We start from the raw sequence: 57,671 nt of genomic DNA, 5'->3' as shown, positions 1-57,671 counted from the left end.
GGATAGTACTTACTGGTATTCGGAGTTTGCAAAGGGTTGGTAAGTCGGGATGACCCCCTAGCCTTAACAGTGCTCTACCCCCAGTAGTATTCGTCCGAGGCGCTACCTAAATAGCTTTCGGGGAGAACCAGCTATCTCCAGGTTTGATTGGCCTTTCACCCCTAGCCACAAGTCATCCGCTAATTTTTCAACATTAGTCGGTTCGGTCCTCCAGTTGATGTTACTCAACCTTCAACCTGCCCATGGCTAGATCACCTGGTTTCGGGTCTATATCCAGAGACTGAACGCCCAGTTAAGACTCGGTTTCCCTACGGCTCCCCTAGATGGTTAACCTTGCCACTGAATATAAGTCGCTGACCCATTATACAAAAGGTACGCAGTCACAGGACAAAGCCTGCTCCTACTGCTTGTACGTACACGGTTTCAGGTTCTATTTCACTCCCCTCACAGGGGTTCTTTTCGCCTTTCCCTCACGGTACTGGTTCACTATCGGTCAGTCAGTAGTATTTAGCCTTGGAGGATGGTCCCCCCATATTCAGACAGGATATCACGTGTCCCGCCCTACTCGATTTCACTGAACACACGTCGTCAACTACGGGACTATCACCCTGTATCGTCGGCCTTTCCAGGCTGTTCGTCTAACGCGTGTAAAGCTTAAGGGCTAGTCCAATTTCGCTCGCCGCTACTTTCGGAATCTCGGTTGATTTCTTTTCCTCGGGGTACTTAGATGTTTCAGTTCCCCCGGTTCGCCCTGTTGAGCTATGTATTCACTCAACAGTAATACCTTATGGTATTGGGTTTCCCCATTCGGAAATCCCAGACTCAAGTGGTTTTTACTACCTAATCTGGGCTTATCGCAAGTTAATACGTCCTTCATCGCCTCTGACTGCCAAGGCATCCACCGTGTACGCTTAGTCACTTAACCATACAACCCGAAGGAGTTTCGAGTTGATGTTCAAATCACCAAAGTTGTCTCTCATTATTTGAATGAGCGAGAGACATTTCGATTTTGCCGGACTCAATTTCGAATAATCACTTAAAAGTGATATTCCCAAGAACACTTGAATGTGTTTTTTGGTGTTTGTCATAAAGACAAACATTGAGAACTTTACAAACAAACTTTTAAGTTTGTTTTGTCAGCTTTCCAAATTGTTAAAGAGCTAGATTTTCTGATGAAAACCATTTTTAAAAACTCTCAGGAGAGAATGTTTAAAGATGGTGGGCGATACCGGGCTCGAACCAGTGACCCCCTGCTTGTAAGGCAGGTGCTCTCCCAACTGAGCTAATCGCCCACATTAGTTTTACTTCTTTGTGGAAGAAGTTCTCGAATGGTGGAGCTATGCGGGATTGAACCGCAGACCTCCTGCGTGCAAGGCAGGCGCTCTCCCAGCTGAGCTATAGCCCCATCGAGAAATGGTGGGTCGTGCAGGATTCGAACCTGCGACCAATTGATTAAAAGTCAACTGCTCTACCAACTGAGCTAACGACCCAATGGTATCCCGTAGGGGAGTCGAACCCCTGTTACCGCCGTGAAAGGGCGGTGTCCTAGGCCTCTAGACGAACGGGACACTAAGTGAACATCTTGGGGGATGTTCTATCTCTTAAACTTCATAAACCGTATCAATCTGTGTGAACACTCATCGCAATAATCATCGTTTAAGGAGGTGATCCAGCGCCAGGTTCCCCTAGCGCTACCTTGTTACGACTTCACCCCAGTCATGAACCACAAAGTGGTAAGCGTCCCCCCGAAGGTTAAACTACCTACTTCTTTTGCAGCCCACTCCCATGGTGTGACGGGCGGTGTGTACAAGGCCCGGGAACGTATTCACCGTGGCATTCTGATCCACGATTACTAGCGATTCCGACTTCATGGAGTCGAGTTGCAGACTCCAATCCGGACTACGACGCACTTTTTGGGATTCGCTCACTTTCGCAAGTTGGCCGCCCTCTGTATGCGCCATTGTAGCACGTGTGTAGCCCTACTCGTAAGGGCCATGATGACTTGACGTCGTCCCCACCTTCCTCCGGTTTATCACCGGCAGTCTCCCTGGAGTTCCCGACATTACTCGCTGGCAAACAAGGATAAGGGTTGCGCTCGTTGCGGGACTTAACCCAACATTTCACAACACGAGCTGACGACAGCCATGCAGCACCTGTCTCAGAGTTCCCGAAGGCACCAATCCATCTCTGGAAAGTTCTCTGGATGTCAAGAGTAGGTAAGGTTCTTCGCGTTGCATCGAATTAAACCACATGCTCCACCGCTTGTGCGGGCCCCCGTCAATTCATTTGAGTTTTAATCTTGCGACCGTACTCCCCAGGCGGTCTACTTAACGCGTTAGCTCCGAAAGCCACGGCTCAAGGCCACAACCTCCAAGTAGACATCGTTTACGGCGTGGACTACCAGGGTATCTAATCCTGTTTGCTCCCCACGCTTTCGCATCTGAGTGTCAGTATCTGTCCAGGGGGCCGCCTTCGCCACCGGTATTCCTTCAGATCTCTACGCATTTCACCGCTACACCTGAAATTCTACCCCCCTCTACAGTACTCTAGTCTGCCAGTTTCAAATGCTATTCCGAGGTTGAGCCCCGGGCTTTCACATCTGACTTAACAAACCACCTGCATGCGCTTTACGCCCAGTAATTCCGATTAACGCTCGCACCCTCCGTATTACCGCGGCTGCTGGCACGGAGTTAGCCGGTGCTTCTTCTGTCGCTAACGTCAAGTAATGCAGCTATTAACTACACTACCTTCCTCACGACTGAAAGTGCTTTACAACCCGAAGGCCTTCTTCACACACGCGGCATGGCTGCATCAGGCTTGCGCCCATTGTGCAATATTCCCCACTGCTGCCTCCCGTAGGAGTCTGGACCGTGTCTCAGTTCCAGTGTGGCTGATCATCCTCTCAGACCAGCTAGGGATCGTCGCCTTGGTGAGCCCTTACCTCACCAACTAGCTAATCCCACCTAGGCATATCCTGACGCGAGAGGCCCGAAGGTCCCCCTCTTTGGCCCGTAGGCATCATGCGGTATTAGCCATCGTTTCCAATGGTTATCCCCCACATCAGGGCAATTTCCTAGGCATTACTCACCCGTCCGCCGCTCGACGCCGTTATCGTTCCCCGAAGGTTCAGATAACTCGTTTCCGCTCGACTTGCATGTGTTAGGCCTGCCGCCAGCGTTCAATCTGAGCCATGATCAAACTCTTCAATTTAAGATTTTGTTCGGCTCAATGAATACTGAACATTACATAAGTAATGTTTGAATTGACTGTGCTGAACCTTTCGATTCAATGGTCACTTCGTTTCATTGAAACCTAATTTGATACCGAGGTATCTAATTGGATTATCATCAACGAGTGCCCACACAGATTGATAGGTCTATATTGTTAAAGAGCTTGCCTTTCAGTGCCTTAGCACTTAAGCGAGGTGCGTATAATACGCTTTCCACTTTGAAAGTCAACATAAAATTCTAAACTTTTGTTTAAAACCTTATGTTGACTCGTCTGTATTCAGACAAGTCGGAAATAAAGCCTGGCGATGTCCTACTCTCACATGGGGAAGCCCCACACTACCATCGGCGCTATTTCGTTTCACTTCTGAGTTCGGCATGGAAATCAGGTGGGTCCAAAACGCTATGGTCGCCAAGCAAATTCTTTAATCTGGAAAGCTGTTTTTTAATTCTCGTTCTTACACATTCAACGTTCTTTCATTGAGTCCATCAAAACCCCTTGGGTGTTGTATGGTTAAGCCTCACGGGCAATTAGTACAGGTTAGCTCAACGCCTCACAACGCTTACACACCCTGCCTATCAACGTCGTAGTCTACGACAACCCTTTAGGATACTTAAAGTATCAGGGAGAACTCATCTCAAGGCTCGCTTCCCGCTTAGATGCTTTCAGCGGTTATCGATCCCGAACTTAGCTACCGGGCAATGCGTCTGGCGACACAACCCGAACACCAGAGGTTCGTCCACTCCGGTCCTCTCGTACTAGGAGCAGCCCCTTTCAATTCTCCAACGCCCACGGCAGATAGGGACCGAACTGTCTCACGACGTTCTAAACCCAGCTCGCGTACCACTTTAAATGGCGAACAGCCATACCCTTGGGACCGACTTCAGCCCCAGGATGTGATGAGCCGACATCGAGGTGCCAAACACCGCCGTCGATATGAACTCTTGGGCGGTATCAGCCTGTTATCCCCGGAGTACCTTTTATCCGTTGAGCGATGGCCCTTCCATTCAGAACCACCGGATCACTATGACCTGCTTTCGCACCTGCTCGAATTGTCATTCTCGCAGTCAAGCGGGCTTATGCCATTGCACTAACCTCACGATGTCCAACCGTGATTAGCCCACCTTCGTGCTCCTCCGTTACGCTTTGGGAGGAGACCGCCCCAGTCAAACTACCCACCAGGCACTGTCCGCAACCCCGATAAGGGGTCGACGTTAGAACATCAACACTACAAGGGTGGTATTTCAAGGACGGCTCCACGCAATCTAGCGACTGCGCTTCAAAGCCTCCCACCTATCCTACACATGTAGGGTCAATGTTCAGTGCCAAGCTGTAGTAAAGGTTCACGGGGTCTTTCCGTCTAGCCGCGGGTACACTGCATCTTCACAGCGATTTCAATTTCACTGAGTCTCGGGTGGAGACAGCGTGGCCATCATTACGCCATTCGTGCAGGTCGGAACTTACCCGACAAGGAATTTCGCTACCTTAGGACCGTTATAGTTACGGCCGCCGTTTACCGGGGCTTCGATCAAGAGCTTCGACCGAAGTCTAACCCCATCAATTAACCTTCCGGCACCGGGCAGGCGTCACACCGTATACGTCATCTTGCGATTTTGCACAGTGCTGTGTTTTTAATAAACAGTTGCAGCCACCTGGTATCTGCGACTCTCAATAGCTCCATCCGCGAGGGACTTCACCGTCGAGAGCGTACCTTCTCCCGAAGTTACGGTACCATTTTGCCTAGTTCCTTCACCCGAGTTCTCTCAAGCGCCTTGGTATTCTCTACCCGACCACCTGTGTCGGTTTGGGGTACGATTCCTTACAATCTGAAGCTTAGAGGCTTTTCCTGGAAGCATGGCATCAATGACTTCACATCCGTAGATGCTCGACGTCGTGTCTCAGCTTTAAGAAGAGCCGGATTTACCTAACTCTTCAGCCTACGCACTTGAACCTGGACAACCGTCGCCAGGCCCACCTAGCCTTCTCCGTCCCCCCATCGCAATTGTAAGAAGTACGGGAATATTAACCCGTTTCCCATCGACTACGCCTTTCGGCCTCGCCTTAGGGGTCGACTTACCCTGCCCCGATTAACGTTGGACAGGAACCCTTGGTCTTCCGGCGAGGAGGTTTTTCACCCCCTTTATCGTTACTCATGTCAGCATTCGCACTTCTGATACGTCCAGCATGCGTTACCACACACCTTCAACCGCTTACAGAACGCTCCCCTACCCAATGCACTAAAGTGCATTGCCGCAGCTTCGGTTTACTACTTAGCCCCGTTACATCTTCCGCGCAGGCCGACTCGACCAGTGAGCTATTACGCTTTCTTTAAATGATGGCTGCTTCTAAGCCAACATCCTGGCTGTCTGAGCCTTCCCACATCGTTTCCCACTTAGTAGTAATTTGGGACCTTAGCTGGCGGTCTGGGTTGTTTCCCTCTCCACGACGGACGTTAGCACCCGCCGTGTGTCTCCCGGATAGTACTTACTGGTATTCGGAGTTTGCAAAGGGTTGGTAAGTCGGGATGACCCCCTAGCCTTAACAGTGCTCTACCCCCAGTAGTATTCGTCCGAGGCGCTACCTAAATAGCTTTCGGGGAGAACCAGCTATCTCCAGGTTTGATTGGCCTTTCACCCCTAGCCACAAGTCATCCGCTAATTTTTCAACATTAGTCGGTTCGGTCCTCCAGTTGATGTTACTCAACCTTCAACCTGCCCATGGCTAGATCACCTGGTTTCGGGTCTATATCCAGAGACTGAACGCCCAGTTAAGACTCGGTTTCCCTACGGCTCCCCTAGATGGTTAACCTTGCCACTGAATATAAGTCGCTGACCCATTATACAAAAGGTACGCAGTCACAGGACAAAGCCTGCTCCTACTGCTTGTACGTACACGGTTTCAGGTTCTATTTCACTCCCCTCACAGGGGTTCTTTTCGCCTTTCCCTCACGGTACTGGTTCACTATCGGTCAGTCAGTAGTATTTAGCCTTGGAGGATGGTCCCCCCATATTCAGACAGGATATCACGTGTCCCGCCCTACTCGATTTCACTGAACACACGTCGTCAACTACGGGACTATCACCCTGTATCGTCGGCCTTTCCAGGCTGTTCGTCTAACGCGTGTAAAGCTTAAGGGCTAGTCCAATTTCGCTCGCCGCTACTTTCGGAATCTCGGTTGATTTCTTTTCCTCGGGGTACTTAGATGTTTCAGTTCCCCCGGTTCGCCCTGTTGAGCTATGTATTCACTCAACAGTAATACCTTATGGTATTGGGTTTCCCCATTCGGAAATCCCAGACTCAAGTGGTTTTTACTACCTAATCTGGGCTTATCGCAAGTTAATACGTCCTTCATCGCCTCTGACTGCCAAGGCATCCACCGTGTACGCTTAGTCACTTAACCATACAACCCGAAGGAGTTTCGAGTTGATAATCAAATCACCAAAGTTGTCTCTCATTATTTGAATGAGCGAGAGACATATCGATTTTGCCGGACTCATCTCTTTACCTTCATTTTTAGAAAAAATGAAAACAAAAAGCCAAGAACACTTGAATGTGTTTTTTGGTGTTTATCTTTCGATAAACATTGAGAACTTTACAAACAACAATAAATTGTTGTTTTGTCAGCTTTCCAAATTTTTAAAGAGCTAATCACTTCTAATGAAGTAACCATTTTTAAAAACTCTCAAGAGAGAATGTTTAAAGATGGTATCCCGTAGGGGAGTCGAACCCCTGTTACCGCCGTGAAAGGGCGGTGTCCTAGGCCTCTAGACGAACGGGACACTAAGTGAACATCTTGGAGGATGTTCTATCTCTTAAACTTCATAAACCGTATCAATCTGTGTGAACACTCATCGCAATAATCATCGTTTAAGGAGGTGATCCAGCGCCAGGTTCCCCTAGCGCTACCTTGTTACGACTTCACCCCAGTCATGAACCACAAAGTGGTAAGCGTCCCCCCGAAGGTTAAACTACCTACTTCTTTTGCAGCCCACTCCCATGGTGTGACGGGCGGTGTGTACAAGGCCCGGGAACGTATTCACCGTGGCATTCTGATCCACGATTACTAGCGATTCCGACTTCATGGAGTCGAGTTGCAGACTCCAATCCGGACTACGACGCACTTTTTGGGATTCGCTCACTTTCGCAAGTTGGCCGCCCTCTGTATGCGCCATTGTAGCACGTGTGTAGCCCTACTCGTAAGGGCCATGATGACTTGACGTCGTCCCCACCTTCCTCCGGTTTATCACCGGCAGTCTCCCTGGAGTTCCCGACATTACTCGCTGGCAAACAAGGATAAGGGTTGCGCTCGTTGCGGGACTTAACCCAACATTTCACAACACGAGCTGACGACAGCCATGCAGCACCTGTCTCAGAGTTCCCGAAGGCACCAATCCATCTCTGGAAAGTTCTCTGGATGTCAAGAGTAGGTAAGGTTCTTCGCGTTGCATCGAATTAAACCACATGCTCCACCGCTTGTGCGGGCCCCCGTCAATTCATTTGAGTTTTAATCTTGCGACCGTACTCCCCAGGCGGTCTACTTAACGCGTTAGCTCCGAAAGCCACGGCTCAAGGCCACAACCTCCAAGTAGACATCGTTTACGGCGTGGACTACCAGGGTATCTAATCCTGTTTGCTCCCCACGCTTTCGCATCTGAGTGTCAGTATCTGTCCAGGGGGCCGCCTTCGCCACCGGTATTCCTTCAGATCTCTACGCATTTCACCGCTACACCTGAAATTCTACCCCCCTCTACAGTACTCTAGTCTGCCAGTTTCAAATGCTATTCCGAGGTTGAGCCCCGGGCTTTCACATCTGACTTAACAAACCACCTGCATGCGCTTTACGCCCAGTAATTCCGATTAACGCTCGCACCCTCCGTATTACCGCGGCTGCTGGCACGGAGTTAGCCGGTGCTTCTTCTGTCGCTAACGTCAAACAACGCCGCTATTAACGACGCCGCCTTCCTCACGACTGAAAGTACTTTACAACCCGAAGGCCTTCTTCATACACGCGGCATGGCTGCATCAGGCTTGCGCCCATTGTGCAATATTCCCCACTGCTGCCTCCCGTAGGAGTCTGGACCGTGTCTCAGTTCCAGTGTGGCTGATCATCCTCTCAGACCAGCTAGGGATCGTCGCCTTGGTGAGCCCTTACCTCACCAACTAGCTAATCCCACCTAGGCATATCCTGACGCGAGAGGCCCGAAGGTCCCCCTCTTTGGCCCGTAGGCATCATGCGGTATTAGCCATCGTTTCCAATGGTTATCCCCCACATCAGGGCAATTTCCTAGGCATTACTCACCCGTCCGCCGCTCGACGCCGTTATCGTTCCCCGAAGGTTCAGATAACTCGTTTCCGCTCGACTTGCATGTGTTAGGCCTGCCGCCAGCGTTCAATCTGAGCCATGATCAAACTCTTCAATTTAAGATTTTGTTCGGCTCAATGAATACTGAACATTACATAAAGTAATGTTTGAATTGACTGTGCTGAATCCGAAGATTCAATGGTCACTTCGTTTCATTGAAACCTAATTTGATACCGAGGTATCGAATTGGATTATCATCAACGAGTGCCCACACAGATTGATAGGTCTATATTGTTAAAGAGCAACTCTTCTTTGTGATTGACATCACTTCGGAAGAGGCGGCCATTCTAGCGAGATAATTTATTGTGTCAAACACTTTCTTCAAATTATTTCGTTTTTCTTTTCAGCCTTATCAACTTTGCTTAACCCCTTGTGAGGCCTTGCCCTGTCGACGAGGAGGCATTATAGAGATCGCGCTCACATTGGCAAGTGTTATTTTTCAAAAATTGCAAAAATAATGGTTAAACGATGAGTTTTCGATCAAACCTTTATTTATTCAACTTTACCCCAAACTCTCACACAACTTATCCACAGAGTTGTTCTTTGAGGCGTGTTTTTTCAAGTACCATAAATAAAGAAAGCTGCTTTATTGCAGCTATCTTTATTAAACTTAACCTAAACTCTATTTAAAGAGCATTATGGCTATATGCCAGACCCATCTTGTTCAGAGCCATCATCTTCGTGTAGGCCACATTCTCGCTTTAAGCCAAAGAATCGAGTTTCTTCCTCTGACATTCCCGGCTCCCATTTACGAGTGGTATGTGTATCACCAACTGAAAGGTAACCTTCATCCCACAATGGGTGATATTTAAGGCCGTGTTGTTCTAAGTAGTAATGAACGTCTTTATTAGTCCAATCAATTACTGGTAGAAATTTAAACACACCGTTCTGAATTGATAGAATCGGTAAACCTGCACGAGATTTACTTTGCTCTCGACGCAATCCAGAGAACCACGTTCCAACATTAAGCTCTTTTAACGCTCGACGCATCGGCTCAACTTTATTGAGCTTGTTGTATTTTTCAATTCCCTCTACACCCTGCTCCCATAATTTTCCATATCGAGCTTCTTGCCAATTCGCACTTTCTTTGGCTCGATAAACTTTTAAATTTAGGTTGAGAGCATCTGTCAGCTCATCGATAAATCGGTACGTCTCAGCAAACAGGTAACCAGTATCGGTTAGAATGACGGGGATGTCCGCTTTGGCGCGAGTAACTAAATGAAGCATAACCGCGGCTTGAATACCAAAACTAGAAGAAACCGCGAACTCGCCTTCTAGATTATCTAAAGCCCACGCAACTCTCTCTTGTGCTGAAAGCTTTTCGAGCTCGACATTAATTTGAGCAAGACGGAGGATTTGCTCCGTCTTTGTTAATGTCAGTAACTCTGTGAGCTCAAGCTTGGATGCTACAGAATCAAGCATGAAAGTCCCTCTTTGATACGAGCACTTCTTGGATAATGCCAGCACGAATAGTGAAATCGCCAAAGGCTTCGCCTTCTTCACGCTCTTTCGACCATCTAGCCACCAGCAGATCAATCTCTTCTAAGATTTGCTTATCCGTGATGTTCTCTTTATACATTTTTGGTACTCGAGTACCGGCACGGTTACCACCTAGGTGCAAGTTGTAACGACCCGGCGCTTTGCCAACTAGACCAATTTCAGCCAACATTGCGCGACCACAACCATTTGGACACCCAGTTACACGCAAAATGATGTTGTCATTTTCTGGTAGGTTGTGCTTCTCCAGAATCCCCTCCACATCAGTAACAAACTGAGGAAGGAAACGCTCAGCTTCTGCCATCGCTAGCGGACAAGTTGGAAAAGCAACACAAGCCATTGAGTTCTTACGCTGTTCACTTACGCCGTCGTCCATTAAGCCATGTTCACGAGCGATCTTTTCAATCTTCGCTTTTTCGTTTTTAGGTACACTCGCAACAATTAGGTTTTGGTTTGCTGTCATGCGGAAATCTCCTTTGTGGATTTTGGCAATTTCAGCAACACCCGTCTTAAGTGGTTTACCTGGAAAGTCTAATAAGCGACCGTTTTCGATGAAAAGCGCTAAATGATATTTACCATCAATTCCCTCTACCCAGCCAATACGGTCACCACGTTCTGTGAATTCATATGGACGGCTTTGCTCAAACTTAACACCAGCACGTTTCTCGACTTCCGCTTTAAAGACATCGCTACCTACACGATCCAATGTGTATTTGGTTTTTGCGTTCTTACGGTTTGAACGGTTACCCCAGTCGCGCTGAGTTGTTACTACAGCTGCGGCAACATCAAGTGTCTTGTCCAGCGGAATAAAGCCAAAGTCGTCAGCGCGGCGCGGATAAGTTGATGTATCGCCATGCGTCATCGCTAAGCCGCCGCCGACCAGGACGTTAAAACCAACCAGCTTGCCGTTATCTGCAATCGCTACGAAGTTGAGATCGTTAGCGTGTACATCTACGTCATTTTGCGGTGGGATAACCACTGTGGTTTTAAACTTACGTGGTAAGTAGTTCTTGCCTAGAATCGGTTCGTCTTCTTCCGTGCTTTCTACTTTTTCACCGTCTAGCCAAATCTCTGCATAAGCGCGTGTTTTCGGAAGCAGGTGTTCACTGATTCTCTTCGCCCATTCGTAAGCTTCTTGGTGTAACTCTGACTCCACTGGATTAGTGGTACACAACACGTTACGGTTTACATCACCCGCGGTTGCAATCGAATCAATGCCAATACTGTTGAGCGTTTGATGCATCAACTTAATATTCGGTTTTAATACCCCATGAAACTGGAACGTTTGGCGAGTCGTCAGACGAATACTTCCATATAAAGAGTGCTCCGTTGCGAACTTGTCGATCGCTAACCATTGCGTTGGCGTGATGATGCCTCCAGGCATACGAGCACGAAGCATCACATTATGTAATGGTTCCAGTTTTTGCTTTGTGCGTTCATTACGGATATCACGATCGTCTTGTTGATACATACCGTGGAAACGAATTAACTGGAAGTTGTCGGCAGTAAAGCCACCAGTAATACGGTCCTGTAAATCTTGCTCAATGGTGCCACGTAATAAGTTGCTTTCTCGCTTCAGGCGCTCGTTATCAGATAGCGGCCCTAACTCTTCACCTAATACAACCTGCTTATTATTGTCCGTAGAAAAAGTCATTAGTACACATCCCTCTGATAACGTTTCGCTTTACGTAGGTCATTAATAAATTGTTCTGCATCGTCACGCGGCATCTTGCCTTCTTGTTCAGCAACGATAACCAATGCGTCGTGCACATCTTTTGCCATACGCGTTGCATCACCGCAGACATAGATATAAGCGCCTTCTTGGATCCACTGCCACACTTGAGCTGCGTTTTCTAAGATGCGATGTTGTACGTAAACCTTTTCTACTTGGTCACGACTAAAGGCAACATCCAATCGGCTTAGTACTCCTGACTTGAGATACTTTTGCCATTCCACTTGGTATAAGAAGTCTTGAGTGAACGTGCGATCACCAAAGAACAACCAGTTTTTGCCTTCAGCATCACGGTTTTCACGTTCCTGAATAAAGCTTCGGAATGGTGCGATCCCTGTGCCAGGACCAACCATGATAATTGGAGTGCTATCATCTTCCGGCAGTTTAAAGTTGTTGTTATGCTCAACAAATACTTTAACTTCATCTCCCTCTTCGAGACGCTGTGCTAAGAAACTAGACGCTCCACCATATCGTTTTTCGTCGTTTTGTTCGTACTCAACCAAAGCAACCGTTAGGTGTACTTCTTCATCGACCTCTTCTTGGCTTGATGCAATAGAGTAAAGGCGTGGAGTAAGACGACGAAGCAAACCAATCAATTCATCTGCGGTTAACTTGGTTTTCTTTTCTGCCAGTACATCAACGATTTGAGTATTTGCAGAGTACTCGCGAAGCTTATCTTTATCTTCAACTAACTTTTGTAGTTTCTTGCTACCGGATAACTCGGCAAACTTTGTGATGAGCTGTGGGTTAGATGTTGTGATTTCATATTTACTCACAAGAGCACTGTGGATTGACAAGCTTTCACCATCAACGTCAACAGTCTCAACCCCAGACAAACCGACCTTACCAAGAATGGCATTTGCAAGTTCCGAGCTATTTTCAAACCACACACCTAGTGCATCACCAGGCTGATACGTTAAGCCCGAGCCTTCTAAGTCGATTTCTATATGACGAACGTCTTTTCCAGAGTCACGGCCCGTGATTTTTTGACTGGTCAGTAACGTCGCAGTGTACGGATTTTGTTTATTGTAAGGAGAGTGCGCAGTCGCAGCTTGACCCACAGGAAGTTGAACCACATCCGCTTCAGAGCCAGAAGAAAGTGTATCTTTTACCTTGTCTAACGCATTCTTACGCCATTCAGTTGCGGGGGCTTCATAATCCACATCGCAATCAAGACGCTCGATAAATGGAGTCGCGCCTAGCTTTGATAGGTAAGTGTCGAAGTCTTTACCGGTCTGACAGAAGAACTCGTAGCTAGAATCTCCCAATGCAATAACACCATATTGCAGGTTTGGCAGCTTAGGAGCCTTCTTCGATTGCAAAAACTCATGTAGCTCAATGGCATTGTCTGGCGCTTCGCCTTCGCCGTTAGTCGATGCCACAATAATGACATGCGTTTCTTTGGCTAAGTTTTTACCTTTGTAATCGCTTGCATCAAAAAGTTCGACTGCAATTCCTTCTGCTTTTGCTTCCTGTTCCAGAGCTTCAGCAACACCTTTAGCATTGCCCGTTTGGGAAGCAAAAATAATACTCAACTTACCTGCTGGCTTCGCTGATACGGCTGCCGTTGCTTGTGCAATTGGCGTTACCGCTGTGTTTGGTTGATTTTGAGCTAATCCCCAAAAATACCCACTGACCCAAGCAAGTTGCTGTGAAGACAACTCAGAGACAGTTTGTTGGAGTGAGCTAATTTGTTGGTCATTCAGAGGGCTTGCGATTGGAGGATTTCCTCCTTGCCCATTATTATCTTCAGACACATTCTTGTGAGAATACTCATTCTTTTGAAAAGACATTATCACGACATCCCTATTCATTGCGTGACGATAGAGTACCCACTCTCCTTAATAACAAGAAAGAATAGAAGTGAATGTTTTATAACTTTTTGGAAGTAAGAACGGCTTACTTTTTGCTCATCGATCTTCAATGCGGACTTGTTGAAAGCCTACTGCCATTGCCGATTTTGACGCAGTATCCAAATCTTCATAAAGACATTCTTCGCCGTGACTGTCCGTTAGAAAAACAAAACCACCGCGCGCATGTCTGAACTCTACAACCCAACCACCCTCTTGGATTGCAGGCTCAATAATCGCTTCGATAAGCTGATTTTCACGGAATAGATGTCTTAGTTCATTTATTGTCATCGCTATCCCTGCTTTAACTTTCACATTGCTCCTAGGTAAGCATGGTCTAAGTCAGCCAAATAGGGAGAAATTTCGATTGGATATAATGAAGTGATATAAAAAAACGCCGCTTATAAAGCGACGTTTTAAGTAAATCGAATATCTAGTATGGCTGAGTTTAGAACGCGTATTCCGCACTCACAAAGAAGCCGTTAGCAAAAATAAACTCTTTCCCTAGATCCGACATGAATTTATCGGACTCTAAATCAATCACACGGTAACCTCCACGAAAAGCCAGTCGAGCTTTTTCGAGCGGTACATTGTATTGAACACCTGCCATGAAATCGGTGCTTTTGATACCTTTGTTGTCACCAAAGTTTATCTCACCAATCACATCAAAGTTTGTATCCGGAACTTGAATTTCTGCGTAACCATACCAAGCCCAAATCAGCTCATCAAATTCTTCTACACGCCTGCTTGAGCCAGCATCAATGTATTTAGTGTCACTTAAATTACTGAACGTGAGACCCGCATCAAAGTGCAATAAATCATGCTCTAGAACGTGGTAATACAAGGTTAAATCGAGCTTATCGAACCCCATGTAATCCCCATCAACACTTGAGTAACGAAGGCGCGCATTAGGGACGTATTTTACATCATGTTCAATCGCCGCGTAAAAAGTGCCTGCGGTACTGCTATCTCGTCTCACTTCATTAACTTTAGTGTCGGCAGCCCATACCTCTGCACCGACTTTTGTCGATACAGAGTACTCTGCAAAAACAGGAAAAGATACTGCCAACGATAATGCCGTTAAAGCGATGTTCGCTTTATTTGTCATGTAGTATTTACTCCGAGATAGCTGATATTCACGTAGAGGACGTGAGAGGAAATATACCATATTCTCACGCCTCTCCATCAACTAAATGATGTTACTCATTATTTATAGCGGGGCTGAGCAACGTAATTCTTGAAGAACCAAATACCCAATGCAATCACGATTAACCATGGTAATAGTTTGAGTACCGCTCCAACCATTCCCAGTAAAAACATCACAACTAACGCAATACCAGTTGCTGCGAATACGGTCATCATTGTGATACCCGTAACCAACAAGGTCGCCGCAAAGACTAAAATAAAGATTAGCTCCAACATAATCACTTCTCCATTTGTTTTCAATAAACAGAGCAGTTTCCATACCAACTTACAGAAATGAATTTAAGACTATGATTTTTAATAAAAAAACAAAGCCAGAGGCATTTCTGCACTCTGGCTTTATCATTCTTTAGTTGGTAATTTTAGCCATTCACTGGCGAATTTTACACATTCAATTCTTTTGGAATCTTAGCTAGCGCGTCTTGCAATACTTCTAGACCAGAACCTGGTTTGTGCGCATTTTCACTGATATGACGACGCCATTGACGAGCACCGGGCATGCTTTGGAACAAACCTAACATGTGGCGGGTAATATGACCAAGGTACGCACCTTTCGCTAATTGCGCTTCAATGTATGGATACATCTCTTCAACAATTTCGCTGCGTTTCTTCACTGGAGCATTAGAGCCAAACAACTCTTGGTCTACCGATGCCAGTAAATATGGGCTTTGGTATGCTTCACGACCAATCATCACACCGTCAAGATGCTGAAGATGTGCTTTTGCTTCTTCTAATGATTTCACGCCACCGTTAATCGCAATCGTTAGGTGTGAGAAGTCTTGCTTCAATTGGTAAGCGCGTGGGTAATCCAATGGTGGGATCTCACGGTTTTCTTTTGGGCTTAGACCACTTAACCATGCTTTACGTGCGTGGATAGTGAACTGCTCACAGCCACCCTTTTCTGAAACAATAGAAACGAAATCCGTTAGGAATTCGTAAGAGTCTTGATCATCAATACCAATGCGAGTCTTGACTGTTACAGGGATATCGACCACGTCTTTCATTGCTGCGACACAATCCGCAACTAACTGCGGTTCAGCCATTAAGCAAGCACCAAATCGACCGTTTTGTACGCGGTCAGATGGACATCCCACATTTAGGTTAATCTCATCGTAGCCACGCTCTTGCGCTAGCTTGGCACACGTAGCCGAATCTGCTGGGTTTGAACCACCAAGTTGAAGGGCTAACGGATGCTCTTCTTCGTTATAAGCCAGGAAATCTCCTTTTCCATGAATGATCGCACCTGTCGTCACCATTTCAGTGTACAGCAGGGTCTCTTTGGTCATTAAGCGATGGAAGTAGCGACAATGACGATCAGTCCAATCCAACATTGGTGCTACGGAGAGCCTGCAAGAATGAGTCATAATATAAACACCCGTTTTTATGTTGCCAAGGTCGAGCGCAGCAGTACGCTCAAAAAATAAGTCGGGTATTGTATACCCAAGCACCTCTGGGTGCTAGTTTCAGCGAGAATGATTTGGTTGGCTGGCTAGCCAAGTGCTTAGGAATACGCAGAAGTAATACGAATCTGTCATTCGTTGATTCATTCTGTGATGATTATTCCGCCTTCACACCACCACCGACTTGCTTTAATTCATGATTTTCGTTCTGATAGTGGGTAAAATGAAGCATTTCTAAACGAACTTCGTATAGAAATGATTTATCATAGAGCACGTCCGATAGTTATGGTGAAAGGTTTGAACCCAACAATCATTGAACAAATTGAAAGTATCTGCGCAGAGCGTGGAGTACGACTGACTCCGCAACGCCGACGCGTATTTGAACTCATTTGTTCTAATCGCCGCGCCTCAAGTGCGTATGAGCTATTGGAGCAACTAAAAGAGAGTGAGCCTCAGGCTAAGCCGCCCACTGTTTATCGAGCATTAGATTTTCTCCTAGAGCAAGGCTTCATCCACCGAGTGGAATCGACAAATAGCTTTATTACTTGTTGTTCTTTCAATACTCAGCAGCACTTTTTCCAATTACTAATTTGCGATAAATGTGGTGATGTCGTTGAACTCGAAGATGAGACGCTGATATCCTTGTTAGCCGAAAACGCCGAGAAGCATGGATTCAAACTGACCAACCAAGTTATTGAAACTCATGGTGAATGCCAGGCCTGTTCCTCCGAGACGAAAGAAAAAGTATAGAAGAACGTTATGCGCGCTGAATTTGTAAACCCGTTTTTAGCTTCTTTAATGAACGTGCTAAAAACTATGGCTTCTCTTGAGCTGAAGCCACAAAAACCGCGAATCAAAAAAGATGAGATCGCACGAGGTGACGTTTCTGGTCTGATTGGTATGGTAGGCCCACAAACTCGTGGTTCAATGTCGATCACCTTTGATGAAGCACTCGCCCTAGAAATCATGCAGAACATGCTTGGTGAACGTCCAAATGGGCTCAATGAAGAAGTGACCGATATGGTGGGTGAGATCACCAACATGGTTACTGGTGGTGCGAAACGCATTCTGGCGGAAAGTGGTTTTGACTTTGATATGGCAACACCGGTTGTGGTTTCGGGCCGAGGTCATACGATTCGCCACAAGTGTGAAGGCTCAATTATTATCATGCCTTTCTCTTCCCAATGGGGAAATGCCTTTATCGAAATTTGCTTCGAATAAAAGAGAAAGAATAGGTTGGCACTGGCCAACCTATTTTGTTTTTGCCTTAGGCAATAAAAAGGTCAGCATTTGCTGACCTTTTCTTTATCTATTCAAACATTAAGCTTTGAACGCTTTAAATGCGTTGATTAGACCGTTTGTTGAGCTGTCATGCGAGCTGATTTGAGACTCGTCTGCAAGCTCAGGTAGGATTTGGTTAGCCAGTTGTTTACCTAGCTCCACGCCCCACTGGTCAAAGCTGAAGATATTCCAGATAACACCTTGTACGAAAATTTTGTGTTCGTACATTGCGATCAAGTTACCTAGCGTACGAGGCGTGATTTGCTTCACTAGAATAGAGTTTGTTGGACGGTTACCTTCAAACACTTTGAATGGCGCAATCGCTGCCACTTCTTCAGCATTCTTACCTACTTTCACCAACTCTTCTTTCACGGTTTCTTCATTTTTACCAAACGCTAGAGCTTCAGTTTGCGCGAAGAAGTTAGACATCAGTTTTTGGTGATGATCGCTAGCTGGGTTGTGGCTAATTGCAGGTGCAATGAAGTCACATGGGATAAGCTTAGTACCTTGGTGAATTAGCTGGTAGAACGCGTGCTGACCGTTGGTACCTGGTTCACCCCAAATGATTGGGCCAGTTTGGTAAGTTACAGCATTGCCGTCACGGTCAACGTATTTACCGTTTGATTCCATGTTGCCTTGCTGGAAATATGCTGCAAAACGGTGCATGTATTGATCGTAAGGTAGGATAGCTTCTGACTCCGCACCGTGGAAGTTGTTGTACCAAATACCAATCAAAGCAAGAATCACTGGAATATTGCTTTCTAGATCTGTTGATACGAAGTGCTTGTCCATCTCGTGAGCACCATCAAGCAACTCAACAAAGTTGTCGAAACCTACTGCTAGTGCAATTGATAGACCGATCGCAGACCATAGTGAGTAACGGCCACCAACCCAGTCCCAGAATTCAAACATGTTCGCTGTATCGATACCAAATTCAGACACGGCTGTCGCGTTTGTTGAAAGCGCAGCAAAGTGCTTAGCCACATGAGCCTGATCACCCGCCGATTCTAGGAACCAATCACGAGCAGTGTGCGCGTTAGTCATGGTTTCTTGTGTTGTAAACGTCTTAGACGCGATCAAGAATAACGTCGTTTCTGGGTTAACTTTCTTCAACGTTTCAACGATGTGTGTACCATCAACGTTAGATACGAAGTGAAGGTTTAGATGATTTTTGTATGGCGCTAGAGCTTCCGTCACCATGTAAGGGCCAAGGTCAGAACCGCCGATACCGATGTTCACAATATCGGTAATTGCTTTGCCTGTGTAACCTTTCCATTCACCGCCGATAACGCGCTCAGTGAATGATTTCATTTTTTCTAGAACCGCGTTCACTGCTGGCATTACGTCTTCGCCATCTACCATAACTGGAGTATTAGCGCGGTTACGTAGTGCAGTGTGAAGAACAGCGCGACCTTCTGTTTGGTTGATCGCTTCACCACTGAACATCGCTTCAATTGCAGATTTCAGCTCGGTCTCTTTCGCAAGAGCAAACAGGTGCTTCAGAGTTTCCTCATTGATGAGGTTCTTTGAGTAATCGACTAGGATGTCTGAGCCGAAACGTGCAGAGTATTTGTCGAAACGCGCTGCGTCTTGAGCAAACAGCTCTTTAAGATCCATATCTTGTGCAGATTCGAAATGCGCCGTTAGCGCTTTCCAAGCTTGTGTTTGCGTTGGATTGATATTTTTCAACATGGTCTTTATCCCGATGTTACAGTAGGTTCCATTCCTTACAGTCTAGCGAAAACTGTGGAATCCCCGATTTAGCAAATAGAATATAAATTAGATGTTTGGGCAAATTGCCACAAAACAAGTCTTTGTAATTTTTTTTCAGGCGCCAATTATGACCGAGAGCTTTTACACTCACATTGAGTTAGGTCACGTTCCCTGCCCTGAAATTGAACAATTCATTTACGATGACAAGAATCATATCATTTACTAATGACAGGCTCTAATTGGAATAGGATAGACGCCAATTTATAAATTTCCAAAGGAACACATATGTGGGCACAAAAAACACTGCAATTAAAAGCGAGAAGCCGCGGTTTTCACCTGATAACTGATGAAATTGAACAACAATTACCACAAATAAACGAACTTTCAGTAGGTTTATTACACTTATTTATTCAGCACACCTCCGCCAGTTTGACCTTAAATGAGAATGCTGATCCAACCGTGCGTATGGACATGGAAGCGCACTTCAATAAGTTTGTGCCAGAGCGTGCTCCTTATTATCAGCACACCTATGAAGGTGACGACGACATGCCGGCACATATTAAAGCATCACTGCTTGGCAGTAGTGTGACGGTACCAATCCAAAATGGTCGATTAGCTTTAGGAACATGGCAAGGTATTTACTTGGGTGAGCATCGAGACTTTGGTGGCGGCCGCCGCGTTATTGCTACGATTAACGGTGAGTAGATAAAACAAAGGCTAACCTTGGGTTAGCCTTTCGTTGTTTATTTTGAGTATTCCATCTCGACGCGAGGCGTTAGCTTAGTCACGAGTTCATACGCAATCGTACCAATGTGACCCGCCACTTCTTCTACTGGGAGCTCTTTCCCCCAAAGAATCGCTTCGTCGCTGACTTTATCCGTTGCGTCTGGTCCCAAATCGACCGTCAGCATATCCATGGAAACTCGACCTGCAATAGGTACTTTACGGCCATTAACCCACACCGGCGTACCGTTTGGAGCACTTCTTGGGTAACCGTCGCCATACCCTACAGCAATGACACCAACTTTTGTATCTCGCTCACTGGTCCAAATACCACCGTAGCCAACACTTTCACCCTTTTTCACTTCACGTACCGCAATAAGGTGGGATTTAAGTGTCATGACAGGCTGATACCCAAGATCTTGCGCCGTTTTGTCATCGAATGGCGACACACCATACATGATAATACCCGGACGAACCCAATCTAAATGGCTTTGAGGCCATGCCAATAACCCCGCAGATGCCGCCAGTGAACGTTCCCCTTGGCAACCAGAAGTCAACGATTTAAACAGCTCAATCTGTTGTGGGGTAATATCGCTATCTAGCTCATCTGCACAGCCAAAGTGGCTCATGTAACGCAACGGTTTCGCTACATTTGGACACTCCTTCAGCCGCGTTACAAACTCGTCATATTGTTCAGGACGAACCCCAAGGCGGTGCATGCCACTGTCAATCTTCAGCCACACGACAACCGGAGTTTCAAGGTCTGCTTGCTCCAAGGCGATAAGCTGCTCTTCACAGTGCACCACGGTTTGGATGTTGTTCGTCACAAGAACAGGTAAATCACCAGGAGAGTAAAAACCTTCTAGCAATAGAATCGGCTTTACTACTCCACAAGCGCGCAGTTGCAATGCTTCTTCAATGCGAGCCACGCCAAACGCATCCGCATGGTTAGCATGTTTTGCGACATGACGTAATCCGTGACCATAACCATTGGCCTTGACGACAGCCATCACTTTACTTTGTGGCGCTTGAGCTTTTACGCGCTGTAAGTTGTGCTGCAACGCAGACAAATCAATGCACGCCTTGGCCGCTTTCATATAGCTCATGGAATTACTCATCATCAATATCGAATGCAGGACCCGCGTAGTTGTCGAAACGCGAATGTTGACCTTGGAAAGTGAGGCGAACAGAGCCGATAGGACCGTTACGCTGTTTACCAATAATGATTTCGGCCGTACCTTTGTACGGACTATCTGGGTGATAAACCTCATCACGGTAGATGAACATGATCAAGTCGGCATCCTGCTCGATGGAACCGGATTCACGCAAGTCCGAGTTTACTGGTCGTTTATCCGCACGTTGCTCTAGGGAACGGTTTAGCTGCGACAGTGCCACAACAGGCACATTTAGCTCTTTTGCCAGCGCCTTAAGAGAGCGAGAGATCTCAGCAATCTCAAGAGTACGGTTATCGGTTAACGAAGGCACGCGCATCAACTGAAGGTAGTCGACCATGATCATAGATAGACCGCCATGTTCACGAGCGATACGGCGAGCGCGCGAACGCACTTCGGTCGGAGTTAGACCAGAGCTATCATCAATGTACATATTCTTCTTCTGCATCAGGATACCCATAGTAGAAGAAATACGCGCCCAATCTTCGTCATCTAGCTGACCCGTACGGATCTCTGGTTTGGTCAACACGAGACAAAGAGGCCAACATACGCATCATCAACTGTTCAGCTGGCATCTCTAACGAGAAAATAAGTACGGGCTTTTCTTGTTGCATGGCCGCATTTTCACACAAGTTCATCGCAAAGGTCGTTTTACCCATCGATGGACGCGCTGCGACAATCACCAAATCAGAGCCTTGCAAACCTGCGGTTTTCTTATTGAGGTCTGTGAAACCGGTATCGACCCCGGTAACACCATCTTGTGGCGTTTTATACAACAACTCGATACGTTCTAACGTCTTTTCAAGGATGTTGTCGACGTTTTGTGGTCCTTCGTTTTCACTAGTTCGAGACTCGGCGATAGCAAAAACTTTACTCTCCGCCATGTCTATTAAATCTTCAGAACTGCGACCTTGAGGGTCATAGCCCGCGTCCGCAATTTCATTCGCGACACCAATAAGGCCACGAACAATCGCGCGCTCAGCGACAATATCAGCATACGCATTGATGTTAGCTGCACTTGGCGTATTCTTCGCCAAGTCAGCGAGGTAAGCAAAACCGCCTACATCTTCTAACAACTCGTGACGCTCTAGATATTCCGATAAAGTAATAAGATCGAGAGGTTTACCCGCTTCAAGAATGGTTTTTACACCTTCAAAAATCAGGCGGTGTGGACGACTATAGAAATCACTGCTCACAACACGTTCGGCAACGGTGTCCCAACGTTCATTATCCAGTAAAAGACCACCAATTACTGATTGCTCGGCTTCTAGTGAGTGAGGTGGCACTTTGATTGCGTCGACCTGACTGTCTGAAGGTTTGCGATTTCTGTTTTCCGCCATGACTTTGCTCGATAACTACTATTGACCCACGATTATAACCTTAACCTAACTGAGATGCTTCCCCGAAGCGACAATTACTTGTTAAGAAATCATCATGTGAACCACCCGGGTAATAGCCTGGTTCTTCCGTCTAGCTCTAATAAAAATTAACCTACCATTGACCCAACCAAATATCTGTATCAGTATCATGCCCCTCCTTTTTGATTACGTTCGAGGTTGATGTGTCCCGATACTGGTTACTTAGCTTTAGCCTACTGTGCGCTAGTGCATCGTATGCTGACGAATCAGTACAGCCAGAGCAAAATATTGATGTACCCGACCCACTAAAAACCGAGGTGGAGTTCGGCTATCAAGCTCATACAGGTAACACGGACTCTCGTTCCCTGAATGCTCGTTTGAGTGCTGAATATACGTCAGGTCGACACCGTTCTAATGGTGAATGGAAGTACTACAACTTGTACAAAGACGGTGAAGAAGACAAACGCTCATCCACCTACTCCCTACAGAGTGACTACAAGTTAGGCCCTAAGACATATTTGTATGGCAGCTTTAAAGGGGTGGATTCTCGCTACAGTGCTTATTTTAAAGACTATACGTTGTCAGGTGGTTTGGGTTACCAGTTCTCCTACACTGAGAACTTCATTTTAGAGGTAGAAGTAGGCCCTGGTTTTCGCTATCAAGAGCCAAACTTAGACGAAATAGATGATGACGATATTGTCTTTCCCGATATCGTTAGAGAAGGCATTTTTCGAGGAAATATCAACACAACTTGGCATGCGTTGGATAATTTAAGTTTCGCAGCTGATATTACGTTGGTAACAGGTAGAAGTAACACACGTACTGATAGTGAACTCAGTGTAACCAATGATATTACTGAAGATATTGCACTGAAACTGGCGCACTCTCGTCAGTATCACGATAAAGTTCCTGAAGGCTTAAGCAAAGCGGACAGCGTATTTTCCGTTAATTTACTTTTCGCTTTTTAACCCTTTTTCTCTCAGTTTTAGAAGTAAATTACCACCTTCTAAAGAAGGTGGCTTTGTGTGAGCCCCCTAAAAGGGGGCCTTTGTTTAGTCCAGCGCCAATTGCTGCTGCTCTACTCGCTCTTGCTTCTCTTGATGTCTTACATATCGGCGTATTATTTCTTCATTGATTCCAACACTATCGACAAAATAGCCTCTTTGCCAAAAGTGATTACCCCAAAGCCTGTTCTTCCTAAGGCGAGGAAACTTGCTAAATAGCTTTAAGGCTATTTTGCCTTTCAATACCCCCATCAACTTGGATATCGAAAGCTTTGGTGGGACCTTTACAACTAAATGTACGTGGTCAACTTGTACGTTTAGCTCTACGACTTCACATCCAAGTTGATTACAGTAAACATAAATACATCGATAAACTTCTTTACCTATATTGTTCTTCAAGATCCTAAATCGATACTTTGGCGTCCACACTATATGGTATTGACAACGCCAAAATACGTGGGAAGCTTGATTGTATCTACTCATGTTATTTGTCCTCTTTGACTTCTGGAAAAATCAAAGACGCATTTAGCATGAGTAGTTTTACAGGCAAAGCCGAAACGGATGATAACCACCTACTGAAGTAGGTGGTTTAGGGCTGAAAATAAAAAAAGCACCTCCGAGGAGGTGCTTTTTAGTATTTCGTCTTGATACTGAATTACTCAGCAGCAACAACTTGTAGGTTCACAGTTGCGAAAACTTCAGAGTGAAGTTGAACGCTGATCTCGAACTCACCAGTTGTACGTAGAGCACCTTCAGGAAGGCGAACTTCGCTCTTAGCAACTTCAACGCCTGCAGCTGTGATAGCGTCAGCGATGTCACGAGTACCGATAGAACCGAATAGTTTGCCTTCGTCACCAGCTTTAGAAGCGATAACTACAGCTTCTAGAGCGTTAACTTTCTCTGCGCGAGCTTCTGCAGCAGCTAGTTGCTCAGCAACTTTAGCTTCTAGTTCAGCACGACGAGCTTCAAACATTTCAACGTTAGCTTTAGTTGCCATAACTGCTTTACCTTGTGGGATAAGGAAGTTACGAGCGTAGCCAGATTTAACGTTTGCAGTATCGCCAAGACCACCTAGGTTACCAATTTTATCAAGTAGAATAACTTGCATTGCTTAATCCTCTTTCTTAATAAAATGAACCGATTACTGATGCTTGTCAGTGTACGGTAGTAGAGCTAGGTAGCGTGAACGCTTGATAGCACGTGCTAGTTGACGCTGGTACTTAGCGCTTGTACCAGTGATACGGCTAGGTACGATTTTACCAGCTTCAGTGATGTAGTTTTTAAGAGTTGCTACGTCTTTGTAATCAATCTCTTGTACGCCTTCTGCAGTGAAACGGCAGAATTTACGACGACGGAAGAAACGAGCCATGGGCTATCTCCTGATCTTAAATTTGAGTAATGTTGTCGGCGTGTAACACTAATTTTCCCACGCCATTTCGGCCGGTTTGATAAGTGACAAAACCACTTACCTTAATGTTACTGCCTTGAACTAAATTCTGAGTTAGTGCTTGTGACCCAAGCCCGCTGACGACTACCGGCATACGACAATAAACTTGTCGAGGTAAGTCAGCTTCGATAATAGTAGAGCGATGCTCCAGCCAAAACCGACAGTGTTCAATACCACCAGGGCTTTTACTACGAATGGGCGGTTTGGCAATGGTGCCGCTCAGCTCCATTCGATTGGCCATAAGAAAACTTACTCAGCAGCTTCTGACTTAGCTTCAGGCTTAGCTTCAGAACGCTCTTCACGACGTGGAGCACGCTCTTCTTTTTGCTTAAGCATGATAGATTGCTCAGTGATCGCTGCTTTAGTACGCATGATCATGTTACGTAGAACTGCATCGTTGAAACGGAAAGCAGTTTCTAGCTCATCAATTACAGCTTGGTCAGCTTCAACGTTCATAAGAACGTAGTGAGCTTTGTGAAGCTTGTTGATTGGGTAAGCCAGTTGACGACGGCCCCAGTCTTCTAGACGGTGGATTTTACCGCCAGCTTCAGTGATTGAACCAGTGTAACGCTCGATCATGCCAGCAACTTGCTCGCTTTGATCTGGGTGCACCATGAATACGATTTCGTAATGACGCATTGGTTGCTCCTTACGGATTATTCAGCTTCCACAAATGGCTCAGTCGTCCAGAGGAAGCAAGGAACTAAAGATAATTGACTGAGTTTAAGGAGCACGAATAGTACAGAAAGGGCGTAAAATAGGCAAGTGATTATTTGCTCAGCGCAGCGGATATTTAATTTCTTCTAATACTAGAAAACACAAAGGCTGCCAACAAGCTAGCAGCCTTTAAAATCAGCGTGTTATTGCGTTGGCTTATCGGTGCTTATTTAACTTCAGCCAGTTCAGCGCGCATTTGATCGATCACTTGTTTATAATCTGGCTCACCGAAAATCGCCGAGCCTGCGACAAACATGTCTGCGCCCGCTTCTGCAATTTCACGAATGTTGTCAACCTTCACACCGCCATCGATTTCTAAGCGGATATCACGGCCAGACTCGTCAATCATCTTACGAACGGCACGCAGTTTATCTAGTGTATGAGGAATGAATGATTGACCACCAAAACCAGGGTTTACCGACATCAGTAGAATCATGTCGACTTTATCCATAATAAACTCAAGACTTGCAAGTGGCGTTGCTGGGTTTAGTACCACACCAGCCTGACAGCCGTGCTCTTTAATTAACTGCAGTGTACGGTCTACATGATCAGAAGCTTCTACATGGAACGTAATCATCGACGCACCCGCTTTTGCGAAATCAGGAATAATACGGTCAACGGGTTTTACCATTAGGTGAACATCGATTGGCGCTGTGATGCCATAATCGCGTAGTGCTTTACACACAGGCGCACCAAAAGTCAGGTTTGGTACATAGTGGTTATCCATAACGTCGAAATGCACCACGTCCGCACCCGCTGCGAGTACTTTTTCTACATCTTCACCGAGACGAGCAAAATCTGCCGATAAAATGGATGGAGCAATAAGAAAATCTTTCATACCTGACCTCAGTAGTAATGAGCAAACAATCTGCGCGCAATTCTACCGAAGCCAGTGGGGAGATCCACTATTTAGATATAATAGTGTGAGAATTAAGAGTTTGATTTATCCATGTCTGGGGCATGAAAAAGCGCAAGTAGCTCATCAACTTTATTACGACCATTACCATTACGGCTAATGGTACGCTTTACTTTTACCACATTAAGATCCGCACCGTGATACAACCGACGTGTCAAGGTAGTGTCGTGGTTAGAAATCAACACAGGAATGCCACGTTCAGTCGCTGTTCTTTCAGCAATGTCGGCTAATGCAGCTTGGTCGTCCAACGTGAAACCATTACCTGCGTATGAGGTGAAATTTGCCGTATTTGAAAGCGGCGCATAAGGTGGATCGCAATACACGACGCTCCCTTTGCGCGCACGACGAAATGTTTCAGGATAACCTTCACAAACAAACGTAGCTTTTTTGGCTTTTTCTGCAAAAAACTCCAGTTCCGCCTCAGGGAAATACGGCTTTTTGTAAGAGCCAAACGGTACATTGAAGCCACCTTTTTTGTTGTAACGGCATAGGCCATTAAAACCAAAGCGGTTCATGTACAAAAACGCTAAAGAGCGGTACATCACGTCATCGGTTTTATTAAACTCAGCGCGAATGTGTAGGTAGGCTTCTTTGCGGTTGTTCTCAGCGACAAACCAACGCTTCGCTTCAGAGATATACTCTTCAGGGCGTTCTTTCAGCAGGTTGTACAGATTGATCAAATCTGGATTGATATCTGCAAGTAGATAATGGTCATAATCGGTATTCAGAAACACTGAGCCCGCACCAACAAAAGGTTCAACTAGCTTTCGAGCCGGCGGCAAATGACGTTGGATGTCTTCAACCAGTCCGTATTTTCCTCCTGCCCATTTAAGAAAGGCTCGTTGCTTTTTCATCTACTGCTCTATCTATCGACCAAAAATTAAGGCTGCGGAATGTAACATATTTTTCAGGGAAGCTCAGGTTTATTTCACTCGTTCAATTTCACGGTGAACCTGACGGAGTGATTTTGCCCAAGGACTCACCGACTTAACCGAATCTGGCAAGCTTGCGACGGCATCACGAGCCATTTGAATTGTCGGATAATCTTGATATGTGATGATATACCACTCGGTGTCATTACGAACGGTAGGATAAATTCGCACTTGATTATTCAGTTGATGCTCATTGAGAAAGGATTGTACATCTTCCATTGAGGTCATAGCTGCGAGTTGTAAAGTATAAGCTCTTGGCGATAGCGCTTTTAGTTCTTCACGAGCAAATGAAAATTTCACAACAGGTTGGTTTGCCTCACCCTCTTCTGACTGAGCAGGTGCTTGCGTCATATCTTGATTCGGTTTTACAACTTTAATCAAAGGGGAACTAGTTTCATCGGCGGTTTCTGTCTTCTCAGTACCTCCGACTTCATCAATCGCTTTTGTGTCTGCTGAATCAGCTTTACCTTCAAGCAATGCATCGACCACATTCGACTCAATCACCACTCTTTGTTGATTGTCATCACTGCCTACGCTCGCTACTTCTTCTGTCACTGCTGGCGGTAATGAATCAGAATCATCAACCGCACCAGACTTATCAAGACTGCTAGAGCCATCGGTTACAGGTTGCAGTGAAGACTGCGCTGCACTGATTCCTGACTCTTCAAAAGTTGGAATAGCCGTTTGCTCTAAACTGCCAGCAATTTGCTGCGCCTTATCATCAGGACTTGGTTGACTAAGCATCCACCAATAGCCACCAGCAGCAAGCAACAGTAATACTAATACCACCAACGCAATATTCAGGGGTGAACCGACAATCGAGCGGATAATGATCCTTTTTTCCACTTTCATCTCTCCTAACGCCATGATGTCCCCCGGTACTGGGTCGACTTTTTTAAATGCATCTCGAACCCGTTTCTCAGACTCATCATCGACGTAGCGCGCTACAAGTGACTCAAAGAAACGACGAGCTTCCACTTCGGACAACATATCAATATCAAGCTCAACAGGCTTTATCTCTTGTCCATAACTGAGACGTGCTAGCAAACCTTCTAAACGTCCAGACTGTGTAAACAGTAAGACATTGATGGTCCAATTTGGCTTATGGTGCGCCTCTAGGACCAGCATCCAAAGCTCAGAGATAAGTGTCTCACTCAATAAATGCGCATCATCTACAACAATTGCAATGTCACACGGCTCATCACCTAAAAGCCTTTCAAGGCTATCAAGTAAAGGCTCTTGCTGATTAAACAATGCGTCTGAAACCAGTTGACTCAAAATAAGGACGCGATGCTGCACATCGTCTTGATTAGAATGACAAAGTAACAAACATTGATTCTTGTTACTGGCACCCACTTCAAGGTATCGCTGCGCTAACCAAGATTTCCCATACCCATCATGACCATTAATCGCAATGAGATTGGAACCAAAGTTAGTCAGTAGACCTAATCTATCAAGCAACTCGATTTGAGAATCTAATTCCAGTACGTGAGCAACACTCATCTAATAACCTTAATACACTACAAGAATGACGCCCAAAGGCGCCATTACAAGGTTAAATATCGCGACCGAAGTCTATTGCCTGCTTGAGTACGTCTTGCGTCGTATCAGCAATTACCTCGGCAGTGCCAATGCCTGTAGGCAAAACCAATCGTAATTGACCAGAGAGGACTTTCTTATCTCGCATCATGTGCTTGATGAAGTCATCGAAATTCATACTGTCTGGAGTATGCACAGGCAGTTTTGCACGACGCAAAATCGCAACAATACGCTCAAATTGCTCTTCCGAGATCAGACCGCGTAGATGCGACGTTTTGGCCGCCATAACAGTGCCGGAAGATACCGCTTCACCATGCAGCCAATTGCCATAGCCAAGTTCCGCTTCAATCGCATGACCAAAGGTGTGACCTAAGTTAAGCAAAGCACGGATGCCCGATTCTTTCTCATCCTGAGCCACCACTTCCGCTTTTATTTCACAGCAACGTGCGATCGCATAAGTTAGTGCTTCTTCATCCAACGTATACAAGCGCTCAAGATTGTCTTCTAACCATACAAAAAAATCTGCATCGTAAATAATGCCGTACTTAATGACTTCGGCGATACCCGCAGCGAACTCACGTTCAGGCAACGTCGACAGGCAGTTGGTATCAATGATCACGGCTTTAGGTTGGTAAAACGCACCTATCATGTTCTTACCCAACGGATGGTTAACCGCGGTTTTTCCACCAACCGAAGAGTCCACTTGGGATAGTAATGTGGTCGGTATTTGAATAAAGTCGACCCCACGCTGGTAACAGGCAGACGCAAAACCCACAAGGTCGCCAATAACACCACCACCTAACGCGATGATCACAACATCACGAGCATAACTCCCTTCCAGTAAGAAGTTCATTACTTGATTAAATACATCCAAGTTTTTGTACTGTTCACCGTCAGGCAATTCTAACAAGGATGCACTACAACCGAGCTGCTCGAGTTGCTTTAAAATTTTGTCTGCATACAAAGGCGCCACTGTGACATTACTGATCACAACAACTTTTTGTTTTGCATTTTTGTTTGAGAGAACTTGAGAGAGGTACGCCGGGTCCTCAAATAACCCGGCGCCAATAGAGATTGGGTAGCTACGCTCAGCTAGGTTGACCGTAATCCGTTCCATCGGTTTGCTCCAATTAAAAAAAAGATAAAGACTTATCTCTCTTCTAGCATTTTTACGATCTGGTTGGCTACCACTTTTGCACTTTGATCGTCAGTGCGAACAGTGTAATCCGCTACTTCTTCATATAAAGGATTACGTTCTTCAGCTAATTGCTCCAGTACTTCGCGAGGGTTATCCGTTTGAAGTAAAGGACGCTTCTTGTCGCGGTTTGTACGCGCAAGTTGCTTTTCAATCGTCGTTTCTAAGTAAACAACAACACCACGTGCCGAAAGACGATTGCGGTTTTCTTTGCTCTTAACAGAGCCACCGCCAGTCGCAAGCACGATGCCTTGCTCTTGTGTTAGGTCTTCAAGTACCGCTTCTTCACGCTTGCGGAAGCCTTCTTCACCTTCTACATCAAAAACCCAAGAGATGTCTGCACCAGTGCGTTCTTCGATCACTGTATCGGAGTCAACAAACTCCATATGCAGTTGCTGTGCTAGATGTCTACCAATTGTACTTTTGCCGGCGCCCATTGGGCCAACAAGGAAAATATTACGTTTCTCAGCCATGTTTAGCAGTAATTTACAACATTGATTCAATAAGATCGCCACAAGAAAACACAGCTAAACTGCTGTTCTACAAGGCTTGTGGCACCAGTTCCTCACAGATAATTCGTGATAAGACCCGAAATTATCCAAGCATGGTGCCACTATTGCAACTTTATTTTTGATTTAATCAGTTTTTCCCGAGACAGAACTACTGAATCACCACCTTAGGCGTGACGAAAATTAACAGCTCACTTTTACCAACATTTTCATAACTTCGACGAAAAAGCGCACCTAATAGCGGAAGATCGCCCAACAAAGGCACTTTGTCCACCGAGTTAGTAATGCTGTGCTGAAAAATACCACCAAGAACGACCGTTTCACCGTTATTCACTAACACTTGCGTCCCGATACGTTGAGTATCAATCGCAACAGCTTCACCAGTGCCTGTCTTCACGACTTGTCCTGGTCTATCTTGCGTGACACTTAAATCCAATACTAAGCGGTTATCCGGTGTGATTTGCGGGGTTACCTTCAAACTTAATACCGCCTTTTTGAACGTCACCGTCGTTGCACCACTTGATGATGACTCTAGGTAAGGAATCTCTGTACCTTGTTCGATATAGGCAGGTTTCTTATTGGTAGTGATCAAACGTGGGCTCGAGATAATCTCAGCTTTAGACTCTTGTTGCAGAGCAGAAAGCTCAAGATCCAACAAGGTGTCTGAACCTAACTTTGCGACCTGAAAAGCAATGCTGGTCGCATTCGGACTGGTTGCAGCTAAGTTTACATTTAGGAAATCATCGATCCCTACTCCATCACCGTCACCACCGTCATCACCCCCTTCTCCATTATAGAGACCGATCGTGGCGAGGTTGTTCTCAATAGAACCGCCCACTGTATTACTGCCATTAATAGACGTAAAACCCCAACGAATCCCTAACTCGTCCATGTTACCTTCATTGATGGTCACAATACGCGCCTCAATTTGAACCTGTTTAACTGGAATATCCAAAGACTCAATAATTTCTCGAATCACCTCGATGTTTTCAGGTAACTCTCTAATCAATAACGAGTTAGTTCGCTCATCAATGGTCATACTGCCGCGCTCTGACAGCATGCTGATATTTCCTTCTCCATTGATCATCTCCGCAATGTCTGATGCTTTAGCAAAATTAACTTTGATGATTTCAGATGAAAGCTCTCCCATTTCTTCCGTCAGTTTTTGTTTTTCTAACTGCTGCTTCTCACGCAAGTCCAGCTCATCAGTCGGAGCAACTAAAATCACGTTGCCATCAACACGCTTATCTAACCCCTTAACTTGCAAAATAATATCCAGCACTTGCTGCCAAGGGACACCATCAAGACGAAGCGTGAGGTTGCCTTCCACAGAGTCGGAGACAACCAAATTGAATTGGTTGTAATCAGCAATAAGCTGCAAGACGTTTCGCACAGGAATATCTTGGAAGTTAATCGAAATAAGCTTACCTTCTCTTTCTAAAATGCTTTTATCTGGGGCTTTCTCATTGGGTTTGATCTTCGCTACTTTGATTTCCAAAAAACGCCCCGTTAAACGGTAATCATGCATGTATTCTTCATTGATGTGCGCAACCAAGCGCGTCGTCGAGGTGTCGCGAAACACTTCTACGCTCTCAACCACAGTCGAAAAATCTTTCACGTCTAGGAGATACAATTGCTCGTCTTTTACTGAAGTGTTAAGCAAATCGATACTTAACCCTTCCTGTACACGCTTGATATCTACAATCGCGGCCGGTGACGCCAATTCGACGACAATCACGGCGTCTTTATCTTTATTAGTTCGAAAGTCGATACTTTTTAGGGCATTGGACGAAACTTCTTCAGCTGCCGCTAAAGGGGCTAAAAATACAAACAACCATAAGGAGAAGAGCCCAGTAAGTATCCTTGGTGTACGTGTTAATCCTTGTCTCATTTTCATTACTCAATATCAAAAATAAATGGGGCTATCTCAAAGCCAACTTAACTTTACGTTTTTGCCAACATCCTAAGCCGTCGGGCAACGTTTCATTAATCAACAAATAGGAGTGGCTGACATGGGTCACTTTGCCATTATTGCGTCCGAGGTATTGACCCGGCTTAACTTTATAGACGGTGCCATTGGGAGCCTGAACGAGGCCAGAAACCGTGTTATCCATGCCCATGACACCTTTCAAACGTAATTGGCTTAATGGGAATTTTTCTAATTTGCCAGTTCGCCTTCTTGAGGGCGGTTGCCAACAATCTTTTCTTGCAACTGGCTGAGTCGCGATGGTGGCTTCTTTGGGTAATTCAAAGGGTGCACGCTGTACTTCCGGTGCGTACGTGACTGCAACATACTTGTCTGCGGGCTTAAGCTTCTCGACCTCTCGACGCGCCTGTGTTTCCACTCCTCGAATAAAATCCGTCAATGATTCATCATTCGCCTGGCAGCCCATCAATAGAGAACCCATCAGTACCAGCAACAAAGACTTACTTGTCATTTTTCGTCTCCTCCGGCTTAAACTGATAGGTATTAGCACGCACCCGAAAGTGCAGGGTTTCGCTCTCTTGACTGACACGTTGCCAAGTCACATCTTTAAACGTGATGATTCGAGGTAGCGTCGCTATCGCCTGAGAAAAATGGCCGATGTCATGAAAGTCGCCCGTTAACTCAATGTTTAAAGGGAGACGATAAAGGAAGTGCTCTGATTGTTTTTCGCCCCAGTCGATTCGGGTGAAAGTCAGCTTATTGTCGATGCCAAGCTCATTCACTGAAGCGAGCATTGTAGCCAGCTCTTTTTGCGCAGGCAGTTGTTGCAGTAATAACTCGTAACGAGTGGTAAGTTCATCCAATTGAGATTGAAGCTGAGGCAACGCTGCCACTTTGTTCGCTTTGATCTTCAATGCCACCTTGAGTGTCTGCTCCTGCTGAATCAAGTGATTCAACTGTTCGTCTTTCGGTTTAAGGTAAAACCAATAACCTAAGCCTTGAATCACCATGATCAGAAGCGCGATTACTACAATCTGGGGCAACAATGGCCACTCGGCCATTTCATCGATTTCGAGATCCTGCCAATCAACCACGTTGAGCCTCCAATTTCTTCTCCGTTACTTTGAACATGAAAGACACTTTGAATGTTTGAAACTCTTTCCCAAAACGGGCTTTGCCGTGAACGATGGAATGCATTTCTACGTCGTTCAACTTGGCCGAGCGCTCCATGTTGTCTAGCATCGTGGCAAGTTTTGGAGTGCTATCTGAGATCCCAGAGATCTCAATTTCCAGATCATTCATTTTGATCTTGTCGACATATACACCTTCAGGGATAAGGGCAGGCATTAAGTTCATGAACTCGGTCGTTTTGTTTCGTCCGTTTTGTAAACCTTCAACGACCTTTAGACGTTCGAGGATTTTGCTGTGCTCTTGCTCTGCAATTTTCATTGCTTCAATACGCTGGTCGAGTTCGGCAATGTAGTGAGTGAGGTAATCGAGCCGCTCCTGTTGTTGATCTTGTTGGTACTCAAAAAACTTTCCAATACCCCACTGGATGCCAACAGCGACCAACATGCCTAATGCGACCAAACTGATGAAACGACGTCGGTGCTCTTCTCTTTGACTCTCTCGCCAAGGAAGTAAATTAATGCGATAAAGCACGGGCGCCTCCTAGCCAATGAATGCCACGAACGGCCAGTCCGGCTGCTGTTGAGAAATGCTGCCAATCCACAGCACGACGCTTACGCTTAGACACCTTCATCTCAAATAGCCCTAGCGGATTTAGCAATTCACACTCTAACGACAATTGTTGAGACAACTCCTCTGCGAGCATGGGAGTGGAGGCCCCTTCCCCTGATAACCAGATACCCTTGATGTTTTGTGAGCCATTGATTGAGGTATAGAGCTGCATCTGGCGCTTTACTCGCTCTACGATTTGACGGTTAAACAGCTCTGTTTTCTCCTGAGCATCATCGGACAGAAAATCGACTGGAGAAGCGCTGTTTACTCCGCGTGTGCCGTAAGCAAACTCTTTGTGAAACAGTTCACCTTGTTCGGTAAACATGGTGAAGGAGCTCGATAAGGTGCCAATATCGAGTAAGCAGTATTTGTTTTTGTCAGGAAAGCGATCGGCGGTGAGCTTCCAGATATGACCAAGGCTTTGCGAATGCACGTCCACTAAAACAGGTTTTAGTCCGGACTTTTGTAATGCATCGACTCGGCCTTCTACCACATCTTTTCTTGTCGCAAACACTTGATAGCTATCACTGCCACTCTGCCCGCCCTCCGCGAGAAGACGAACGAAGTCTAAACTCAGCTCTTCGACAGGGAATGGCGATTGATGAGAAAAGGCTTGTATCACTGCAAACTCAACTTCACTCTCTTCAAGGTTTTGTTCTATTTGCAGTTTCTTGCTAATTACCGAGTTATCAGGAACTGAAATCGCAACTTTTTTAGCGCCAAAAGGCAGTTCTTTTTTTATCTGCTTGAGGGTCTTTACAATTTCTTGATGATTTATGGTGTTATTTTCAGCGACAATACCTTCCTTTAGTAATATTTCTTTGTAACCCAACAGAGCGTAATTGTTGCCTGTGGGTTTAAGTACTACGGCTTTGAGGCTGTTATGGCCTATATCGATGCCGGTAACGATTAGCTTATCCATCTCTTACTCTCGCTCCGAAATTTCTTCGTGCAAAGGTTGTTATTAGCATCCAAATAAGAGTTAATATCTCTTATGTGCTAAATTTTTGACCTAAGAGTACAAGGGTTTGCCGTTACACAGCCTCAACCAATCAGGGATTCTCCGGTGAAGTTCATAAAGCGTTTATTATTTTTAACATTGATTTGCATAATTCTTGGAGTCACCACAATATTTGGCTTCTATCAGTACGTGAAGCCTGAATTGCCAGATGTTGCAACTCTAAAAGACGTTGAATTACAAACACCTATGAAGGTGTTTAGTCAAGACGGGAAGCTGATCGCACAGTTCGGTGAAAAGCGTCGTATTCCTGTTACTTATGACGAAATTCCTCAAGACTTAATTCACGCGCTCATCGCAACCGAAGATAGCCGTTTCTACGAGCATCCTGGTATCGACCCTATCGGCATCACTCGTGCAGCTGTTGTTGTTGCGGTTTCAGGCTCGGCTAAACAGGGTGCAAGTACGATTACGCAACAGCTAGCTCGTAACTTCTTCTTATCTAATGAGAAGAAGATCATGCGTAAGATTAAAGAGATTTTTATTGCTATCCATATTGAGCAGCTTTTAAGTAAGCAAGAAATCATGGAGCTTTATGTTAATAAAATCTTCCTTGGTTACCGCTCATATGGCTTTGGTGCTGCCGCTCAAGTGTATTTTGGCAAGAGCCTTGATGAATTGACGTTAAGTGAGATTGCAACACTCGCTGGTATGCCAAAAGCGCCATCAACCATGAACCCAATTTACTCTCTTGAGCGCGCAACAAAACGCCGTAACGTTGTATTAATGCGAATGCTTGATGAGAAATACATTACACAAGAGCAGTATGACGAAGCACGCAATGAACCTATCGTGGCGCGTTATCATAGCGCTGAGATTGAGCTTTCCGCACCTTACGTAGCAGAGTTGGCTCGTGCATGGGCAGTAAAAGAATACGGTGAAGAAGAAGCTTACACCTCTGGCTTGAATATCTACATGACTGTGGATTCTAAACTGCAAGATGCTGCAAATACGTCTGCGGTAAATAACCTCTTGTCATACGATGAACGTCATGGCTACCGTGGTGCAGAAAGTGTGCTTTGGAAAGAAGGGGAAGCGGCCTGGGACAATGAGCAAATAGAAAAGCACCTGAAGAAACAGCCAACTTATGGTGACCTTTACCCTGCGGTTGTGACGAAAGTCGATGATAAGACGGCACAAGTATGGGTTAAGAACCATGAAGAGCAAACCATCCCTTGGACTGGAATGCACTGGGCGCGTAAGTACATTACTGATAACCGCCAAGGCTCAACACCAAAGTCAGCGCATGATGTGCTAGCGACAGGTCAACAAGTTTGGGTTCGCGAAGTAAGTGAAACCGATGAAGATGACAACACAACACTGAGCTGGAAACTGAGCCAAGTGCCGACAGCAAACACCGCGTTTGTTGCGATGAACCCAGAAAATGGCGCGATATTGTCGCTGGTTGGTGGTTTCAACTTTGTTCACAGCAAGTTTAACCGTGCAACCATGTCAGTGCGTCAGGTTGGTTCAAGTATCAAGCCTTTCATCTACTCGGCAGCAATTGACAAAGGACTAACTCTAGCCACTTTGATTAACGATGCGCCGATTAACAAGTGGGATGCAGGTTCTGGTTCAGCTTGGCGACCAAAAAACTCACCACCGACTTATGGTGGTCCAACGCGTCTTCGCCTCGGCTTAGCTCAATCAAAAAACGTCATGGCAGTGCGTACACTCCGTGAAGTTGGCCTCGAGGAGACACGTCAGTACCTTACTCGTTTCGGTTTTGATATTAACCAAGTACCACGCTCTGAGACCATCGCACTCGGAGCTGGCAGCTTAACACCAATGAAAGTGGCACAAGGTTACTCTGTGTTTGCGAACGGTGGTTATTACGTTGAACCATTCTATGTAGAACGCGTGGAAGATGCATTCGGTGAAGTACTGTTTAAAGCCAATCCAAAGAGTGTTTGTCATAAGGATTGTCCGCAAATGAGCGAGCAGCCAGAAAATCGCTACGCTGATGAATTTGGCGAACAAGACGTCGCGATTGATGGCCTTGCAACAGACAATGCCCTTGAAAATGATGAACCTCAATATGCACCGCAAGTTATCTCTGAACAGAATGCATTCTTAATGCGTGAGATGATGTACAGCAACATTTGGGGTGGCGGTAACTGGCGTGAAGGCACAGGTTGGAATGGTACAGGCTGGCGCGCGCAAAAACTTGGTCGTCGTGATATCGGGGGTAAAACGGGTACAACGAATGATTCCAAGGATGCTTGGTACAATGGCTATGGACCTGGTGTCGTTGCCATAGCTTGGGTTGGCTTTGATGATCACTCACGTGCACTTGGCCGCACCACCGTTAACAGCAACCTAGGGCAAGGCCAAATTTCTGGTGCCGAGTCGGGTGCGAAAACCGCAGAGCCAGCTTGGATTGACTTCATGCGTGTTGCGCTAGAAGGGACGCCGGAGCAAGGTAAAAATATTCCAGAGGATATTATTCGAGTTCGTATTGATCGCAACAGCGGTATGCTAACGCACAAGGTAGATAGCACATCAATGTTCGAATACTTTGAAAAAGGCACGGAGCCTACCGAATACGCTGGCGACCGTTTAGAAGATAGTATTTATTCTTCAGGCTCTGGCGCAGAAGAACTGTTCTAAATCACAAAAGCACAAGGGAGAGCATCAAGCTCTCCCTTTTTTATTTCTGCTTTTTATGCTGCAGCATTCAATGATGGATAAGAAGCCAACACCTCTTTAATCTTCGCTGCTAAAGCTTCAAACCTAGCTCGTAATGGTGAGCCCGGACGGTATACGAGCACGATATTACGCGAGGGGGTTGGGTTAACAGCTGGTACGTAGCATACGCCATCTTTTTGCTTCTCATTAGGGATAGAAAGCTGAGGCAATAACGTAATCCCCGCACCGGCAGCAACCATATTGCGTAACGTCTCCAAGCTGGTGGCTTTAAAACGCTCATCGTCTTTTGCACCAGCGGCAAAACAAAAACCTAACGCTTGATCTCGCAGACAGTGGCCGTCTCCCAACGCTAAAACGGTTTTACCATTCAGCTCCAACATATCAACATGGTCGAGAGAGGCCCACTCGTGGTCACATGGCACTGCGACACTTAATGGCTCTTGATACACTTCGATCTCTTTAAATGGCGCAGTTTCATCAACCGAAGCTAAAACTAAGCAATCTAGTTTGCCTTCTTCCAATTGACGCACTAATTGATGTGTTTGAGCTTCGTGCAGAAATAGTTCCAACTCAGGAAATGCTTCTTTTATCTGCGGCAGAATTTTGGGTAATAGATAAGGCCCAACCGTCGGGATGAAACCAATATGCATCGGTCCAGTCATGGCTCCGCTTTGACCGCTTGCCATATCTCTGAAGGTTTTCACTTCACTTAAGATGCGTTTAGCCTGCTCCACCAGCTGTAACCCTGAATCGGTAAACAAAACACGTCGGCTGCTTCGCTCTAAAAGCGTGGTCCCGAGTTCATCCTCTAGTTTACGAATTTGCCCACTCAATGTTGGCTGGCTAACAAAACATGCCTCTGCCGCTTTGCGAAAGTGCTTATGTTCCGCAAGTGCAACTAAGTACTCAAAATCTCGAATATTCATAATTCACGCTTCGCTTCTTTAACAATAGCTAATACCTATCAAAACCATAACACCAAACGATTAGAGCTATCAAAGGATTTTTACAATAATGGGCTCAACAAAACGAAACAGAGCGACGAAAAACGCTAAGCTCTATACGCATAATTTAAAATAGTTAAAGGAAATCATTATGTTTGTATCTAAAGAAGGTCAACAAGTCCCTCAAGTTACTTTTCCAGTTCGTCAAGGTGACGCTTGGGTGAATGTAACGACCGATGAGCTATTTAAAGGTAAGACCGTTATCGTATTTAGCTTACCGGGTGCATTTACTCCAACATGTTCATCAAGCCATCTACCTCGTTACAACGAATTGTTCCCTGTATTTAAAGAGCACGGAGTGGATGAGATTATTTGTGTCTCGGTCAATGATACGTTCGTGATGAATGCATGGAAACAAGACCAAGAAGCAGAAAACATTACCTTCATCCCGGATGGTAATGGTGAATTCACCGATGGCATGGGTATGTTAGTGGATAAAAACGACATCGGCTTTGGCAAACGTTCATGGCGTTACAGCATGCTAGTAAAAGATGGCGTAGTGGAAAAAATGTTCATTGAGCCAAACGAACCAGGCGACCCATTCAAGGTGTCAGACGCAGATACGATGCTGAACTACATAGCGCCTGACTACAAAACGCAAGAATCCATCACGGTGTTCACTAAACCAGGCTGCCCTTTCTGTATGAAAGCGAAACAAAATCTGATTGACCACGGTCTTCAATATGAAGAAGTGATTCTGGGTAAAGACGCAACAACAGTTAGTCTACGAGCTATATCTGGTCGCACGACTGTTCCACAAGTTTTTATCGGTGGCAAGCACATCGGCGGTAGCGAAGAGCTAGAAGCGTATCTAGGCTAAGCTGTCCATAGCCTACACCCTCGGTCTCCGGTGCCTTTTGGCTCGGAGGCCAACCCTAAACCACTTCTTCTACTAGTCTAGATAAGTAGTTATCTGCCAATAAGGTGACTACTTATCCAGATTCAACTATCCAATTCACTCTCCAAGCTCAATGTAGCTAGCTTGGCTTAAAACAAAAGCGAGAGTTCACGATGAAACAAGTTAATGTCGACGTAGCGATTATTGGTGGCGGGACGGCTGGTCTTGGTGCTTATCGAGCAGCAAAAGCTCATACCAACAGCGTGGTAATGATTGAGGGCGGTCCCTACGGAACAACCTGTGCTCGTGTCGGATGCATGCCGTCTAAGCTGTTAATTGCGGCAGCAGAAAGTGTTCATCAAATCGAAAAAGCACCTGGATTTGGGATACACCCGCAAGGTGAAGTACTAATTAACGGACGAGAAGTTATGGATCGTGTAAAGCGCGAACGCGATCGTTTTGTTGGCTTTGTGCTTGAAAGTGTCGATGATATTCCCGCTGAAGACAAACTATCGGGCTACGCGAAGTTTGCCGATGACCACACTCTCATCATAGATGATCATACTCAGGTCACCGCACAGCGCATTGTTATTGCGACAGGATCTCGTCCGACATATCCGGCAGCTTGGAATGAACTGGGTGATCGCCTAGTGATTAACGATGATGTATTTGACTGGGATGACTTACCAGAGTCCGTGGCAGTATTTGGCCCAGGAGTCATCGGCCTTGAATTGGGTCAGGCTTTACACCGCCTAGGAGTGAACGTGAAGCTCTTTGGCCTTGGAGGACAAGTGGGCCCACTGACAGACCCAGAGGTGATGGCGTATGCAGATAAAGCCTTTAAGGAAGAGTTCTACCTTGATGCAGATGTAAAAGTCGAAAGCATGAAACGCATTGCTTCGTCAGACAATGACGGCGAAGACAAGGTCGAAATCCAATTCATCAACCATGATGGCGAATTAGAAACTTTCGTTGTCGATTACGTATTGGCCGCAACGGGTCGTCGTCCAAACGTCGATAAGCTGGCGATCGAGAACACCAATGTGGCGCTCGATGAACGTGGCGTACCAACGGCGGATCACTATACATTGCAAACTTCGGTAGAGAGCATCTTCATCGCAGGTGATGCAAGTAACCAAATTCCACTGCTGCACGAAGCCGCTGACCAAGGCCGTATTGCTGGAGACAACGCAGGCCGTTTCCCAGATATTCGTGCGGGTCTGCGTCGCTCACCAATTTCAGCCGTGTTCTCCGACCCTCAAATTGCTATGGTTGGCGAAACATATAAACAACTAGAAACACGTCTAGGCACATGTGGATGTTTCGCAACCGGTGAAGTCTCGTTTGAAAATCAAGGACGTTCGCGCGTCATGCTTCGTAATAAAGGCATTCTGCATGTCTACGGAGAGCAAGGCACTGGACGTTTTTTAGGTGCAGAAATGATGGGCCCGAATGCAGAGCATCTTGCTCACCTTTTAGCATGGGCGCACCAAAATAGGATGACGATTTCTGAGATGTTAGATATGCCCTTCTATCACCCAGTGATTGAAGAAGGCGTCCGCACCGCTCTACGTGATTTGAATGCAAAACTACACTTAGGGCCAGAAATGGTGAAACATTGTCTTGACTGCGGCCCTGGCTGCTAACGCTTTCAGGCTTCTATCTAAATATAAAGCAAAGCCTCGTCATCAACGAGGCTTTGCTTTACTACTTCGGCGCAATGAAATCTCTCTTACGCTGCCATCATTGCATAGCGGCTGACCATACAAATCGCGACAACACCGATCATAAAGAACCCACCAGCGATACTCAGCGCAAGTTTCAACTCTGTCGACATCATTATATTTCCTGTTAAAGACTGACAGCGCACCATACATCAATTACGTGCCACAAAGCTTTTACAAAGCTAACTTTCCATTTTTGGTTGTGTCATGGCGCTCTAAGCCCGTGTAAGAAACGCTTTCCACCATTTAGTTAGATATATAATCTGAAGCAACACTAATGGTTTGGAAAACACTATGACTTGTCGCCGCTGCGAGGAACATTGGTTTTGGAAAAAACTTGGACGTTGCCAACGATGCTTGGATCAATTGACGGTACTTTCTGTACTGTGTTGGATTGTGTGGTGGTTTACGCTCAAAGATGAACCACAAAGCATCGAGTCGATCGCTTTGATCTTTGCCGGCTTCGCTTTCAACGTTTTGTTGTTTCTACACTTATGGATGCGTTTTGTCATCTTGCCTTGGCAACGTCGAAAGGGACAAAAAAAGGCGAATAAAAAAGAGAAAAGTGACAGATAGAAAAAAGCCCCAAAACCAATGTCAGTTCTGGGGCTCTCTTAGATTCTTCTAAGAAAAAGCAGTGGTACTTTAATAGACCGGGCTTCCTCTCAAAGGTTCCAAATTTTTTCGATTTTTTTAGCGAATACTGATGTAAGTAAACAGGAAAATGACTATGTCATTGAATGCTAATAAAATCACTCCACAACTTCAGTTCATGCCACATGCGTTTTTTGGATCACTTGCTCCATTAAATTGATCTCAAGCGCTACCTCATCACATGCATGTTGACGTGGGCACTGATCGCAATCTTTCAGAACTTTCTCCGGCAGTAATGACTTCGATGTCGGTAAAAAGCTTTGCTTCATAAAGAACTCAGGCGTTCGCGTTAGAACAAAGACTTTCTTGATCGCCATCTGGCGCGCTTTCTCAACCAAATAGTTCACAATCGCACTGCCCTGCCCTTGGCCTTGCCAGCCCGCTTCGATACCAAGAGAGCGTATTTCAGCCAACCCTGAGTCATACACATATAGAGAAGCGCAACCCGTCACTTCACCATGATGCTCAGCCACCGCGAAAGAGCCAATATCTCTCACGAGCTCATTACGAGAGCGCGGAAGATTCTCACCAAGGTTCGCCCAGTAAGCAACCATACCTTCCAACGTTTCAATGTCCGTCAAACGTGCAGGACGCACTTTCACCGCCGAGCTGTCACGCTGGCTCAGGCGCTTATCCGCTTGTTCTACCGCGTAAGCGACCTGGTGAGGCGAAACACCACCCAAAGCACAACGCTTTTCCAAACACGAGTCGATAGTCAGAATGTCATACACATCCGCTTCAATGACTTCTGAGAAGGCTTTTAACTCTTCGATAGACAGCTCTTCTAGCGCACAACCTTTAGCAATAGCACCAACGACCGCGACACCGACGATGTGGTGAGCTTCACGGAATGGGATGCCTTTCGCCACTAGGTAATCAGCTAACTCCGTCGAGTTTGCGTAACCTTGTTTCGCCGCTTCTAGTGTGCGCTCGCCATTCACTTTAATACCGTCAAAACACAGAGCTGCCATTTCCATGCAGTCGTTCCATGTATCTAAAGCGTCAAACAACCCTTCTTTATCTTCCTGCATGTCTTTGTTGTACGCCAATGGCAAGGCTTTAACTGTCATCATCATGCTCGATAATGCGCCATAGACACGCCCTGTCTTACCACGGATCAACTCAAGTGCATCTGGGTTTTTCTTCTGTGGCATTAATGACGAACCAGATGTCACCGTATCCGCTAACTCAATGAAGTTTGACTCGCCTGAATTGTAGAAGATCATATCTTCTGCAAGACGAGAAAGGTGCAGCATAGAAATCGACGCCACCGACATCAGTTCCATCACATGATCACGATCTGAAACCGAATCGAGTGAATTACGCGTAGCACGGTGGAAACCGAGATTATGTGCTAATTGTTCGCGATCAATCGGATAAGCCGTTCCCGCTAAAGCACCCGAGCCAAGTGGACAAGTGTCGAGACGCTGTAAGGCATCATTCAGACGAGAGTAGTCACGCTCGAACATTTCAACATAAGCCAAGCACCAGTGAGCAAAGGTTACAGGTTGAGCACGCTGAAGATGAGTATAGCCTGGCAATACGGTGCCTTGGTGCTGTTTAGCAACATGGACCATTTGTGCTTGTAGGCGATCTAAAGCAATCAATAATTGCTGACCTTGCTGACGACACCAAAGTTTCAAGTCTGTGGCGACTTGGTCATTCCGAGAACGCCCAGTGTGGAGTTTTTTACCTAAATCTCCCACTTTACTGATTAGCTGCTGTTCAACCCAAGAGTGGATATCTTCTGCATCAGAGCGAAGAATTTGGTGAGGGTCTTCCATCACTTCTAACTTCAGCTCATTTAAAGCAAGTTCCAGTTTTTGCTGTTCTTCTGCCGATAGCACATCAACAGAAAGCAGAGCTTTAGACCATGCGATTGAACCTACGATGTCTTGCTCAGCCAATCGGTAGTCAAAACGCAACGAATCATTGAACTCTTTAAATCTGGTGTCTGCCGCTTGGGTAAATCTTCCGCCCCATAATGCCATTGCGTCTCTCCTGATGACTATTGCTTACTCTAACGTTCTCGAATGAGTAGTAACCAATTTGATGGTCATTTGCTCACTTTTTCTTATGGGTCAACGTTACGGCAATTTCGACAAAAAATAAAGTATAAATTCAATATTTTTACATATATATTCAAGCCAAATTTAGGTACCCGCTTTTAGAAACCAAAAGACCCGCCTATAAATGGCGGGTCTTTATTCAATCCAAGATGGATGTTAAGGGATTATTTCTTCTGGCTGTTCAATGCACGAATACGGCTTGATAGCGAGTAAAGACGGATGAACCCACCTGCATGGCTTTGGTCGTAAACTTCATCTTCACCAAAAGTCGCGAACTCTTCTGAATACAAGCTGTTGTCAGAACGTTTTTGCGTGACTGTCGCTTGACCTTTGTAAAGCTTAACAACCACTTCACCGTTAACGTCTTGCGCTAGCTCTTCTGAAGCAGCAAGGATCGATTTACATAGTGGCGTAAACCAACGGCCATCGTATACAAGGTGAGACGCTTTTAGACCTAGCTCCTCACGGAACTCGAATGATGATTTGTCTAGCACAAGCTGCTCTACAGCGCGCAGCGCTTCCATCATGATGGTGCCTCCCGGTGTTTCATAGCAACCACGAGACTTCATTCCAACAAGACGGTTTTCCACGATATCGATACGGCCAACACCGTGCTTAGCGCCCTTCTCGTTTAGGTAAACCAGTGCGTTGTATGGTGTCATCGCTTCACCATCAACTTCGACCACTTCACCTTTTTCTACTTTCAGCGTGACGTATTCCGCTTCATTTGGCGCTTGCTCTGGGTCGACAGTCCACACCCAGCAGTCTTCGTTTGGTGCGTTCCACGTATCTTCTAAAACGCCGCCTTCCGTCGAAATGTGCCATGCGTTTGCATCACGTGAATAGATCTTAGTAAGAGACGCAGAGCAAGGAATGTTACGCTCAGCGAGGTAATCCAAACACTCTTCACGGCTCACTAGGTCCCACTCACGCCAAGGTGCAATCACTTGTAAGTCCGGTGCTAGTGCTGCGAATGCACCTTCGAAACGCACTTGGTCGTTACCTTTACCTGTACAGCCATGACACAGTGCATCCGCGCCCACTTTACGTGCCACTTCAACCTGCGCTTTAGCAATGATTGGACGCGCCATTGATGTACCTAGCAGGTACTTACCTTCGTAGTACGCGCCGGTTTTTAGCGTTGGGTAAATGTAGTCTGCGACCATTTCTTCTTTCAGGTCAGCGATGTAGCATTCAGAAGCACCGGAGGCTTTTGCTTTCGCTTCAATGCCTTCTAGCTCTTCGGCACCTTGACCAACATCGGCAACGAAAGCCACTACTTCACAGTCGTAGTTCTCTTTTAGCCACGGGATAATTACTGAAGTATCTAGACCGCCTGAGTATGCGACTACCACTTTATTTACGTTCACTTTGCTCATGTTTTTTCTCCAAACTTAACTGGCGCTGCGCTCGGCGGTCAGTGCCAACTACGACTTCCTAATATTAAATTCTTTTGCTGATGCTTATTGAGGCAAGAATTGAGTACCAATACTTTCACCAGCGAATAACTGTGCTAATTTTTCTGGGTAACGCCAGGTCGCGACTTCAATTGGACGGCCAAGATCATTGGCGGCCTCCAAAGCGGCTTTAACTTTGACGATCATGCCATCGGTGATCACATGTCCATCGATCAACGAGTTAGCTTGCTGCTCTGACAGGGTTTTGATCAAATGGCCTTTTCCATCTAGTACACCACTCACGTCTGATAACAGGACTAACTCCGCATCTAATGCGCCCGCAACCGCGACTGCTGCTTGATCAGCATTCACATTCATCATCTGGCCATCTTTGGTTAAACCAATTGAACTGATGATCGGCAGTGCACCTGTGTTTAGCACCGCTTGTAATAGTGCTGAGTCACCCGGTGATGCTTTGCCTACCGCGCCGAGTTCTGGGTCAAGTTCTTCAACAAGACACAAACCACCATCCGCAAGGCTAAGGCCCACAGCGTTAAGACCGTCCGCAATCGCTTGACCTTGAAGTAACTTATTCGCAGTGCCTGCAAGCGCGCCTGCAATCACAGGAATTTGCTCGTAAGGCGTTACGCGTAAACCGTTTTTCTTTACGGTTTCAAGCTGAAGCTTTGCCATCAACTCATCAACTAGGTAGCCACCGCCATGAACGATGGCGATTTGTCGCTGTGCCGATTTTTGGTAAGCCGCAATGGCACCAAAAAGTTGGCTTAAGGTTTGAGTGCATGATAGAGCTGCACCACCTAGCTTAATGACTAAAGGAGCTTGATTGGTTTGCGTCATCGCATTTCCCTCTTTCAACGACTACAGCAACGCTGTCAGTTCTGGGTAACCGTAATGAATATTGAGACATTGCATCGCTTGACTCGATGCACCTTTAAGTAGGTTGTCGATAGCTGAAATCACAATGATGTGTTCGCCTTGTACCTTCCAGCCGATATCACAGAAAGGGGTATTTTCGACATCCTGAATACGTGGAATACCGTCGCCTTTAAGACGCACCGCAGGCTTGCCTTGATAAGCTTGTTCAAACGCCTGTGCCACTTGTGCTTCTGTCACACCTTGCGCAAGCTTCATGGTGATAGTGGCAAGAATGCCGCGTTTAAAGTTGCCGAGGTGCGGAGTAAAAATCACATCGCAACCCAAGTGCTGAGCAATCTCTGGCTGGTGACGATGGTTAAATACACCATAGGGTTGCAAGCTCACTTCACAGAAGCTGTTAACCATGGAGGCTTTACGCCCTGCACCTGATACACCACTGGTTGCGTTGATCACTGGCCATTGGTTGGTATCAAGCAACGCATGTTCTAATAAAGGTTTGATTGCAAGCTGTGAAGCGGTTGGGTAGCAACCTGCTACTGCAATCAAAGGAGTGGTTTTTATTGATTCTTGGTTCCACTCTGCTAAGCCGTATGCTGCTTTATCTAGCCAGTTGTTATGTTGATGTGCGAAGCCATAAAAAGTGTCGTAAAAGCCTTCACTTTTCACACGGAATGCACCCGATAAATCGAATACCTGACAGCCTGCCTCCAAGAAAGTCGGGGCTAAATCATGGCTGACTTCGTGAGCCGTTGCCAAAAACACCACGTCCGATTCTTGAGCGATTTGCAGTGGATCCGTTAGTGGTAAAACTGGCATATCAATGATGCCCGCTAGCTTACCGTGCAGCTGCGCGATGCTCTTTCCCGCATCAACACTGTTGGCGGAAACGTATAAACCTGATAGCGTGAGTTGTGGGTGTTTATTAACCATTAACGCTAACTCTGCGCCGGTGTAACCGCTGGCTCCAATAATCGTGGTTTTTAGCATTGTGTAACATCCATATACTTAAAGGCTCAAATGACTATTCATATTTAATTTTTGCTTTATTTTGATTTTTTATTCATTAAATATGATTTAATATGTGTTTTACATTTTTGTGGTCTGTCTGTCAACAGGAGATTTGAAGAATCCATGCAATTACCAACTTTTCTAGAGGTCTATGAAGGACTCATCAGCACCTCTTCTATCAGCTCCACGGATCCGAGCTGGGATCAGGGCAATGCAAAAGTCATCGAAAAACTCGCATCTTGGTTTAAAGATCTGGGTTTTAGCGTTGAAGTGATCGAAGTCGAGCCAGGCAAGCACAATATGATCGCACGTATGGGAGAGGGAGAAGGTGGCCTTTTACTTGCTGGCCATAGTGATACCGTGCCATTCGATCAAGGGCGATGGAATTTTGATCCGCATAAACTGACGGAAAAAGACAACCGCTTCTACGGTTTAGGCACAGCAGACATGAAAGGCTTTTTCGCCTTTATTTATGAAGCAGTGAAGAAAGTCGATTGGAGCAAGCAGAGCAAACCACTTTACGTATTAGCCACTTGTGACGAAGAGACCACCATGTTGGGCGCGCGACATTTCACAGCAAACGCCCCATTTAAGCCGGATTACTGCATCATTGGTGAACCCACCAGCCTTGTGCCAATTCGAGGTCATAAAGGGCATGTGGCAAATGCCATTCGCGTAACAGGCAAGTCCGGTCATTCATCGGACCCAGCGCTTGGCGTTAACGCTATTGAGATCATGCATGAAGTCATGTTCGCCATGATGCAACTGCGTGACAAATTGAGTAAAGAATATCACCATCCGGGTTTTGCCATTCCAAGCCCTACCCTAAACCTTGGACACATTCACGGTGGTGACAGCGCTAACCGTATTTGTGGTTGCTGCGAACTGCATTACGACGTGCGTCCTCTTCCTGGCATTAGCCTTGATGGTTTAGAGAACATGTTGCGCGGAGCATTAAAAGAAGTCGAAGCGAAATGGCCAGGGAGACTGGAGATTATTCCATTGCATGAGCCTATTCCGGGTTACGAATGCCAACATGACCACCCATTTATTGGTGGTGTTGAAGAGATTTGCCAAACTAGTTCAGAAACCGTGAACTACTGTACTGAAGCACCATTTCTACAGCAGTTGTGTCCAACCTTGGTGCTCGGCCCTGGGTCAATCGACCAAGCCCATCAACCGGATGAGTTTCTATCCTTCGACTTTATCGACCCCACAATTGATGTGCTTTCAAAGGCGATGGTCAAGTACTGCTGTTAATACGCGTTTAAGCTCGAAAGTCTGTGCAGCTCGATTGAGCTGCATCTTTTTATCTTCACAATTTAGCGCTAGTCTTAACACTTATTTAACTTGTTATTTTGTAATTAATTTTCACTTCTTACTCTATGGCTGCCGTAAATTTGCTCTAAATCAGGAGACAGCGGAATAATTGCAAACTTAGTCTGCTTTATTTGACTATAACTGGTGCTTTTCGCTAGATTGGAGTCTTAACAAGGACAATGGATGTAGTTTTTTTACGAGGCAGGACGACAATGAACGAGAAATACGCCGCACTCAAAAGTAATGTGCGCATGTTAGGCCACTTATTGGGTAACACCATTCGCGATGCCCATGGCGAAGAAATCTTCGAGAAAGTGGAAACCATTCGTAAATTATCCAAATCAGCTCAAGCAGGGAATCAAGCAGACAGGGACAGCTTGATCGAAGAAATCAAACATCTACCTGATGAGCAGCTAACGCCCGTTACTCGCGCGTTTAACCAATTTCTAAACCTCACCAATATCGCTGAGCAATACCACACGATTTCACGCCATTGTGAAGAGCACATTTGCGAACCAGACGCGATTAACTCGCTGTTTTCTAAACTGGTACAAAACGATGTGAGCAAACTGGACACTGCCCAAGCGGTTCGTGATCTAAATATTGAATTGGTATTGACGGCTCACCCAACAGAAATTACGCGCCGCACGATGATCAACAAACTGGTCAAGATAAACGAGTGCTTATCAAAGTTGGAGCTAAGCGATCTTTCTTCTAAAGAGCGCAGAAAAACCGAACGCCGCCTAGAGCAACTGATTGCCCAAGGCTGGCATTCAGACGTGATTCGACAACAACGCCCAACTCCGTTGGATGAAGCAAAGTGGGGCTTTGCGGTCGTTGAAAACTCGCTATGGGAAGCAGTACCGGACTTCCTACGTGAGATGAATGACCGTCTAAAATCTTACCTTGGAGAAGGTTTACCCATTGATGCTCGCCCAGTGCACTTCTCCTCTTGGATGGGCGGTGACCGTGACGGTAACCCGTTTGTTACTCACAACGTTACGCGTGAAGTCTTACTATTGTCTCGTTGGAAAGCCGCCGATCTTTATCTCAATGACATCAACGAGTTGATCAGCGAGCTGTCTATGACAGTTTCAAACGATCAAGTCCGTGAACTTGCTGGCGAAGATCAGCACGAACCATACCGTGCGATCCTGAAGCAATTACGCACTCTGCTCAATGAAACCAAAGATATTCTCGATGCTAAGATCCACGGTCAAAAACTGGCCGTTAAAGCCCCACTGCAAAAAGTCGAGCAACTTTGGGAACCGCTGTATGCCTGCTACCAGTCACTAAACGAATGTGGCATGGGTGTAATAGCCAACGGCTCACTACTGGATACACTACGCCGCGTAAAAGCATTTGGTATCCATCTTGTACGTCTTGATATCCGCCAGGAGAGCACGCGTCACTCAGACGTCTTGTCTGAACTGACTCGCTACTTAGGTATTGGTGATTACGAACAATGGAGTGAGCAAGATAAGATTGCTTTTCTAACTAACGAGCTGGCATCTAAACGTCCGCTTCTCCCTCGTGATTGGGAACCGTCTGAACCCGTCAAAGAGGTTTTGGATACCTGTAAGATTGTTGCAGCACAACCGCGTGAAGCGTTTGGCGCTTACGTTATTTCAATGGCACGTACCGCCTCTGACGTACTAGCCGTTCATCTACTGCTACAAGAAGCTGGTTGCCCTTACCGCATGGATGTGTGTCCTCTGTTCGAAACGCTAGACGATTTGAACAACGCAGAATCGGTCATCAAGCAGCTTATGGGGATTGACCTTTACCGTGGTTTTATCCAAAACCACCAGATGGTCATGATTGGTTACTCTGACTCAGCGAAAGATGCAGGTGTTATGTCTGCAGGTTGGGCTCAGTATCATGCGATGGAATCGTTAGTTAAAGTAGCTGAAGAAGAAGGCGTTGAGCTAACTTTATTCCATGGTCGTGGGGGCACAGTCGGTCGCGGTGGCGCACCTGCGCATGCTGCGCTTTTGTCGCAACCACCAAAAAGCTTGAAAGGCGGTTTACGTGTAACAGAGCAAGGCGAGATGATCCGCTTTAAACTGGGACTCCCAGATGTCGCAGTAAACAGCTTTAACCTATACGCAAGTGCGATTCTGGAAGCCAACTTGTTACCGCCACCAGAGCCAAAACAAGAATGGCGCGACTTGATGGAAGTGCTATCAGAAGTAAGCTGTGAGTCTTACCGAAATGTGGTTCGTGGCGAGCCAGATTTCGTGCCTTACTTCCGCCAAGCAACACCAGAACTCGAACTCGGCAAGTTGCCACTTGGTTCTCGTCCTGCAAAACGCAACCCTAAGGGCGGAGTAGAAAGCTTACGTGCAATCCCGTGGATCTTCTCATGGAGTCAAAACCGTTTGGTACTTCCTGCATGGCTAGGCGCAGGTGAAGCGATTCAATACTCGATCGATAAAGGCCACCAAGCATTGCTCGAAGAGATGTGCCGCGAATGGCCGTTTTTCTCTACTCGTCTCGGCATGCTAGAGATGGTGTACTCGAAGTGTAATATTGATATCTCTCGCTACTACGATGAGCGATTGGTGGATGAGTCGCTCCGTCCACTCGGTGAAAAACTTCGTGCTCAGCTTCAAGAAGACATCAAAGCGGTACTGAATGTAGAGAACAATGAAAACTTGATGCAGCATGACCCTTGGGGACTCGAGTCGATTCGCTTACGCAATATCTACGTTGAGCCATTGAATATGCTACAAGCAGAGCTGCTATACCGCACGCGTCAAACCGAAGAAGCCTCTGCAAACTTGGAAGAAGCGTTGATGGTGACGATTGCTGGTATTGCTGCTGGTATGCGCAACACAGGCTAATCGTTTCATTTTTAATAAAAAGCTGGGCAAATGCTCAGCTTTTTTTTATCACAGGATAATCGCACCAAAACAAAGGCAGTTAAATATACCACTAGAGACCCAAAAAATACCAAAATAAAAGAATAAAAAACCACAAGTTAACACTATTGATTATTATGTTAGTTTTTTAGGGTAATTTTGTCCTACTATTCCACTTCATGCTTATTATTTATATACTACTTGCCTGCTGAGAGCTCATAAATCCAATCATACCTGCTCCAGCCTTGATGGGACTCCCCATCTCTCTAGGTGATAAACGGCTTTAAGGTGACAGGACCAACATTGTTGGTGCTACTTATACATTAAAAAACTCAAGTGCCAGTAAGAGCGCAGCTGAAAGTATAAGTAGCTTGTTTACAAGTTTATTGACCATTTGGATTGAAGACATGTCATTACCACACGTAATCTTAACTGTTCTTAGCACTCGCGACGCAACCGGTTACGATATCACTAAAGAATTCTCTGCTAGCATCGGTTACTTCTGGAAAGCAAGCCACCAACAGGTGTACCGTGAACTCAACAAAATGGCTGAGAAAGAACTGGTTACTTGCGTATTAGAACCCCAAGAAGGCAAACCAGACCGCAAGGTTTACTCCATTACAGACGCTGGTCGCAGCGCTTTAGGAGAGTGGTTTGATCAACCAACTGCACACCCAACAGTTCGTGATGAGTTTTCAGCGAAATTGATGGCATGTGCCGTTCAACCAGCGGCTCCATTCCGTGACCAACTCGCCGAGCTAGTTGAAGAGTCTCGCAAACTGGTTTCTCACTACAAAGAAATTGAAGCGGCTTACTACGCAACGCCGTCAACTTTAGATAAACAAGCTCGCCTAGAACGTCTAACGCTTCGCCGTAACCTACTGTTACGTGAAACTTGGATCACTTGGGCAGAAGAAGTTCTAACTGAACTTGAAGTGATTGGTTAAACTCCTTTTGCTTTGATAAAACGAAAAAGGCTTGCCATTTGGCAAGCCTTTTATCTTTTTGAAACTAGGTTTACGCACCGACTACTGCGCGAGGACGAACACCCAACGTATGGCATAACGCGTAAGTCATCTCTGCACGGTTTAGTGTGTAGAAGTGAAAATCCTTAACCCCTTCACGACTCAGTACACGCACCATATCAATAGCTTGGCTAGCTCCTACAAGCTGGCGAGTCACCGGATCATCATCCAAGCCATCGAATTGTTTACTCATCCATCCTGGTACTTTCACATTGTTCTGTGCCGCAAAGCGAGAAGCTTGCTTAAAGTTCGATACAGGCAAAATTCCTGGCACAATCTCTACGTCAATTCCTGCCGCTACACAACGGTCACGGAATCGCAGGTAAGACTCAACGTCAAAAAAGAACTGAGTAATAGCACGGTTTGCACCTGCATCTACCTTACGTTTTAGGTTCAATAAGTCAGACTGTGCGCTTTTAGCTTCAGGGTGAACCTCAGGGAATGCAGCAACGGAGATATCGAAATCGTGGCGTGATTTCAGCAGCTCAACCAAATCCGAGGCATACATATCAGGCGCACCGCCACCTGGAGGAATATCACCACGCAGAGCGACGATATTTTCAATACCATTGTTCCAATAATCATCGGCAATATTAATCAGCTCTTCACGAGTCGCATCAATACAAGTGAGATGGGGAGCGGCAACCAATCCGGTTGTTGCTTTAATTTCTTTAATGATGGAGTGTGTTCTGTCACGCTCGCCGGAGTTCGCACCGTAAGTCACAGAAACAAATTTAGGTTGAAGCGTTTTAAGACGGTGCACTGAATTCCAAAGTGTTTCTTCCATCTTAGCGCTGCTTGGCGGAAAAAACTCAAACGATACATTGATGTTATCTGATAACTCAGCAATATTCTGGTTCAAGGCGTCGATATGGCCTGCGTGCGTATATCCCATCTTACTCTCCCTGCGGCACTCCGCCACGAAAACAAATCCTTAGAATCGACGTTTAGACGTCTATATGTCTACAGAATGTATTGAATACGATTTAATGTCAACCTTGTAATTATGAATTTTTCTCAAGTTAATAATGAAGATAGTTCAAGTTTCTACTTGAGCATCATCTCGCCATTTTGCACGGGTTATGACTTCAGTATGGCACTGATAGGGGAATAAAAAACCCTGGATTAATTCCAGGGTTTTTAGGTCAATCGCAACTTTAAAATAAACCAGCCAATCGGTTGAGGTCGGATTGAATAGCGCCGGCTGTCACTTCTCTGCCTGCGCCTGGTCCTCGAATGACCAGAGGGTTATCTTTGTACCACTTGCTCTCTATGGCAAAAATGTTATCGCATGGCAATAAGTTGGCGAGCGCGTGCTCACGAGATAACGCTTCGACTCCCACCGTTGCTTTACCATTTTTTTCTAAACGCGCCACATAGCGAAGCACTTGATCGTTTCTCTGTGCTTTTGTCAGACGCTCTTGAAGTATTTCACTCAACAACGCTCCATTATCGAAGAAATCATCTAAGCTCAGTTCTCTTAATTCTTCTGGCACCAAAGACTCAACTTTAACGCTGTCTGGTTCTATATCTAGGCCCGACTCTCGAGCCAAGATGACTAACTTACGCATTACATCGGAGCCATCTAAATCAGAACGAGGGTCAGGTTCGGTTAACCCTTGCTGCCAAGCAAGATCGACTAAATCATTAAATGGCACAGAACCATCAAACTGTTGGAACAGCCATGATAACGTCCCCGAGAAAATACCCGATAGAGCGACGATTTCATCCCCACTTTCACGAAGATCTCGTACGGTATGGTTTATCGGTAACCCAGCACCAACCGTTGCGTTGTATAGCCAATGACGACCAATTTTAGCGAATGCATCTTGAACCTGATGATAGTACTGGCTATCTGCGGAACCGGCCACTTTGTTAGCGGAAATCAAATGAATGCCTTGCTGTGCGATTTCTACGTAGCGCTGAGCTAACTCTTTACTCGCGGTAACATCAAGCACGACGGCTTCATCATAGCTTTTAAGCGCTCCCAAACGTGCCAGCCAATCCCCATTGTTGGCTATGCTTTCATCATCAAATCGTTCAGCAACACTCGCCGCCTCAATACCTTGCTCATCGAACCAATAGGTTTGGCTATCCACAACCGCGACAAGATCAAAGCTCATACCATGACGTTTTTCGAGCTCACTTTTTTGCGTCGCAAATAAATTTAACCAACTAGAACCAATATTACCCTTGCCACATAAAGCCACTGCCACGCGTTTTTGCGCTTGGAACAACTGGCTATGAATCGTTTGAACCAACGCCTCGGTATCAGTACGGCGCAAAACAGCGACTAGGCTCAGCCCTGAGTCTGTTTCAGAGATAAATTCTACCGGAGAGTGCTTTAGCTTCTGATAAAAGCCAAAGCAATGATTGGCGTTTTTCGTAACGCCTGCACCTACCGCAGCTAAGAGCGAGTAACCTTCTTTTAGCTTAATTTCTGCCTCTACCGCAAGCTCTTGCAAGTGTTTCAATGCACCACCGGCGATTTCTGCGGTGTAAGCCAAGCGTAGCGTATGCTGATCGGATTGAGCTTCAAATGCCAATGGCTCTAATTGCGCGCGCTGTAACGCTTGTAATACATCACTCTGTGTTTTTTCGAAGTCGTGCCCATGCATGAAAGACAACTGCACCAATAAAACATCATCCAGTGAAGTAATAATTTTAGCGCCACGACCAGATGCCAATACACGCTCAATACGAGTAGAACCCGACTCTGGCAGATAGCTACACTTGAGATTAAGGTCCATGGTACTTTGCGCCACAGGCTGAAGCGTACGACTGTGTAGCACTGGGGCAGCTAAGCGAGCAAGTTCACTGGCTTCATCCAATCGAAGTAACGGTAATAAACAAGCGTCAGACACCAAACGTGGATCGGCACTATAGACACCAGCAACATCACTCCAAATCGTGACAGTACTGACTTCAGCAAGCGCGCCTATGACCGTTGCAGAATAGTCAGAGCCGTTACGACCAAGTAGAATGGTTTCTCCTGCCTCGTTCTGAGCCATAAAGCCAGTAATTACCACACGTTTATGGTTATGCTGCGCGAGGATCTCTTTAATTAAAGGGTATGAACGAGCGCGATCAACCTCTGGTTGAGTTCCCGCTTCTGCACGTAAAAACGCTCGTGCATCTTGTGCAACCGCAGGGATAGAACGTTGAGATAATAACGCGGCCAATAGGCGAGCAGACCATACTTCTCCGTGCCCCAGTACCGTGGCTTTTTGCGCATTAGTGAGTGGTGCAGTCAGCTCCGAGAGAGTACTGAACTCATCATGTAATAAAGCTAACAGCTCTTCTTTTGCTTCACTCTCCAACAAGCTTTCTATTAGCTCAGTTTGAAACTGTCTTAAGCTTTGAAGCGCCTCATGCGCAATTCGGCCATCTTTATTTAACCCTTCCAAAAACTCAATCAAGCGGTTAGTGGTTTTTCCTGCAGCAGAGACGACCACCAGATCATTTTCTGTCGAATACTCCTTGAGAATACCCACAACGCGTAAGTAGCATTCTGGGTTTGCTAAGCTACTGCCACCAAACTTATGCAGCTGACGTTGTACAGTCATTGTTATCGTCTCCTATTACTGGGTAGCTTTAGCGAACGCTTGTTCTAAATCTGTGATGAGGTCTTGTGCATCTTCCAAACCGACAGACAAACGCAATAGTTGATGAGAGACCCCAGCCTCCGCCAGCGCCTCCTCACCCATTGCACGGTGCGTCATGGATGCTGGGTGGCAAATCAAACTTTCTACACCACCTAATGACTCTGCTAATGAAAACAGTTGGAGCTCTTTCACAAACACCTTTAACTGCTCAAACGAACCAGCAAACTCAAAACTCAACATAGAGCCAAAGCCCGTTTGCTGCTTTTTAGCAATGTCGTGACCTGGATGTTCCGGCAGGCTTGGATGATAGATAGTTTTAACTAACGCTTGTTTCTGTAGGTAAGCTAGTACCTGCTGTGAGCTCTCTTCATGTACTCTCATACGAGCACCAAGCGTACGAATACCTCGCAGTGTCATGTAACTATCGAAAGGTGTGCCCGTTGCACCAATACAATTGCCCCACCATGCAAGCTCTTCTGCATGCGCTTCTGTGTTGGTGATGATTACCCCACCAATTACGTCCGAATGACCGTTGATGTACTTTGTTGTGGAGTGGATAACAAAATCCGCACCTAGCTCTAAAGGTTTTTGGTACACGGGTGTCAAAAAGGTATTGTCCACCGCAACTAACGCGCCGACTTGTTTCGCTTTTTCACAAGTAGCTGCAATATCCATTACGCGAACCAGAGGGTTTGACGGAGTTTCTAGCAAAATGAGTTTTGGTTTTTGTGCCAATGCAGCATCTAAAGCCTGTTCGTCTGATTGATCGACAAACTGAACCTTAAAATCGCCTTTGTTAGCTCGGGTATTAAAAAGACGATAGGTACCACCATAACAATCGTGAGGAGCAATAATGAGATCATCTGGGCCGAGAAAAGCGGAAACCCATAAATTTAATGCCGACGTACCGCAGTTAGTAACAACCGCTCCTTTTCCAGACTCGAGTTCAGATAGCGCACTTTCCAACAGTCCGCGGTTTGGATTACCAGATCGTGTGTAATCATACTTGGGCACTTCACCAAAAGCAGGAAAACCATAGTTAGTGGAAAGATAAATAGGTGGAACGACAGCATGATATTGGCTGTCTGATTCAATACCAGTGCGTACTGCAATGGTCGCAGGTTTGCGAGTGCTCATGGGTGTATCCTTTCACG

The 57,671-nt window shown here is 45.9% G+C and carries 43 protein-coding genes, 5 tRNA genes, 5 rRNA genes and 1 pseudogene (1 of these 54 cut by a window edge); 11 read left to right on the top strand and 43 right to left on the bottom strand.

Annotated features, from left to right (window positions below):
- The 17 genes from UQW94_RS09285 to dusA all read right to left on the bottom strand — a co-directional run.
- Window positions 1-925: ribosomal RNA gene (locus UQW94_RS09285) — 23S ribosomal RNA — on the bottom strand; it reaches 1,966 nt to the left of the window's first position.
- A gap of 291 nt (window positions 926-1,216) precedes the next feature.
- A tRNA-Val gene (locus UQW94_RS09280) sits at window positions 1,217-1,292 on the bottom strand.
- A 37-nt stretch (window positions 1,293-1,329) separates the two neighbouring features.
- Window positions 1,330-1,405, bottom strand: a tRNA-Ala gene (locus tag UQW94_RS09275).
- Window positions 1,406-1,414: 9 nt separating this feature from the next.
- Window positions 1,415-1,490: transfer RNA gene (locus UQW94_RS09270), tRNA-Lys, on the bottom strand.
- A 2-nt stretch (window positions 1,491-1,492) separates the two neighbouring features.
- Window positions 1,493-1,568, bottom strand: a tRNA-Glu gene (locus UQW94_RS09265).
- An 89-nt stretch (window positions 1,569-1,657) separates the two neighbouring features.
- Window positions 1,658-3,210, bottom strand: a 16S ribosomal RNA gene (locus tag UQW94_RS09260).
- Window positions 3,211-3,527: 317 nt separating this feature from the next.
- A 5S ribosomal RNA gene (gene rrf / locus UQW94_RS09255) occupies window positions 3,528-3,644 on the bottom strand.
- Between the two features lie 93 nt (window positions 3,645-3,737).
- Window positions 3,738-6,628, bottom strand: a 23S ribosomal RNA gene (locus UQW94_RS09250).
- 303 nt (window positions 6,629-6,931) lie between these two features.
- A tRNA-Glu gene (locus tag UQW94_RS09245) sits at window positions 6,932-7,007 on the bottom strand.
- A gap of 89 nt (window positions 7,008-7,096) precedes the next feature.
- A 16S ribosomal RNA gene (locus tag UQW94_RS09240) occupies window positions 7,097-8,649 on the bottom strand.
- The 16S, 23S and 5S rRNA genes sit together here with 5 tRNA genes alongside, the layout of an rRNA operon.
- 583 nt (window positions 8,650-9,232) lie before the next feature.
- Window positions 9,233-10,012: a phosphoadenylyl-sulfate reductase gene (locus UQW94_RS09235; RefSeq protein WP_005382748.1), complete on the bottom strand. Its 780-nt coding sequence runs from the start codon at window positions 10,010-10,012 to the stop codon at window positions 9,233-9,235.
- Window positions 10,005-11,741, bottom strand: a complete 1,737-nt coding sequence (gene cysI, locus UQW94_RS09230) for an assimilatory sulfite reductase (NADPH) hemoprotein subunit (RefSeq protein WP_225474178.1) — start codon at window positions 11,739-11,741, stop codon at window positions 10,005-10,007. The genes UQW94_RS09235 and cysI overlap by 8 nt, the downstream gene beginning before the upstream one ends.
- A complete protein-coding gene (locus UQW94_RS09225; RefSeq protein ID WP_005381262.1) occupies window positions 11,741-13,612 on the bottom strand; it encodes an assimilatory sulfite reductase (NADPH) flavoprotein subunit in 1,872 nt (623 codons plus the stop codon). The genes cysI and UQW94_RS09225 overlap by 1 nt, the downstream gene beginning before the upstream one ends.
- A 117-nt stretch (window positions 13,613-13,729) precedes the next feature.
- On the bottom strand, window positions 13,730-13,960 hold the full coding sequence (locus UQW94_RS09220) for a hypothetical protein (RefSeq protein ID WP_005381264.1): 231 nt from the start codon (window positions 13,958-13,960) through the stop codon (window positions 13,730-13,732).
- A gap of 157 nt (window positions 13,961-14,117) precedes the next feature.
- The gene (locus UQW94_RS09215; protein WP_213874986.1) at window positions 14,118-14,777 is read right to left on the bottom strand and encodes a TIGR04219 family outer membrane beta-barrel protein; all 660 of its coding nucleotides are present in this window, start codon (window positions 14,775-14,777) and stop codon (window positions 14,118-14,120) included.
- Window positions 14,778-14,875: 98 nt separating this feature from the next.
- Window positions 14,876-15,091, bottom strand: coding sequence for an envelope stress response protein PspG (gene pspG / locus UQW94_RS09210; RefSeq protein ID WP_005381266.1), 216 nt, complete (start codon window positions 15,089-15,091; stop codon window positions 14,876-14,878).
- Between the two features lie 164 nt (window positions 15,092-15,255).
- On the bottom strand, window positions 15,256-16,236 hold the full coding sequence (dusA, locus tag UQW94_RS09205; protein ID WP_225474179.1) for a tRNA dihydrouridine(20/20a) synthase DusA: 981 nt from the start codon (window positions 16,234-16,236) through the stop codon (window positions 15,256-15,258).
- Window positions 16,237-16,557: 321 nt separating this feature from the next.
- Here dusA and zur point away from each other — a divergent pair, with 321 nt between their 5' ends.
- Together zur and UQW94_RS09195 are read left to right on the top strand one after the other, a co-directional pair.
- On the top strand, window positions 16,558-17,022 hold the full coding sequence (gene zur / locus UQW94_RS09200) for a zinc uptake transcriptional repressor Zur (RefSeq protein ID WP_005381268.1): 465 nt from the start codon (window positions 16,558-16,560) through the stop codon (window positions 17,020-17,022).
- A 9-nt stretch (window positions 17,023-17,031) separates the two neighbouring features.
- Window positions 17,032-17,493 carry a chemotaxis protein CheX gene (locus tag UQW94_RS09195; protein ID WP_005381269.1) on the top strand — a complete coding sequence of 154 codons (462 nt, stop codon included), beginning with the start codon at window positions 17,032-17,034 and terminating at the stop codon, window positions 17,491-17,493.
- Window positions 17,494-17,592: 99 nt separating this feature from the next.
- Here the strand turns inward: UQW94_RS09195 and pgi are convergent, their stop codons facing one another.
- Window positions 17,593-19,245 carry a glucose-6-phosphate isomerase gene (gene pgi, locus UQW94_RS09190; protein WP_005381270.1) on the bottom strand — a complete coding sequence of 551 codons (1,653 nt, stop codon included), beginning with the start codon at window positions 19,243-19,245 and terminating at the stop codon, window positions 17,593-17,595.
- Window positions 19,246-19,551: 306 nt separating this feature from the next.
- Between pgi and UQW94_RS09185 the strand changes: the two genes are divergently transcribed.
- Window positions 19,552-19,971, top strand: a complete 420-nt coding sequence (locus UQW94_RS09185; RefSeq protein ID WP_005381271.1) for a secondary thiamine-phosphate synthase enzyme YjbQ — start codon at window positions 19,552-19,554, stop codon at window positions 19,969-19,971.
- A 38-nt stretch (window positions 19,972-20,009) separates the two neighbouring features.
- Here UQW94_RS09185 and alr read toward each other — a convergent pair whose 3' ends face one another.
- The gene (gene alr / locus UQW94_RS09180; RefSeq protein WP_031777284.1) at window positions 20,010-21,086 is read right to left on the bottom strand and encodes an alanine racemase; all 1,077 of its coding nucleotides are present in this window, start codon (window positions 21,084-21,086) and stop codon (window positions 20,010-20,012) included.
- Window positions 21,087-21,099: 13 nt separating this feature from the next.
- Window positions 21,100-22,501, bottom strand: a pseudogene (locus tag UQW94_RS09175) (replicative DNA helicase).
- A 221-nt stretch (window positions 22,502-22,722) separates the two neighbouring features.
- Between UQW94_RS09175 and UQW94_RS09170 the strand changes: the two are divergent.
- A complete protein-coding gene (locus UQW94_RS09170; RefSeq protein ID WP_005381276.1) occupies window positions 22,723-23,487 on the top strand; it encodes a DUF481 domain-containing protein in 765 nt (254 codons plus the stop codon).
- Window positions 23,488-23,571: 84 nt separating this feature from the next.
- On the opposite strand, the gene tnpA is transcribed toward UQW94_RS09170, so the two are convergent.
- From tnpA to pilM, 15 genes are all read right to left on the bottom strand, one after another.
- Window positions 23,572-24,006, bottom strand: coding sequence for an IS200/IS605 family transposase (gene tnpA / locus UQW94_RS09165; RefSeq protein ID WP_322142202.1), 435 nt, complete (start codon window positions 24,004-24,006; stop codon window positions 23,572-23,574).
- Between the two features lie 172 nt (window positions 24,007-24,178).
- Window positions 24,179-24,631 carry a 50S ribosomal protein L9 gene (gene rplI, locus UQW94_RS09160; protein WP_005381278.1) on the bottom strand — a complete coding sequence of 151 codons (453 nt, stop codon included), beginning with the start codon at window positions 24,629-24,631 and terminating at the stop codon, window positions 24,179-24,181.
- Between the two features lie 33 nt (window positions 24,632-24,664).
- Window positions 24,665-24,892, bottom strand: a complete 228-nt coding sequence (gene rpsR, locus UQW94_RS09155; RefSeq protein WP_000090472.1) for a 30S ribosomal protein S18 — start codon at window positions 24,890-24,892, stop codon at window positions 24,665-24,667.
- Between the two features lie 16 nt (window positions 24,893-24,908).
- Window positions 24,909-25,211, bottom strand: coding sequence for a primosomal replication protein N (gene priB / locus UQW94_RS09150; protein ID WP_005381298.1), 303 nt, complete (start codon window positions 25,209-25,211; stop codon window positions 24,909-24,911).
- 8 nt (window positions 25,212-25,219) lie between these two features.
- Window positions 25,220-25,609 carry a 30S ribosomal protein S6 gene (rpsF, locus tag UQW94_RS09145; protein WP_005381299.1) on the bottom strand — a complete coding sequence of 130 codons (390 nt, stop codon included), beginning with the start codon at window positions 25,607-25,609 and terminating at the stop codon, window positions 25,220-25,222.
- A 244-nt stretch (window positions 25,610-25,853) separates the two neighbouring features.
- The gene (gene rpe / locus UQW94_RS09140) at window positions 25,854-26,525 is read right to left on the bottom strand and encodes a ribulose-phosphate 3-epimerase (RefSeq protein ID WP_005381300.1); all 672 of its coding nucleotides are present in this window, start codon (window positions 26,523-26,525) and stop codon (window positions 25,854-25,856) included.
- 92 nt (window positions 26,526-26,617) lie between these two features.
- Entirely contained in the window at window positions 26,618-27,457 is an 840-nt protein-coding gene (locus UQW94_RS09135; RefSeq protein ID WP_005381301.1) for a Dam family site-specific DNA-(adenine-N6)-methyltransferase, read from the bottom strand.
- A gap of 69 nt (window positions 27,458-27,526) precedes the next feature.
- Complete coding sequence (locus tag UQW94_RS09130; protein ID WP_225474180.1) at window positions 27,527-29,038, bottom strand: SPOR domain-containing protein; 1,512 nt, start codon at window positions 29,036-29,038, stop codon at window positions 27,527-27,529.
- Between the two features lie 52 nt (window positions 29,039-29,090).
- A complete protein-coding gene (aroB, locus tag UQW94_RS09125) occupies window positions 29,091-30,191 on the bottom strand; it encodes a 3-dehydroquinate synthase (RefSeq protein ID WP_225474181.1) in 1,101 nt (366 codons plus the stop codon).
- Between the two features lie 32 nt (window positions 30,192-30,223).
- Complete coding sequence (gene aroK / locus UQW94_RS09120) at window positions 30,224-30,742, bottom strand: shikimate kinase AroK (RefSeq protein WP_005381319.1); 519 nt, start codon at window positions 30,740-30,742, stop codon at window positions 30,224-30,226.
- Window positions 30,743-30,929: 187 nt separating this feature from the next.
- A complete protein-coding gene (locus tag UQW94_RS09115) occupies window positions 30,930-32,675 on the bottom strand; it encodes a type IV pilus secretin PilQ (protein ID WP_005382765.1) in 1,746 nt (581 codons plus the stop codon).
- A gap of 25 nt (window positions 32,676-32,700) precedes the next feature.
- Window positions 32,701-33,216, bottom strand: a complete 516-nt coding sequence (locus tag UQW94_RS09110; RefSeq protein WP_005382766.1) for a pilus assembly protein PilP — start codon at window positions 33,214-33,216, stop codon at window positions 32,701-32,703.
- Window positions 33,206-33,799 (bottom strand): type 4a pilus biogenesis protein PilO, encoded by a 594-nt coding sequence (locus tag UQW94_RS09105; RefSeq protein WP_005381322.1) that lies wholly within the window; start codon window positions 33,797-33,799, stop codon window positions 33,206-33,208. The genes UQW94_RS09110 and UQW94_RS09105 overlap by 11 nt, the downstream gene beginning before the upstream one ends.
- Window positions 33,792-34,367 (bottom strand): PilN domain-containing protein, encoded by a 576-nt coding sequence (locus UQW94_RS09100; RefSeq protein WP_318119254.1) that lies wholly within the window; start codon window positions 34,365-34,367, stop codon window positions 33,792-33,794. The genes UQW94_RS09105 and UQW94_RS09100 overlap by 8 nt, the downstream gene beginning before the upstream one ends.
- Window positions 34,351-35,367, bottom strand: a complete 1,017-nt coding sequence (pilM, locus tag UQW94_RS09095; protein ID WP_318119255.1) for a type IV pilus assembly protein PilM — start codon at window positions 35,365-35,367, stop codon at window positions 34,351-34,353. Before pilM ends, UQW94_RS09100 begins: the two co-directional genes overlap by 17 nt.
- Before the next feature lie 144 nt (window positions 35,368-35,511).
- On the opposite strand from pilM, the gene UQW94_RS09090 reads away from it, so the two are divergent.
- On the top strand, window positions 35,512-38,073 hold the full coding sequence (locus UQW94_RS09090; protein ID WP_005381325.1) for a penicillin-binding protein 1A: 2,562 nt from the start codon (window positions 35,512-35,514) through the stop codon (window positions 38,071-38,073).
- A 53-nt stretch (window positions 38,074-38,126) separates the two neighbouring features.
- Here the strand turns inward: UQW94_RS09090 and oxyR are convergent, their stop codons facing one another.
- Window positions 38,127-39,038, bottom strand: a complete 912-nt coding sequence (gene oxyR, locus UQW94_RS09085) for a DNA-binding transcriptional regulator OxyR (protein WP_005381326.1) — start codon at window positions 39,036-39,038, stop codon at window positions 38,127-38,129.
- Between the two features lie 169 nt (window positions 39,039-39,207).
- Here oxyR and UQW94_RS09080 point away from each other — a divergent pair, with 169 nt between their 5' ends.
- The 3 genes from UQW94_RS09080 to UQW94_RS09070 all read left to right on the top strand — a co-directional run bounded on the left by UQW94_RS09080 (window position 39,208) and on the right by UQW94_RS09070 (window position 42,254).
- Window positions 39,208-39,936 (top strand): redoxin family protein, encoded by a 729-nt coding sequence (locus tag UQW94_RS09080; protein WP_053350732.1) that lies wholly within the window; start codon window positions 39,208-39,210, stop codon window positions 39,934-39,936.
- A gap of 191 nt (window positions 39,937-40,127) precedes the next feature.
- Window positions 40,128-41,600 carry a dihydrolipoyl dehydrogenase gene (locus UQW94_RS09075; RefSeq protein WP_154204991.1) on the top strand — a complete coding sequence of 491 codons (1,473 nt, stop codon included), beginning with the start codon at window positions 40,128-40,130 and terminating at the stop codon, window positions 41,598-41,600.
- Between the two features lie 372 nt (window positions 41,601-41,972).
- Complete coding sequence (locus UQW94_RS09070) at window positions 41,973-42,254, top strand: DUF3624 domain-containing protein (RefSeq protein WP_137282406.1); 282 nt, start codon at window positions 41,973-41,975, stop codon at window positions 42,252-42,254.
- 194 nt (window positions 42,255-42,448) lie between these two features.
- Here UQW94_RS09070 and argH read toward each other — a convergent pair whose 3' ends face one another.
- From argH to argC, 4 genes are all read right to left on the bottom strand, one after another.
- Window positions 42,449-44,323: an argininosuccinate lyase gene (gene argH, locus UQW94_RS09065; RefSeq protein ID WP_005381331.1), complete on the bottom strand. Its 1,875-nt coding sequence runs from the start codon at window positions 44,321-44,323 to the stop codon at window positions 42,449-42,451.
- Between the two features lie 242 nt (window positions 44,324-44,565).
- Complete coding sequence (locus UQW94_RS09060) at window positions 44,566-45,780, bottom strand: argininosuccinate synthase (RefSeq protein ID WP_017821738.1); 1,215 nt, start codon at window positions 45,778-45,780, stop codon at window positions 44,566-44,568.
- An 84-nt stretch (window positions 45,781-45,864) separates the two neighbouring features.
- Window positions 45,865-46,656, bottom strand: a complete 792-nt coding sequence (gene argB / locus UQW94_RS09055; RefSeq protein ID WP_137282407.1) for an acetylglutamate kinase — start codon at window positions 46,654-46,656, stop codon at window positions 45,865-45,867.
- Window positions 46,657-46,677: 21 nt separating this feature from the next.
- Window positions 46,678-47,682 carry an N-acetyl-gamma-glutamyl-phosphate reductase gene (gene argC, locus UQW94_RS09050; RefSeq protein WP_017633525.1) on the bottom strand — a complete coding sequence of 335 codons (1,005 nt, stop codon included), beginning with the start codon at window positions 47,680-47,682 and terminating at the stop codon, window positions 46,678-46,680.
- A 144-nt stretch (window positions 47,683-47,826) separates the two neighbouring features.
- Here argC and argE point away from each other — a divergent pair, with 144 nt between their 5' ends.
- The 3 genes from argE (at window position 47,827) to UQW94_RS09035 (ending at window position 52,834) form a co-directional block, all read left to right on the top strand.
- A complete protein-coding gene (argE, locus tag UQW94_RS09045; protein WP_322142201.1) occupies window positions 47,827-48,963 on the top strand; it encodes an acetylornithine deacetylase in 1,137 nt (378 codons plus the stop codon).
- Between the two features lie 272 nt (window positions 48,964-49,235).
- Complete coding sequence (gene ppc / locus UQW94_RS09040; RefSeq protein ID WP_005381336.1) at window positions 49,236-51,869, top strand: phosphoenolpyruvate carboxylase; 2,634 nt, start codon at window positions 49,236-49,238, stop codon at window positions 51,867-51,869.
- Between the two features lie 425 nt (window positions 51,870-52,294).
- The gene (locus UQW94_RS09035; protein ID WP_005382791.1) at window positions 52,295-52,834 is read left to right on the top strand and encodes a PadR family transcriptional regulator; all 540 of its coding nucleotides are present in this window, start codon (window positions 52,295-52,297) and stop codon (window positions 52,832-52,834) included.
- 70 nt (window positions 52,835-52,904) lie between these two features.
- Here the strand turns inward: UQW94_RS09035 and metF are convergent, their stop codons facing one another.
- The 3 genes from metF to UQW94_RS09020 all read right to left on the bottom strand — a co-directional run bounded on the left by metF (window position 52,905) and on the right by UQW94_RS09020 (window position 57,654).
- The gene (gene metF / locus UQW94_RS09030; RefSeq protein WP_005381345.1) at window positions 52,905-53,807 is read right to left on the bottom strand and encodes a methylenetetrahydrofolate reductase; all 903 of its coding nucleotides are present in this window, start codon (window positions 53,805-53,807) and stop codon (window positions 52,905-52,907) included.
- A gap of 262 nt (window positions 53,808-54,069) precedes the next feature.
- Window positions 54,070-56,478 (bottom strand): bifunctional aspartate kinase/homoserine dehydrogenase II, encoded by a 2,409-nt coding sequence (locus UQW94_RS09025; protein WP_262598204.1) that lies wholly within the window; start codon window positions 56,476-56,478, stop codon window positions 54,070-54,072.
- A gap of 15 nt (window positions 56,479-56,493) precedes the next feature.
- Window positions 56,494-57,654 (bottom strand): O-succinylhomoserine (thiol)-lyase, encoded by a 1,161-nt coding sequence (locus UQW94_RS09020; protein ID WP_262598202.1) that lies wholly within the window; start codon window positions 57,652-57,654, stop codon window positions 56,494-56,496.
- Window positions 57,655-57,671: the final 17 nt, after the last annotated feature.

It is taken from the genome of Vibrio sp. PBL-C16, assembly GCF_034321865.1.
GTDB lineage: Bacteria > Pseudomonadota > Gammaproteobacteria > Enterobacterales > Vibrionaceae > Vibrio > Vibrio alginolyticus.
Note: the sequence above shows the minus strand (reverse complement) of the source record. Positions and strands in the feature narration are given on the sequence as shown.

Bases quoted from the DNA above. Each gene is read 5' to 3' on its own strand.
- zur (WP_005381268.1), top strand. From the start codon at position 16,558: ATGGTGAAAGGTTTGAACCCAACAATCATTGAACAAATTGAAAGTATC.
- aroK (WP_005381319.1), bottom strand. From the start codon at position 30,742: ATGGCTGAGAAACGTAATATTTTCCTTGTTGGCCCAATGGGCGCCGGC.
- rpsR (WP_000090472.1), bottom strand. From the start codon at position 24,892: ATGGCTCGTTTCTTCCGTCGTCGTAAATTCTGCCGTTTCACTGCAGAA.
- UQW94_RS09020 (WP_262598202.1), bottom strand. From the start codon at position 57,654: ATGAGCACTCGCAAACCTGCGACCATTGCAGTACGCACTGGTATTGAA.
- UQW94_RS09075 (WP_154204991.1), top strand. From the start codon at position 40,128: ATGAAACAAGTTAATGTCGACGTAGCGATTATTGGTGGCGGGACGGCT.
- alr (WP_031777284.1), bottom strand. From the start codon at position 21,086: ATGAAAGCGGCCAAGGCGTGCATTGATTTGTCTGCGTTGCAGCACAAC.
- UQW94_RS09060 (WP_017821738.1), bottom strand. From the start codon at position 45,780: ATGAGCAAAGTGAACGTAAATAAAGTGGTAGTCGCATACTCAGGCGGT.
- priB (WP_005381298.1), bottom strand. From the start codon at position 25,211: ATGGCCAATCGAATGGAGCTGAGCGGCACCATTGCCAAACCGCCCATT.
- UQW94_RS09035 (WP_005382791.1), top strand. From the start codon at position 52,295: ATGTCATTACCACACGTAATCTTAACTGTTCTTAGCACTCGCGACGCA.
- argC (WP_017633525.1), bottom strand. From the start codon at position 47,682: ATGCTAAAAACCACGATTATTGGAGCCAGCGGTTACACCGGCGCAGAG.
- rplI (WP_005381278.1), bottom strand. From the start codon at position 24,631: ATGCAAGTTATTCTACTTGATAAAATTGGTAACCTAGGTGGTCTTGGC.
- UQW94_RS09110 (WP_005382766.1), bottom strand. From the start codon at position 33,216: ATGACAAGTAAGTCTTTGTTGCTGGTACTGATGGGTTCTCTATTGATG.
- UQW94_RS09115 (WP_005382765.1), bottom strand. From the start codon at position 32,675: ATGAAAATGAGACAAGGATTAACACGTACACCAAGGATACTTACTGGG.
- UQW94_RS09215 (WP_213874986.1), bottom strand. From the start codon at position 14,777: ATGACAAATAAAGCGAACATCGCTTTAACGGCATTATCGTTGGCAGTA.
- metF (WP_005381345.1), bottom strand. From the start codon at position 53,807: ATGGGATATACGCACGCAGGCCATATCGACGCCTTGAACCAGAATATT.
- UQW94_RS09220 (WP_005381264.1), bottom strand. From the start codon at position 13,960: ATGACAATAAATGAACTAAGACATCTATTCCGTGAAAATCAGCTTATC.
- UQW94_RS09235 (WP_005382748.1), bottom strand. From the start codon at position 10,012: ATGCTTGATTCTGTAGCATCCAAGCTTGAGCTCACAGAGTTACTGACA.
- rpe (WP_005381300.1), bottom strand. From the start codon at position 26,525: ATGAAAGATTTTCTTATTGCTCCATCCATTTTATCGGCAGATTTTGCT.
- UQW94_RS09070 (WP_137282406.1), top strand. From the start codon at position 41,973: ATGACTTGTCGCCGCTGCGAGGAACATTGGTTTTGGAAAAAACTTGGA.
- ppc (WP_005381336.1), top strand. From the start codon at position 49,236: ATGAACGAGAAATACGCCGCACTCAAAAGTAATGTGCGCATGTTAGGC.
- argE (WP_322142201.1), top strand. From the start codon at position 47,827: ATGCAATTACCAACTTTTCTAGAGGTCTATGAAGGACTCATCAGCACC.
- UQW94_RS09080 (WP_053350732.1), top strand. From the start codon at position 39,208: ATGTTTGTATCTAAAGAAGGTCAACAAGTCCCTCAAGTTACTTTTCCA.
- tnpA (WP_322142202.1), bottom strand. From the start codon at position 24,006: ATGAGTAGATACAATCAAGCTTCCCACGTATTTTGGCGTTGTCAATAC.
- pilM (WP_318119255.1), bottom strand. From the start codon at position 35,367: ATGGATAAGCTAATCGTTACCGGCATCGATATAGGCCATAACAGCCTC.
- argB (WP_137282407.1), bottom strand. From the start codon at position 46,656: ATGACGCAAACCAATCAAGCTCCTTTAGTCATTAAGCTAGGTGGTGCA.
- aroB (WP_225474181.1), bottom strand. From the start codon at position 30,191: ATGGAACGGATTACGGTCAACCTAGCTGAGCGTAGCTACCCAATCTCT.
- UQW94_RS09130 (WP_225474180.1), bottom strand. From the start codon at position 29,038: ATGAGTGTTGCTCACGTACTGGAATTAGATTCTCAAATCGAGTTGCTT.
- pgi (WP_005381270.1), bottom strand. From the start codon at position 19,245: ATGTTGAAAAATATCAATCCAACGCAAACACAAGCTTGGAAAGCGCTA.
- oxyR (WP_005381326.1), bottom strand. From the start codon at position 39,038: ATGAATATTCGAGATTTTGAGTACTTAGTTGCACTTGCGGAACATAAG.
- UQW94_RS09025 (WP_262598204.1), bottom strand. From the start codon at position 56,478: ATGACTGTACAACGTCAGCTGCATAAGTTTGGTGGCAGTAGCTTAGCA.
- argH (WP_005381331.1), bottom strand. From the start codon at position 44,323: ATGGCATTATGGGGCGGAAGATTTACCCAAGCGGCAGACACCAGATTT.
- dusA (WP_225474179.1), bottom strand. From the start codon at position 16,236: ATGACTCATTCTTGCAGGCTCTCCGTAGCACCAATGTTGGATTGGACT.
- UQW94_RS09195 (WP_005381269.1), top strand. From the start codon at position 17,032: ATGCGCGCTGAATTTGTAAACCCGTTTTTAGCTTCTTTAATGAACGTG.
- UQW94_RS09185 (WP_005381271.1), top strand. From the start codon at position 19,552: ATGTGGGCACAAAAAACACTGCAATTAAAAGCGAGAAGCCGCGGTTTT.
- UQW94_RS09225 (WP_005381262.1), bottom strand. From the start codon at position 13,612: ATGTCTTTTCAAAAGAATGAGTATTCTCACAAGAATGTGTCTGAAGAT.
- rpsF (WP_005381299.1), bottom strand. From the start codon at position 25,609: ATGCGTCATTACGAAATCGTATTCATGGTGCACCCAGATCAAAGCGAG.
- pspG (WP_005381266.1), bottom strand. From the start codon at position 15,091: ATGTTGGAGCTAATCTTTATTTTAGTCTTTGCGGCGACCTTGTTGGTT.
- UQW94_RS09135 (WP_005381301.1), bottom strand. From the start codon at position 27,457: ATGAAAAAGCAACGAGCCTTTCTTAAATGGGCAGGAGGAAAATACGGA.
- cysI (WP_225474178.1), bottom strand. From the start codon at position 11,741: ATGACTTTTTCTACGGACAATAATAAGCAGGTTGTATTAGGTGAAGAG.